Genomic DNA, 57540 nt, shown 5'->3' with positions numbered 1-57540 from the left:
GGGCTCCCTCCACGGTATGAACGCTTGACCGTAGCACCGGAGAGGGTCAGCCCCCGTTGGGACCGCACGACCACGTTTGCGTACGTTGGCGACCGGTCCACACCGGCGTCGTGACCCCCGCGGGTGGCAGGATCGTCGGTTGTGAGTGCTCCCGCCGTGTCGCCCGTCCGGGCACTCGTGCCCGCGCACCTGTCGGTCGCCCAGCGCGTACGCCTGGCCGCGGGCGTGATGATCGCTGCGAGCCTCGCACTCAAGGCCTGGGTCGTGCTGCCGGCGTGGTTCTACAGCGACGACTTCCGGTTCATCGAGGACGCCCGTACGCGAGGCATGTCGGTCGACTTCTTGTTCACGCCGCACGACAGCCAGCTCATGCCGGTCGGCGTGGCCATCTCGTGGCTCGTCGCACAGGCGGACGGCTACTCGTGGCTGCCTGCGGCCGCCATCACCCTGACGCTGCAGCTCGCGGCGGCGTGCGCATGCTTCGCGATGCTGCGGACCCTGTTCGGCGACCGTTGGGGCATCCTGGTCCCCCTCGCCCTGTTCGTCGGGTCGCCCATGGGCCTCGAGGCCGGCATCTGGTGGTCGGCTTCCCTCAACGCGCTGCCGATGCAGACAGCGTTCTTCCTGCTCGTGACCTGCGTCGTGCTCTGGGCCCGCGACCGCCGCCTCCGCTGGGTGGTCGGTGCGGCCGGAGCGATCGCGCTGGCGGCTCTCAGCGGGCCTCGCGGACTCGCCATGGCCGTCCCGGTGACGCTGCTGATCGCCCTGTTCCTGACCCACGGACCGTGGTGGCGGCGGCCGTACGACCTCGTGCGACAGCACCTGCCGCTCGCCCTGCCGCCGCTACTGATCGGCGTCGGGTACGTCGTCCTGTACGCGCGCACGACCCCGGCTCCCGTCGAGTCCAGCGGCGAGGCACCGGCGCTGGCACTGCTGCACAACCTCCTGATGGGGTCGTGGGCGCCGGCGCTGCTCGGGGGCCCGTGGCGGTGGAGCGTCGTCGCCGATCCGGTGGCGATTGCCGCGACACCCGCTGCGCTCGAGGTCATGGCCACGGTCCTGGTCGTGGCGGCCGCCGCCTGGCTCGTGCGGCGCAACCCGGGTCCGGCCGGCGCCGCCCTCGCGATCCTCCTGGCGCAGCTCACGGTGACCTACCTCGCGCTCGTGTTCGGCCGCGGCCTCCAGGTCGGTGCCTACGCAGGCTTGGTCTCGCGCTACCTCGCGGACACCCTTCCCGTCACCGTGCTGGTGATCGCACTCGCCACGATGCCGCTGCTGGTCGACCGCGCGCCGGCCTTCCGGCGCCCGCTGCCGCACCCGACCGAGCTGGGCACCTGGACCGCGCGCGGCCTGGTCACCGCCGGCGCGATCGTCCTCGTCGGCGGCGTCGTCAGCACGGTCCGCTACGCCGCGCCGTGGCACGCCGACTTCGTGGCTCGCGCATACATCCACAACGCCGTCGCGACGGTGCGCGACGACCCGACCCCGATCGCCGATGTCGAGGTCCCCGACCTCGTGCAGCTGTCGCTCCACTACCCCAGCAACCTGCCGTCCCACCTGCTCGCGCCGTACGGTGACCTCGTGCAGACGACCCGGCGTGGCAACGACCTGCGCATCCTCGACGGCTTCGGGCGCAGCCGGCAGGCGATCGTCAGCGGCGGCGCGGAGACCGTGCTCGACGCGATCCCCGGTTGCGGGGTGCGGGTCGGTCCCACTGACGCGGTCTTCTCGCTCGAACGAGAGGACATGGACGCGTTCCCGTGGACCAGCGTCAACTACGTCGCCTCGGCCGACGGGCTGTTCGAGGTGACTGCTGACGGCCGCCCGCTGCCGGACCTGGAGGTCGCAGCCGGCCCGCACACCTACTTCTTCCTGACCGATGGCGCCTACAGCACGTTGACCCTGCGCTCGAAGACTCCTGGCGCGGAGCTCTGCGTCGACGTCGTGCGCGCCGGCCCGATCAAGGCCTTCGGATGACCGCCGGAACACCGCCGACCGCACCCACCAAGGCGCCGTCGTTCCCCGGGCTCGACACGATCCGCGCGGTGGCGGCGATCTGGGTCGTCGTCACGCACGTCGCCTTCTGGACCGGGTCCTACGGCAGCGGGCTGCTCGGAGCGCTCGCCCAGCGGCTCGAGGCCGGTGTGGCGGTCTTCTTCGTGCTGTCCGGGTTCCTGCTGTCGTACCCGTGGCTGCGTCAGCTGCGCATCGGCTCGACACGCGACTCCGTCGGCCGGTACGCCCTCAAGCGGGTCCTTCGCATCCTCCCGGTCTACTGGGTCGCCGTCGTTGCCGCCTTGGTGCTGGTGCCGCAGAACGACGACACCTCGCTGCCCCGTGCGGTCGATGCCTTCCTTATGATCGACATGTACCGCGACGGCTTGCTGCTGGAGGGGCTGACCCAGATGTGGAGCCTCGCCACCGAGGTCGCGTTCTACGTCTCGCTGCCCGTCCTGATGGCACTGCTGGTGGGTGCCGTCGCGCGAGGCCGATGGCGGCCGGTGCGCATGCTGGCGGCACTCGCCGGCGTGGCGGTCGGGTCGCTGGTCTGGGTCGCTGTGGCAGCCGACTTCCTCACGTCATGGGGCGGGTGGGTCAACCAGGCGCTCCCGGGCTACCTCGGCTGGTTCGCGATCGGTATCGGCTTTGCCGTCCTCGACGTCGATCGGCGCAACGCCGCGCCGGGCCACGAGCTCGCCCTGACCCGCTGGTGCCGGACGGCTGCGTCAGCGCCGTGGACCTGCTGGATCGTCGCCGGCGCCCTCCTGTTCGTCGCCAGCACCCCGCTGCTGGGTCCCGTGCTGCTCGTCGAGCGCACCCCCACCCAGCTGGTGTGCCGCGCGATCCTCTTCGGGCTCGTGGCGGCCATCGTGGTCCTGCCCAGCATCTTCGGCAGGCCCTCGACGACGTACGCACGTGTCCTCGCGAACCCGTTCCTGCGGCACCTGGGCCACATCTCGTACAGCCTCTTCTGCTGCCACGTCATCGTCATCGCGGTCCTGTTCGACCGCCTCGACCTGACGCAGTTCGCCGAGAACATGTGGTTCGTCCTCGGCCTCGTGCTCGTCGTCAGCCTCGTCGTCTCGGAGCTGCTCTACCGAGTGGTCGAGCTGCCCTGCATGCGCCTGAAGGACCTGGGCCGGCGCAGGCCCACGGCGGCGACCGCCGAGACGCCGGCCAGCGCGAGGAGCTGAGGCAGGGCGCGCGAGCCGCTCCAGCTGTCCAGCCCGGCCCATGGCTCGGCCACCGCGAAGACCACGGCCGCTGCGACCGCTGCGGCGGCAAGACCTGCCGCCACCCCTCGGTGACGTCGGAGCAGCGTCACGGCGGCCACCGCCGAGATCGACGCGAGCAGCCCGGGCCAGCCGGCCACGAGCACTGCCACGGCAACCGCTGCGCCGGTCGACCACCCGGCTCGACCGGCACGCGGCATGCCCACGGCGGGCCACCCCCTCGCCTCGCGGCCCGGTCGCAGGCAGAACGCCATCAGGGCCACCAGCAGCAGCCCGCCGACGCCCAGCAGCACGCGATAGAGCGTGCCCGGGCCGTACGCCTCGATGAGCTCGTCCGCGTCGGCCGTCGTGGTGTGCCACCCCTGCTGCCATCCGTCGAGGACCACGGGCCGGGCGTCGCCGGACGGCGTGGTCGCGGTCCACCCGGAGTTGGCGTTGTGTCCCGTCGACACCACCACGTCGTCCCCAATGAGCGGCCGGTCCTCCGGGACGCTCAGCAGGACGTCGACCGGGCGGACCAGCTCGGTGCCGCGCGTCGTGACGCGGTGCGTGCCGGCCGTGAGTGCCACGGTGTCGGAGTCGCACGCCGTCACCTCGGAGACCTCTCCCCGCTGCAGGGCCGCAGGCGACGTCACCAGTCGCGTCGTGACCTCCGTCCCGTCCACGTCGACGGACGGTCCGGTGCCGCACGGGAAGGTGCGCACCCGCTCCGACGGCCTGAAGGGCAGCCCGCCGACCTTGCCGACCCGTACCTCGCTGACGCCGACCGGCAGGGGCGTGATGCCGCCGTCGAAGCCCAGCGAGGCGCGTCGCACGTCCGGCACGAGGTGCACCTCGACCGAGGTCGCCCTCACCGGACGGAACAGCGCGATCCCGTCCTGGTTGACCGGCACGCGTTGCTGCGACCCGTCCGAGAAGACGAGGACGGCCGCCGAGGCAGGTGAGGCCGCCAAGGACGGAGCCGACTCGAGCCTGAGCGTGTCGACGGTTCTCGGAGCGACCCACCGCACCGTGACGGTGGGGTCGCCGTCGTCGGCGGCGGCCACCCATCCAGTCTGCAGGTCACCGTCGACGGCGGCCAGCGCACCCGCGGCCGGCGAGTCGGTCTGCTGCGAGCTCGTCGCGACGGTCGTCAGCCGGCCGCGCTGGAGGGCGGCGTCGATCGCGGCACCGCCTCGCGGCGCGACCCGCATCTGCAGGGCGTACGTCTCGGCGGCCGGCAACGTCAGCTCGCGATCGAGGTCGCGGTCGTCCTCGACCCGTTCCGCGTGCGTGTCGGAGCAGCGCGGTGCTCCACCGACGTCCAGGCAGCCGGACACCCGACCCTGCGCCCCCTGCATGAGGATGGCGCGCGGCGGGGCCCAGCCGCGCGGCACTCCGGGCATCACGAGCGGCCGGGACAGGGCGACCCCGGGGAGCTCGACCTCGCTGATCGCCACCGGGCGCAGCAGCGTCGATCGGGCCGAGATCTCGAGCCGGTCGACGCGGCCGACTGCGATCGACACCGGCGAACGACCGCGGACCGTCACGGCCCGGCCGCCGGTCTCGGTCGACACGATCAGCTGTCGTGTCTCGTCGTCGGCGAGGTCCAGGGTGATCCTCGCCGTGCCCACGGTCGTCGCTTCGTCCAGCTCCAGACGGAGCCACGACCGGTCACCCGACCGAGCGCCGTCTGGTCGCCACGCGGTCTCGGGGTCGCCGTCGAAGGCCGCCCACGGCTGCGCGGACGGGTCCGTGCGCGGCGCAGCACCGATGTCGGACAGTGACGACGACGCGGTCAGCGAACGGGCACCGCGCAGGTCCGGGGTGGTGGTCCACCCTCTCAGCGCCTCTTGGTCGTACCGGTGTACGCGCCGGTCCGCGCGGTAGGGCTCCTGCGGCGTCAGCGAGGCCGAGCGGTTGCGCTGGACGGCACCGAAGGCTGCCTCCTGCCGGCGGTTGCCGTCGGTCAGGATCGTGCCGCTGGGCGCCTCGCCCTCGACGTCCTTGGCCATCACGGTGGAGGCGTTCGTCGTGACGCCGAGCTCGTCGAGCGTCAGCAGCGACCCCGGTCCACCGATGAGGGCGTCGAGCCGGCTGTACCTGGTGGCCCGGCGATCCGACCAGTCGTCGCCGAACGAGAACACCTCGATCGCCGGCCGGTCGGCACGCCAGCCCTCGTCGACGAAGACGCGACCGCCCTCAGGGTTGAGGACGATCGGTCCACCGCCGATCGTCGGCCCGAACGTCGCGACGCGGCGCATGCCCGGTGTCGACGACAGCGTCGCCCGGACCTGTTCGGGCGCGACGACGCCGACGCCCCGGTCGATGTCGTTGCGGACCACGACGGTGCCGATCCCGGCACGACGCAGGAACTCGGCCAGGCCGGGAGTCCCCTGACCGGTCGCCATCGCCTGCGACACGGTGTCGAGCATCTCGATGTTGCCGCCGGGGGCCAGCGGGATGACGTTGCGGACGGCCCACGGGCCGGTCGCGTAGGCCTGCAACGGCTCCTCCCCGGTGCGGCCCCACGCGTACGTCCCGAACGAGGTCGCCGGCGCGACCAAGGTCGTGCCCTTGGCACTCCTGCCGATCCACTCGCCGGTCTGCTCCCAGTACTCGGGGACGGACTGATAGCTGCCTCGAGGTGCGACGTGCCCGGTCCAGGCCGGGACCGTGGCCCCGAGGACGGCGGCGCAGGCGAGCACGCCGACGCCGATGGCCAAGGTGTCGGGCCGTCGCCGGCCCTCAGGGTCGACGACCCTCCCCTCGGTCAGCCTCGTCACGGCGTGACACAGCCCGATGACCAGTGGCAGGCGCAGCAGCACGTCGAACTTGTGCGTGTTGCGCAGCGGCGCGAGCGGTCCGTCCAGGAGATCTCGCACCGTCCCCGAGCCCAGCCCCGACGTCGAGCCGACGTGGCCCAGCGTCACCAGGACCAGTCCGGTCAGCAGGCCCGCCACGAGGAAGCCACGAGCCGGCAGGTCACGCCGTGACAGCCCGATGATGCCCAGCACCAGCACGAGCCCGCCGTTGAGGATCAGCAGCGGCTCGGTGATGAGGAGCTGACCCGCGTCCGCGTTGGGGTCGACGTACGCGACCCAGTTCGTCGTGCCGCGGAGCGCATCGAGGACCGTCGCGGCCACGGTCGTGTTGGAGGCCGCCTCGATGTAGTCGAGGAACGGTGGGCTGTAGCGCCCGAGCAGCAGCAGCGGCATCAGCCACCACAGCGTGCCGACCATCACCAACGGCGGCCACCACGTCATCATCGTCCGCCGGCGGGCACCGCGGGGTGCGCACCAGATCCACCACGCCGCGAGCGGCACGACCGCGAACGTCGCCGCGGCGTTGACCCCACCCACGAGGGCGACGGCCAACGCGCTCAGGGCCGCCTGGCGCCGCGGGTCGCCGCGTACCAGGCCGATCACCAGCGGCACCAGGACCCAGGGCGCGATGGCCGACGGCCACATCTCGACGGAGGAGGCACCCAGGACCGTGAGCATCCGCGGCGACAGCGCGAAGGCGAAGCCCGCCAGGATGCGCGTCCACCGGTTGCCGATCCGCATCGCGTCCAGCAGCACGACGGTCCCCAGGAACGCGAGCACCAGCAGGAGCGACCACCACAACCGCTGCGTGACCCACGGCGACACGTTGACGAGGTCGCCGAGCGCGAAGAAGGGCCCCATGGGGAACAGGTAGCCGTACGCCTGGTTCTGGACCTGCCCGAAGGCCCCCTCGGGATCCCACAGCGACAGCGAGCGCCCGAGGAACCCGAACGGGTCCGCCGTGAGGTCGAGCTTGGTGTCGGTGACGACGGTGCCGGGGGCCTGCGCGAACGCGATGGCGACCAGAGCCGAGCAGCAGGCGATGAGCCGGAACCGCCAGACAGCGGTCAGCGTCGGCGCAGCCGGCTCGTACGCCACACGCTCGACGCTCACCGCTTCCTCAGCACGATGGCGAGGTTCCACGTCACCAGCTCGCGCAGGACGGGGACCCGCAGGACCCACCAGGACCAGCGCGGGAGGTAGCGCGGGATCACGGCGACGACGTCCGCCCCGGTCTGCTCACGGGCCCAGCGCAGCCCCGCAGCCGCAGTGACCGCGAACAGCGAGGTGCCGAACACGTTCTTGGGCGGGTGCCCGTGCTTCCTCTCGTAGCGCCGCGCAGCCCGGTTCCCGCCGAGGAAGTGCCACGGCGCGGTCTCGTGGCCGCCCCACGGGCCGTACCAGAGCGTGTAGGACAAGAACACCAGGCCGCCGGGGCGCGTGACGCGGACCATCTCGTCCGCCATCGCCCACGGCTCGCTGACGTGCTCGAGCACGTTCGACGAGTAGGTGACGCCGAAGCTCCCGTCGGCGAACGGCAGCTGCATGCCACTGCCGAGGACCGTCCCGGCCTCGGGATCGCCCAACCCGGACAGCTCGCCGAGGTCGGCGTCGAGCGGCGTGTAAGTCGCCCCCGCGCCGCGGAACGCGTCCGCGAAGTAGCCCGGGCCTCCGCCCACGTCGAGCACCCAACGGCCGTCGAGATCGGCGTACGTGCGGATCTGCTCGACGGAGTCCCGCGCCAGCGTCCCGTAGAAGTGTGCGGGGTCGCTCTGCTCGACCCGAAAGGCTTGGAACAACCGCCACGATCGGCCCAGATCAGGGCGGAAGGGCAGGTCAGGCACGCCGAAAGGATACGGGAGGTGTGGTCCACCCCGATGTTACGATGGGGGCGTCATGTTGAGGGACATGACCTTGCGCGTTGAGGGACGTCGTGAGGGAGCAGCCGGCATCGCCGGCACCACGAGGAGGGGCCGGCACCCGCCGGCCGGACATGCACATCCTTTTCTGCAACTGGCGCGACACCAAGAACCCCGAGGGCGGCGGTTCGGAGCGCTACGTCGAGAACATGGCCCGGGGGCTGGTCGAGCGCGGCCACCGCGTGACGATCGCGTGCGCCGCTCACGACGGCGCTCCTCGCGAGGAGACGATCGACGGCATCCGATTCGTCCGGCGCGGCACCAAGCTCGACATCTACGTCCGGACGTTCCTCGCTCTCCTGCTCGGCCGCTTCGGCCGGGTGGATGCCGTCGTCGACGTGCAGAACGGGCTGCCGTTCTTCACGCGACTGGCGACGCGCAAGCCCGTCGTCGTCCTGGTGCACCACGTCCACCGTGAGCAGTGGCCGGTCGTCTACCCCGGCCTCGTCGGACGCGTCGGCTGGTGGATCGAGAGCCGACTGGCGCCCCGGCTCTATCGCCGCAGCCGCTACGTCGCGGTGTCGCAGGCGACACGGCTCGAGCTGATCGAGCTGGGCGTCGACCGCGACCGCATCACGGTGGTCCACAACGGCAACGATCCTGCGCCGACGGTGACCAGCGGCCGGTCCGCCACCCCACGGATCAGCGTCGTGGGCCGACTCGTCCCGCACAAGCAGGTCGAGCACGCCATCGACGCGATCGCCGCGATGAGCAGCGATCACCCCGACGTCGTCCTCGACGTCGTGGGGTCCGGCTGGTGGGACGCCGAGCTGCACGCGTACGCCGAGCGCAGCGGCGTGAGCGACCGCGTCGTGTTCCACGGATACGTCGACGACCAGACGAAGCACGAGCTGCTGGCCCAGTCCTGGATCATGGCGCTGCCTTCGCTCAAGGAGGGCTGGGGCCTCGTGATCGGCGAGGCCGGGGCGCACGAGACGCCGGCCGTCGCCTACAGCACGGCAGGTGGCACGACCGAGTCGATCGACCACAAGGACTCCGGCGTCCTCGTCGACACGCCGGACGAGTTCGTCGCGACCCTGCGGACCTTGATCGAGGACGACGAATGGCGAGAGTTCCTGGGTGGTGGCGCCCTCGAGAAGTCCCGCACCTTCAGCTGGGCGAGCTCCCAGCAGGACTTCGCCGCGATCCTCCAGACGTCCGGGCGGTAGGAGCAGGTCCGGACGCACGAAGGGCGGGCTCCTCGGAGCCCGCCCTTTGTCGCGTCCGTGACGCGCGTGCTTCAGTCGTTCGAGCCGTAGCTCACGTTCGTCGAAGAGATCGGCTTCTCACCGGCACTCTGTTGCGTCTGGACGACGCCCACGACAGTGGCTCCGGCCAGGCCGAGTCCAGCGATGAAGGCGATGATGCCGCCAGTCAGTGTTCCCACGTTGATGTCCTCCCTCGAGACCACACCAGATTACCAGCCCGTAGGGTCACGGCCGAGTCCGTGAGCCGCTGGGCACCGGCTTGCGGCGTCGCCGCTCGACGGCACCGCGGATCGCCCCGTTGGTCGCGAAGGCGAGCGTCAGCGCCGTCACGATCCACGTCGCGATCATGATCTGCCGATCACCGTCGTCGATCGGTCTCGGGCGAGCGCCCGGCAGCGCGAAGAGCCGGAGCCCGTCGCCTTGGACGTCCAGCTCCCGTGCACCCCTGATGCTGCGCAGCGCGTCGGTCGCGCCCGGCGCCTCGGTGTCCACCACGACGATGCCGATCCCCTGCCGGGCCAGGTTCCGCCGCACGGCGCGGCCCTCCAGGACGGCCTGGACCCGCTCGGCACGGGGATCCTCCCCGTCGATCGTCCGGCCGGAGACGACGAGGTCGTCGTTCGTGACGGTCGTGCGGTCGAAGAACCGACCGGCCGGGTCCAGCACCGAGGTGTCGTGGTTCCACGACGGCTTGCGGTACGCGCTGAACGGCAGCACGAGCACGTCACCTCGTACCGAGCTCTTCTCGACAACGCGTCGCGCGTCGGCCCACGCCGCCGGGTAGGTCGCCGGCTCCAGCCGGCCGCCCACGCCCCACGCCAGGTCCGGCAGAGCCGCGAGCGGCAGCGCGAGGGCCAGCACGACGACCGGCACCTCCCAGGCGGTGAACTCCGCGCGGTAGAGGATCGTGTGGACGCCGGCACCGAACGCGACCGCCTCGAGGGGCACGAGCAGGGCCAGCCAACGGGTGCCGTCGCGGACGAGTCCGCCACCGGGCACGTCCCTGACGACCCGCGCGACCAGGTCGGGGTCGAGCCAGCCGAGCAGGGCGACGGCCAGTCCGACGCCGCCGGCCACGGCCAGCACCGCCAGCAGCCGGCCGTCGTCGCGCCACATCGTCACCACACCGACGGCGATGACCGCACCGATGGCGACCGCGATGACGACCGTCAGCACCAAGGTCCGGGAGGTCGGGACCACCTCGGTGTTCCAGATGCCACCGAGGGTCAGCGCCGAGCCGAGCCGGCCGAAGTGCCCCTCCGGCTGCAGCTCGAACAGGCGGACGGCGGCCGGGTCGCTGCGGGAGATCGAGGAGTGCAGCAGACCTGCGACAACCCATGGCGCGTTGACCAGCGCGGCGAGCACGACGACACCCACCACCCCTCGGCGCCAGGCCGCGACGAGCGCCAGGACCAGTCCCATGACTCCTGTCGCCGGGGTCAACGCTGTGGCCGCCAACGCCAAGGAGGCGACGGACCAGCGTGGGTCGTGCTTCCCGCCCAAGGCGTCGATGAGCCACGGAAAGGCCGCGCAGGCCAGCAGCAGCGGCCACTGCCCGAGCACCAGGCGCTCGGCGATGAACGGGTTCCACACGGCCAGCGTCGCTGCAGCCAGCTGGGCGACCAGCGGACGCTCACGCAGCAGACGCGCCGTGCCGACGGCGAGCAGGAAGAGACCGGCGAACAGCACGAGCCTCTGCACGACGGCCGCCGGCACCGCCGCTCCGAGCAACGCCACCACAGCGTCCGACGGCACGGCCCGAGGCAGGCCCGTCCCGAGACCCCAGATCTCGGGCCGGTCGAGGTCGAGGCGGGGCACCCACACCATGTCGTACGACAGCACGTAGCCGCGGCCCAGGAACGGCAGGCAGATCGCCGCCGCCAGGAGTGCCGACCACGCCGGCACGGCCGCCCGGTGGAGGTCGAGCTGTCGCCATCGCCTCATGCTCGCCCCTGCTCTCGTCCGACCCCGGCCACGGCTATTGTGCCGTGGTGAGGACCACGCGCGCGACGATGACGGGTGGCACCCTCGTGGCGGCCGGCATGATGACGATGAACATCGCCGTCTACGGGTTCAACGTGATCGCGGCCCGGGCCCTGCTGCCCAAGGAGTTCGGTGCCCTCACGGCGCTGTTCGGCATCCTCCTGGTCGGCACGGTGGCCTCTCTCGGCCTGCAGGCCGTCACGGCCCGGCGCCTCGCGATCGATCCGGACCACCACGACGCGATCATCGGAGCCACGGTGCGGGTCACCGTGATCGTCGCCTCGGCCGTGGGCCTGCTCGTCGCCGCGTCCACGGTCGTCCTCACACCGGTGCTCAAGCTCGACAGCCACTGGGCCGTCATCCTCTGCGGCGCGACGCTCGTGCCCCTGACCGTGATGGGCGCCGAGTCAGGCATCGCGCAGGGCACCGCCCGCTGGGGCGCGCTCACCGCGATCTACGTCGGCAACGGCGTCGGTCGTCTGCTCGGCGGCGCGATCGCCCTCGTGATCGACCCGAGCGTGAACTCCGCCATGATCGGCATCGCGATCGGGTCCTGGCTCCCGGCGCTCGCGGGAGCGCGACTCATGCTGGGCCACGGCCGCGGCGCGCTGATCAGCCGGCGCCCGCTGCTCAAGGAGGCGCTGTTCTCCACCCACGCCCTGCTGGCGTACTTCGTGCTGAGCAACCTGGACTCGCTGATCGCCCGCAACCGGTTCGACGAGCACGAGAGCGGCCTGTACGCGTCCGGCCTGATCCTCGCCAAGGCGGCCCTGTTCTTCCCGCAGTTCGTCAGCGTCGTGCTGTTCCCCGACCTGGCCCGCGCCACCACGCATCACGCCAGGCTGCGCGCGGTCTCGCTGGTCGCCGGCTTCGGGGCCCTCGCGGTGCTGGCCACGGCGCTGCTCCCCCGCGTGGCCCTGATCCTCGTGGGCGGCCACCAGTACGACGAGATCACCGGGCGCCTGTGGCTGTTCGCCGTCGCCGGCTCGTGCCTCGCGGTCGTGCACCTCCTGGTGTTCGACGCGCTGGCCCGGCACGCCCACGGCATCGTCTTCATGATCTGGGGCGCCGTCCTCGCGGTCGTCGCCGCGGCGTACGGACTCGGCGTCGGGATCACCGGCCTCGCCCTGACTGTGGCGCTGGTCGCCGCGTCCCTCGCCGCCGTGGTGTTCGTCTTCGCCCCGAGCCACTCTCGGGTCCCGGCGGACTCCGACGCGTAGCGCCGGTCGCCTCAGCGGCGGTGGATCGGCGACCTTTCGGCTTCCGTCCTGGGTCGCAAGGTCACCGACCGGGCTAGTGGCCGGCTTCGTGCCAGGTGCGGCCCACGCCGACCGAGACGTCGAGCGGGACCGAGAGGTCGGCTGCCGAGGCCATCTGGTCGCGGACGAGCTGCTCGACCTGCTCGCGCTCACCGGCTGCCACCTCGAGCACGAGCTCGTCGTGGACCTGCAGGAGCATCCGCGAGGTCAGGCCGGCGGCGTCGAGCGCGCGCTCGACGCCGAGCATCGCGACCTTGATGATGTCTGCGGCCGAGCCCTGGATCGGCGCGTTGAGCGCCATGCGCTCGGCCATCTCGCGCCGCTGCCGGTTGTCGCTCTGCAGGTCAGGCAGGTAGCGGCGCCGCCCCATGATGGTCTCGGTGAAGCCGGTCTGTCGTGCCTCGGCGACGAGGCCCTGGAGGTAGTCGCGCACGCCGCCGAACCGCTGGAAGTAGTCGTCCATCAGCGCCTGCGCCTCGCTCGTGGTGATGCTGAGCTGCTGGCTGAGGCCGTAGGACGACAGGCCGTAGGCCAGGCCGTAGTTCATGGCCTTGATGCGCGCCCGCAGGCCGCCGTCGATGTCGCTCGGGTCCTTCGAGAAGACCTTGGCCGCCATGACGGTGTGGAAGTCCTCGCCGGAGTTGAACGCCGCGATCAGGTCGGCGTCCTCCGACAGGTGCGCCATGATGCGCATCTCGATCTGGCTGTAGTCGGCCGTGACGAGCGTCTCGAACCCCTCGCCGACGCAGAACGCCTCGCGGATGCGTCGCCCCGACGCCGTGCGGATCGGGATGTTCTGCAGGTTGGGGTCGTTGGAGCTCAGCCGGCCGGTCGCTGCGATGGTCTGGGCGTACGTCGTGTGGATCCGGCCGTCGTCCGAGATCGACTTGCGGAGGCCCTCGACGGTCTGGCGCAGGCGGGTGACGTCGCGGTGGTCGAGCAGGTGCTGCAGGAACGGGTGCTGGGTCTTGTCGAACAGCTGCTGCAAGGCCTCGGCGTCGGTCGTGTAGCCGGTCTTGGTCTTCTTGGTCTTGGGCATCCCGAGCTCGTCGAACAGCACGACCTGCAGCTGCTTGGGCGAACCGAGGTTGATCTCCTTGCCACCGATCGCGGCAAACGCCTCCGAGGCGGCGTTCTGCGCCCGCGCGGCGAACTCCGACTCGAGCTCGATCAGGTGGTCGTCGTCGATCGCGATGCCGGTGCGCTCCATGCGAGCCAGCGTCGCCACGAGCGGCAGCTCGACGTCGTGGATCAGCGCCGTCCCGCTCGCCTGCTCCACCTCCTGGTCGAGCACCGCGGCCAGGTCGAGCGTCGCGCGGGCCCGCAGCATGCCGGACTCGGCGCCGACGTTGTCGGTGTCGAGGGTCAGCTGGCCGGAGTTGTCGGACTCGTCGCGCAGCTCGCGCTTGAGGTAGCGCAGCGACAGGTCGCCGAGGTCGTACGAGCGTTGGTCGGGACGGACGACGTAGGCCGACAGCGCGGTGTCGGCCACGACGCCGTGGATCGGCCAACCCTTGGCCTCCAGCGCCAGCGACGGTCCTTTGGCGTCGTGCAGGACCTTGGGTCGCTCGGGATCAGCGAGCCATGCCGCGATCGCCGCATCGTCGTCAGGGGTGATGTCGTCGGTGCCGATCCAGGCGGCGGACTCCTCGGAGGCCACGGCCAGCCCGACGACGTCACCGGTGCCGCGACCCCACGAGCCCTGCACGTGCAGACCGAGCCGAGAGCCGCCGGCGGAGTGGGTCTCGAGCCACGCCGGGACCTCCCCGGGCGCGAGGGCGGCGCCGTCGAGGTCGAATCCCTCCTCGGCCTGCGGCTCGACCTCGCCGAACGCCTCGAACAGTCTCGTCCTCAAGGCGTTGAACTCAAGCGCGTCGAACACGGTGTGGATCGCCTCGCGGTCCCACACCGTGTCGAACGTCAGGTCCGCCGGGCCGGCAGGCAGGTCGAGGTCGAGGATCAGCGCGTTGATGCTGCGGTTGCGCAGGACGCTGTCGAGGTGCTCGCGCAGCGCCTCGCCCGCCTTGCCCGGGACGTTCTCGACGTCGTTGACGAGGGCCTCGAGGGTGCCGTACTGGTTGATCCACTTGGCCGCGGTCTTGGGTCCGACGCCCGGAACGCCCGGGAGGTTGTCACTCGTCTCGCCCACGAGCGCGGCGATGTCGGGATAGTGGTCGGGCGTGACGGCGTACTTCTCCTCGACCGCGGCGGGCGTCATGCGAGCCAGGTCGGAGACGCCCTTGCGCGGATAGAGCACCGTGGTCTTGTCGCTGACGAGCTGGAGGGCGTCGCGGTCGCCCGTGCAGATCAGCACCTCCATGCCTGCTGACTCGGCCCGTGTCGTGAGGGTGCCGATGATGTCGTCGGCCTCGAACCCGTCCTTCTCGAACGTCGTGATGTGCAGCGCGTCGAGGATCTCCTTGATCAAGGGGATCTGACCCGTGAACTCCGGCGGCGACTTGGAGCGGTTGCCCTTGTACTCGGCGTACTGCTCGAGCCGGAACGTCTTGCGGGAGACGTCGAACGCGACAGCGACGTGCGTCGGCCGCTCGTCGCGCAGCACGTTGATCAGCATCGACGTGAACCCGAACACCGCGTTGGTGCTCTGGCCCGTCGTGGTCGAGAAGTTCTCGACGGGGAGGGCGAAGAAAGCACGGTAGGCGACGGAATGGCCGTCGATCAGCAGGAGGCGGTCCACCCGGTCGACTGTAGTCGTCGGGTCTGACGATCTGCGAGCGGTCAGGTGCGCGAGTGCCCGCGCGCGTCGGTGCGGCGGCGGAGGGTCCGGCGCACCGCGATCAGCTTGCCGGTGTCGCGCGAGTTGGTGGCCTTCATCGTGAGCCGTGACCGCAGCTTGCTGGCCTGGATCGCGCGGACCACGGCGATCTGGTTGAACCCGATCTTGGTGAGGTAGCGGTGCGGCTCACGCGACTGAACGGGGATCGCGGCGACCACGATCTCGCAGTTGTGCTCCTCGCCGTACGACGCGGCGGCCGAGAGCAACGTGGAGGCGACCGACTTGCGGCGATAGCGCGGCGACACCTGGATCTCGGTGACGATGAGGACGCGGGTCAGGTTGATGGGCGTCAGGGTGCCCACGGTGCACACCGTCGCGCCGACCATCTCGCCGTCGATCAGGGCCACGATGATCCGCTTGTCGCGCTGACTCAGGTTGAACTCGAGGGCCGCTGCGGCCTCGGCGACCCCGGGCTCGCGCCACAGGGACTGCTGCGTGAACGCCTCGGATCCCTCGTCGGACCCTCCCGCGCACTCGGCCCACAGGGAGATCAGGGCAGGGGCATCCTCGCGATCTGCGTCCCGGAGAACGATGTGCGGCCGGACCGACATGCTCTCCCCTGTCTCGAGTCGGGCTTGCCCGCACAGGTCGCGCGGGCGTTGAACTGACACACTACGCGCGAGGTCTGGGGACCGTACCCGGTTGAACCCTCAATCGTCGAAGGAGACCTTACATGTTCGTCGGAGTGGGGACCGTCACCAATGTGGCCACCGTGGTCGCCGGCTCGGGCCTGGGTCTCCTGATCGGGCATCGCCTCAGCCTGCGCGTACGTTCGACCGTCACCTCGGCCCTCGGTCTCGTCACCCTGCTGATCGCCGCGCAGGCGGCCATGGCCGTCGGCGATCGCCAGCTCAGCGACGCCGTCGGGAACAGTGCTCCGATGCTGATCGTCCTGGGCTCGTTGGTGATCGGCGGCGCCATCGGTTCGTGGCTGCGGCTCGAGGACCGGCTCGAGGACTTCGGCGGCTGGCTGCAGGGCCGGCTCGCCCGCGGCGACGCCCACGAGGGCCGGCAGCGCTTCATCGAGGGCTTCGTCATCAGCTCGCTGGTGTTCTGCATCGGCCCCCTGACGATTCTCGGCTCGATCAACGAGGGACTCGGCAACGGCGCCGACCAGCTGCTGCTGAAGGCGACGCTCGACGGGTTCGCCGCACTCGCGTTCGCCGCTTCGTTCGGGATCGGCGTCATGGCCTCGGCGGTCTCCGTCGCGGTGATCCAAGGATCTTTGACGGTCCTCGGCGCCCTCCTCGGCTCGTTCCTCCCTGATGCGCACCTCGCTGCGCTCACGGCGACGGGCGGACTGATCCTCGTCGGTGTCGCGTTCCGGCTCCTCGACCTCAAGTCGATCCACGTCGCGGACCTGCTCCCGGCCCTCGTCATCGCCCCGCTGCTGTGTCAGATCGCCGTGCTGGCGAGCTGACACCGCGTCTCGAAACTCAACTGTCACCTGAGATTGACTCCAGAGCGCGCGCGTGACTCCCGCAAGTCGCTATAGTCCGAGGACCACCCGGCAAGCCGAACAGGAGTACATGCGTGCGATTGCGAATCGCGGCCCTTCTCGCAGCTCTGGCGGGGGTGTTCTTGCTGATGGCTCCCGGGTCGGCAGTGGCGACGCCCACGCCGACGCCCACCCCGACGACGGGGGCTCCCACCGCCAACGAGCGGCCCACCGAAGGCTCCTACATCGGCGTGACGCTGATCGACAGCTCCAAGTCCACCAAGGACAGTGACGGCGATCCCGTCCCGGGCGTGGCTCTCTCGGTCCTCGACTCCTCGGACACCGAGATCGGCACGCAGACCACCGACGAGGCCGGTCAGGTGTTCATCCCGATCGAGGGCCGCGGCGAGTTCACCGTCAAGCTCGACAAGGGCACGCTGCCCGAGGGCGTCGAGCTCAGCGGCAGCGCCTCGACGTCGAAGACCGTCACGGTCCGGCTCGACGGCGGCACGTTCGTCCAGTTCCAGATCGGCGTCGAGGAGACCGTGTCGGTCCCCTTCATCGACAAGTTCTCGCAGGCAGCCGTCACCGGCTTCCGCAACGGCTTGATCATCGCCGTCGCAGCGCTCGGTCTCTCGATGATCTTCGGCACGACCGGCCTGACCAACTTCTCGCACGGCGAGATCATGACCTTCGGCGCCTTCACGACGTACGTCGTCAACGTCACGATCGGCATGCCGGTCATCGTGGCGGTCATCGTCGCCGTCTTCATCGGCGGGCTCTACGGGTGGCTCAACGAGCGCATCCTCTGGCGACCTCTACGCCACAAGGGCGTCGGGTTGATCGCCATGATGATCGTCTCGATCGGCCTCTCGCTCCTCCTGCGCAGCGTCTTCCAGTTCTTTTTCGGCTCGACCTACCGGTCGTACGACGAGTTCCGGCAGCAGCGCCAGACCGACTACGGACCGTTCTCGCTGGCCCCCAAGGACCTGTGGGTCATGGGCATCTGCGTCGCGGTCCTCGCGATCGTCATCACCTTGCTGATGACGACGCGCATGGGCAAGGCGACCCGCGCCGTGTCGGACAACCAGGCGCTCGCCGCCTCGTCGGGCCTGCGGGTCGACGGGGTCATCTCGGTGGTCTGGATCGTCGGCGCCGCCATCACGGCCCTGGCCGGCGCGTTGCAGGGCCTGCTCTACCAGGTCAACTTCACGCTGGGCTTCAACCTGCTGCTGCTCCTGTTCGCCGCGGTCACCCTCGGCGGCCTGGGCACGATCTGGGGGTCGCTGCTCGGCTCCCTCATCATCGGCGTCCTCGTCAACGTCGGCCCGGTGTTCGGCGTGCCGGAGTCGATCAAGAACGCCGGCGCCCTCGCGGTGCTGATCCTCGTGCTGCTGATCAGACCTCAGGGCATCCTCGGTCGCAAAGAGCGGATTGGGTGACACGACATGGACATCGGCAACATCATCAATGACTCCTTCTCCGCGGCTCTCGGGCCCACGGCGATCGTCTACGCGCTCGCCGCGATCGGGCTCAACATCCAGTTCGGCTACACGGGCCTGCTCAACTTCGGTCAGGCCGGCTTCATGGCCATCGGCGCCTTCGGCCTGGCGGTCAGCGTCGCGACCTACGACATCCCGTTCTGGATCGCAATGGTCATCGCCTTGGTCCTGCCGCTCGTGCTGGCGGTCATCCTCGGCGTACCGACGCTACGACTCAGAGCCGACTACCTGGCGATCGCGACGATCGCGGCATCCGAGATCATCCGTCTGGTGATCTCCTCGGTCGAGATGGCCGACGTCACCGGCGGCACCAAGGGCCTGACCGGGTATGCCGGCACGTTCTACGACCTCAGCCCGTTCGACTCCGGTCTGGACATCGGCATCGCCAGCTTCTCCGCGGGCAAGCTCTGGGCGATGACGGTGGGCTGGACCCTCGTGGCCCTGGCCTGCGTGCTCGTCTGGCTGCTCATGCGCAGCCCTTGGGGACGCGTGCTGCGCTCGATCCGCGAGGACGAGGACGCCGTGCGCTCGCTCGGCAAGAACGTCTACGCCTACAAGATGCAGGCGCTGATGCTCGGTGGCTTCTTCGGCGGCCTGGCCGGCATCTTCTTCGCCCTCCAGCAGTCATCGGCCCTGCCGGGCAACTACGGCACCAACATCACGTTCTTCGCCTACACGGCGTTGCTTCTCGGCGGCGCGGCCCGCGTGCTCGGTCCGGTCATCGGAGCCATGATCTTCTGGTTCATCCTCAACGGTGTCGGCACGATCATGAGCCAGCTCACCGAGGGCGAGAACCCGATCCTCTCCCCCGACATCATCGACAGCAACCAGGGCTCGCTCGTGCGCTTCATCCTGGTCGGCCTGGGCCTCATGCTGCTGATGATCTTCCGACCACAAGGCATCTTCGGCGATCGAAAGGAGCTGGCGATCGATGGCCGCTGAACTCAGTGATGCCCGGGCATCCCTGGCAGGCGTCTCGAACGAACCAGGCGCTGCCAAGCCGGACGCGATCGTCTCGGGCAGCAACATCACCCGGACGTTCGGCGGACTCAAGGCCGTCGACGTCGACCACATCGAAATCCCCCGTGGCGTCATCACGGCCCTCATCGGCCCCAACGGCGCCGGCAAGACCACGCTGTTCAACCTGCTCACCGGGTTCGACGAGCCCGACGAGGGCGAGTGGACGTTCAACGGCACGCCCCTGGCGAAGGTGCCGGCCTACAAGGTCGCGCGTCTCGGCATGGTGCGCACGTTCCAGCTGACCAAGGTGCTCTCCAAGCTGACGGTCATCGAGAACATGCGCCTCGGCGCGACGGGCCAGCGCGGCGAGAAGTTCTTCTCCGCGGCCTTCCGCTCCCTGTGGAAGTCGCAGGAGGACGCCAACACGGTCCGCGCGGACGAGCTGCTGCAGCGCTTCAAGCTCGACGCCAAGCGCGAGGACTTCGCCGGCTCGTTGTCCGGCGGCCAGCGCAAGCTGCTGGAGATGGCCCGCGCGCTCATGGTCGATCCCGAGCTGATCATGCTCGACGAGCCCATGGCCGGCGTCAACCCGGCGCTCAAGCAGTCGCTGCTCGGCCACGTGAAGTCGCTGCGCGACGAGGGCCGTACGGTCCTGTTCGTCGAGCACGACATGGACATGGTCCGCGACATCTCCGACTGGGTCATCGTCATGGCCCAGGGCAAGATCGTGGCCGAGGGCGATCCGCACTCGGTCATGGCCGACCCGCGCGTCATCGACGCCTATCTCGGCGCCCACCACGACGCCGACCTCACCGAGGCGGAGGCACTCATCGAGCAGGAAGCTCTCGCCGAGCTGGCCAAGGAGGCCGAGGATGACTGAGACCGCACCTCCCAGCACCGAGCGCGACCAGCACCTGGCGAACGCCGACGGCGCCGTCCTGCGGGCCGACAACCTGATTGCCGGCTACCTTCCGGGGGTCAACATCCTCAACGGGACCGACCTGTACTGCCAGCCGGGCGAGCTCGTCGGCATCATCGGGCCCAACGGCGCCGGCAAGTCGACACTGCTGAAGGCCCTGTTCGGCCTCGTGAAGATCAGCGAGGGCTCGGTGCAGCTCAAGGGTGACGACATCACCAACAAGCGCGCCGACGTGCTGGTCACCCGTGGCATCGGGTTCGTGCCGCAGACCAACAACGTCTTCCCGAGCCTGACGATCGAGGAGAACCTCGAGATGGGCTGCTACCAGGCGCCCAAGAAGTTCCAGGAGCGCTTCGGCTTCGTGACCGACCTCTTCCCAACGCTGGGCACCCGCCGCAAGCAGCGGGCCGGGCAGCTCTCGGGCGGCGAGCGGCAGATGGTCGCGATGGGTCGGGCGCTCATGATGGATCCGTCCGTGCTGCTGCTCGACGAGCCGTCCGCCGGCCTCTCCCCCGTCCTCCAGGACGAGGTCTTCGTCCAGACCCGCAACATCAACAAGGCGGGTGTCTCGGTCATCATGGTCGAGCAGAACGCCCGTCGGTGCCTGCAGATCTGTGACCGCGGCTACGTGCTCGACCACGGTCGCAACGCCTACAGCGGCACTGGCCGGTCGCTCATCAACGACCCCCGGGTCATCGAGCTCTACCTCGGCACGCTGGGCCAGACCGAGGGCTGATCCCCGCACCACTCGTCGACGAAGGGCCCGAGCACGCGCTCGGGGGCCCTTCGTCGTATGCGGCTCACGCGTCGTGCGGTCGTACGGCAGGGGACGTCGCACCCCTGCCCGACGCAGATGCCCCCGCCCCCTCAGACGAGGGGACGGGGGCATCGATGATGCGGCTGGATCAGCCTTCCGACGGATCCGGGACCTCACCGGCGATGTAGTCCACCGGCTTGTAGGTGTTGTCCTTGCCGTACTCGTAGATGCCGATCGACGCAGCAGTCGGGCTGCCGGTCGAACCGAGCTCGATCGGGCCGGAGACACCGTCGTAGTCGATGTCCTTGCCGTCCTTGACCAGCGCGATGCACGCCTCGAACGAGTCGCACTTCTCGCCACCCTTGGTGACGTCCGGGAGCTCCTTGGCGATCGACTCACCCGAGTCGTCCTTGGCAGCCTCGGCAGCAAGCGCCGACGTGACGACCGCGTCGTAGGACTCAGCGGAGTACGAGTAGTCCTTGAGCTTCGGGTCGACCTCGAGCAGACGCTTCTGGAACGCCTCCGGAGCCTTGGCGCCGGGGACGGTGCCCTTGGTGCCGGTCAGCGTGCCTTCGGGCAGCGGGTTGTCCGTGTCCTTGGCGTAGCTGGCGGTGTTGCCGTCGACGAAGTACGTCGGGACGTCCTGCGGGCCCGCACCGACCGACTCGAGAGCCGGGACGATCTTGGCGGTCTCGGCGAACGCGATGACGACGACGGCGTCCGGCTTGGAGTCGGCCACGCCCTGCGCCTGCGTGTCGAACTCCGAGGCAGTCGCGCCGTAGAGCTGCTTGGTGGCGATCTTGCCACCGGCGGCCTCGACGTTCTTGGAGATCTCGTCGGTCAGGGTCGTTCCGTAGGGGTCCTGCGTCGACAGGATCGCGACGTTCTTGCGACCGTCCTGCGTCAGCAGGTTCGCGACGACAGCACCCTGGAGGATGTCCGAGGGAGCGGTGCGGAAGTAGAGGTCGGGCTTGTTGAACGGCGCGACCAGGTCGAAGTCGGTCGACGTGTTGGCCGGCGAGTAGACGAGCGCGCCTTCCTTCATCGCGTCCTCGACGAACGTCTTGGTGACACCGGACGAGGCGGCACCGACGATGACGTCGGCTCCGGCCTTGATCAGCTTGGCGGACTCCTCCGGAGCGATCTCCGGGTCACCCTCGCCGTTGCCGCCGGAGTCGCCCTTGACGTAGGCGACGTCCTTGCCGAGCACGCCACCTGCGGCGTTGATGTCCTTGATCGCCAGCTCGACGCCTGCGAACTCCGGGGGGCCGAGGAACGAGAGGTTGCCGGTCGCCGGCAGCAGCGAACCGACGGTCAGCGTGCCGTCACCCTTGGCTGCGGGTGCATCGCTCTTCTTGTCATCCTTGCCTTCGCTGTCGCCGCCACATGCAGCGAGAACAAGCGCGCTCGCGGCCACGACGGCCGCGAGGCGGATCGTCTGGGTACTGCGTTTCATCAATCCTCCGGATGTGTAGAAAGCCCATGGCCCGTGCCAGGGAGCGTGTACGTATGCATGAACTTAGTCTTTCCAGGGGTCAATTGGGTCAACGAGCCAATTCCGGCAGGCAACGTAGCCAATTTGTAACCAGACGGATCAGGGCTGCTGATCGACCGGGGATCCGAGGCCGGGTCCGTGGTCGATGACCCCCTGCGCGACCTGCTGCATCGTGAGCCGAAGGTCCATGGCGGTGCGCTGGATCCACCGGAAGGCGTCGGGCTCGCTGATGCCGAGGGCCTCCTGCAGGAGCCCCTTGGCGCGCTCGATGGTCTTGCGGGTGGCGAGCTGACCGGTGAGATCGCCGACCTCGCTCTCGAGCGCCCTGATCTCGGCGAACCGGCTCATCGCCATCTCGATGGCGGGCACGAGGTCGGACTTGGTGAACGGCTTGACGAGGTAGGCCATCGCGCCGGAGTCGCGCGCTCGTTCCACGAGCTCGCGCTGACTGAACGCCGTCAGCATCACGACCGGCGCGATGCGTGCCTGGGCGATCTGGGACGCGGCAGCGATGCCGTCGAGTCGAGGCATCTTGACGTCCATCACGACGAGGTCGGGGCGGTGCTCCATCGCGAGCTCGATCGCCTCCTCGCCGTCACCGGCCTGGCCGACGACGACGTAGCCCTCCTCGGCCAGCATCTCCGCGAGGTCGAGCCGGATCAGTGCCTCGTCCTCGGCGATGACGACACGCGGGGCGGGCCGTCCCGATTCCGGCGCTCGATCAGTCACATGAGAAGGTTAACCGGCACGGATCCGCTCGGTCGCCCGACTGGTCTCGTGCGCAGCCGGGTTGGCGGAATGGTAGACGCGACGGTCTCAAAAACCGTTGTCCGCAAGGGCGTGCGGGTTCGAGTCCCGCACCCGGCACCGGGACGTGAGCCCTCGCTGGCGCTCGGTCTCAGTCCCAGCGTCGGAAGCAACGGCCGGAGGCCGCGGTGCCGGCTTGCCGGCACCATGGCTCAGCCACTCGCTGCGCTCGTGCTTCGCACCCGGGCCGGGAAGCAACGGCCGAAGGCCGCCGTGCCGGCTTGCCGGCACGGCGAGATCAGCACCCAGCGCACGGAGGAGCAAGCGTCCTCTCGACAGCCTCGAGCACCGGATGCACACGCCCCATGCAGAAACAAACCCTGAGAATGCCGAGAAAAACCTTGATATTCCAAGCAGCGGCGGCAAGTATGAAGAAGGCGGAGCAGGGCACCGCAACACCGGGAACTCCCTCCCAGCTGTCACTGGTCGGCACTCCCAGCTGACCCGCAGCACGTTGCACCGCGGTCTTCCGTGGGCCCGCTCCGCCCCCGCCGAAAGCGGCCGCCCGAGGACCTACTCGGCGGTGTCCTGGTACGCCGGCACGACGCCGTTGATCGCATCGCCCATGTTGTGGACGCGCAGCGCGTTGGTCGAGCCGGCGATGCCCGGAGGGCTCCCGGCGACGATGACGACCTGCTGGCCGTCGGCGCAGCGGCCGATCTCGAGCAGGGCCTTGTCGACCTGCAGCACCATCTCGTCGGTGTGGGTGACCTCGGGGACGAGGAACGTCTCGATGCCCCAGCTGAGGGCGAGCTGCGAGCGTACGAGCGGGTCGGGCGTGAACGCGATGACCGGGACCTTGGAGCGGTAGCGCGTCATGCGGCGCGCCGAGTCACCGCTGGTGGTGAAGGCGACGACGTAGCGGGCGTTGACCGACTCGGCGACATCGGCGGCGGCGCGACAGATGATGCCGCTCTTGGTCTTGGCCGTCCACGTGAACGCCGCCATGCGGGGCAGGCCGTGCTCCTCGGTGGACTCGATGATGCGCGCCATCGTGGTGACGGTGTGGATGGGGTACTCCCCCACGCTCGTCTCTCCCGAGAGCATGACCGCGTCGGCGCCGTCGAGGACCGCGTTGGCGACGTCGGACGCCTCGGCGCGAGTCGGTCGCGGTGCCGAGATCATCGACTCGAGCATCTGGGTCGCGACGATGACCGGCTTGGCGTTGCGGCGGGCCTTCTCGACGATGAGCTTCTGCACGATCGGGACGTCCTCGAGCGGGAGCTCGACGCCGAGGTCGCCGCGCGCCACCATGACGCCGTCGAAGGCATCCATGATGCCGTCGAGGTTGTCGACGGCCTGGGGCTTCTCGATCTTGGCGATGACCGGGCGCATGATGCCCTCCTCGACCATGATCTTCTTGACGTCGTAGTAGTCGTCGGCCGATCGCACGAACGACAGCGCGATGAAGTCGACGCCGAGGCGCAGGGCGAACCTGAGGTCGTCGACGTCCTTCTCGCTCATCGCGGGGACACTGACCATCACGCCGGGCAGGTTGATGCCCTTGTTGTTGCTGACCGGGCCGCTCGTCTCGACCTCGCAGGTCACGTCGGTGTCGGTGACGGCGGTCGCGCGCAGGCGCATGCGGCCGTCGTCGATCAGGATCTCGTCACCGACGGACACGTCGCCCGGCAGGCCCTTGTAGGTCGTGGAGCAGCGGTTGACGTCGCCGAGGATGTCGTCGGTCGTGATCGTGAACGTCGAGCCGACCTCGAGCTGGACGGGACCGTCGGCGAACCGGCCGAGCCGGATCTTGGGACCCTGCAGGTCGGCGAGCACGGCGATGGCCTTGCCGACCTTGTCACCGGCCTCACGGACCCAGGCGTAGTTCTGCTCGTGGTCGGACTGGTCACCGTGACTCATGTTGAGTCGCGCGACGTCCATCCCGGCCTCGGTCAGCTGCAGGATCTTGTGGGCATTGCCGACGGCGGGGCCGAGGGTGCAGACGATCTTCGCTCTTCTCACCTGATCGAGCCTATCCAGTGCTTCACCTACCGGCGAGTCACTTAAGTGGTTTGGCGCAACAAATTAGGTGAGACATTCCGTCACACCGTCAAAGGCCGCGCATTCGGCGGAATCGGAGCCGGCAGGTTGGTCGATCCGGACAGATAGGCGTCCACGCCGGCAGCCGCGGAACGGCCCTCGGCGATGGCCCAGACGATGAGCGACTGGCCGCGCCCCGCGTCACCGGCGACGAACACGCCGTCGACACTCGACATGTAGCGCCGGTCGCGCTTGACGTTGCCGCGCTCGTCCAGCTCGACGCCGAGCTGGTCGACCAGGCCTTCCTGCTCCGGACCCGTGAAGCCCATCGCGAACAGCACCAGCTGAGCCGGCACGACCCGCTCGGACCCCTCGACCTCCTCGAACGTCCCGTCGACCATCTCGACCTCGACGAGTCGCAGCCCGCTGACGTGGCCGTCCTCGCCGAGGAACTCCTTGGTGGAGATCGAGTAGACGCGGTCCCCCGCCTCCTCGTGTGCCGACGAGACGCGGTAGATCATCGGGTACGTCGGCCACGGCTGGGTCTCGGGACGATCCGTGCCCGGGTTGGGCATGATCTCCAGCTGGGTGATCGACCTGGCGCCCTGGCGCACCGAGGTGCCGAGGCAGTCGGCACCGGTGTCGCCACCGCCGATGATGATGACGTCCTTGTCGGTCGCGACGATCTGGTCCTCGACCTCCTCGCCGAGCGCGACGCGGTTGGCCTGCGGGAGGAACTCCATCGCCTGGTGGATCCCGGCGAGCTCACGCCCCGGCACCGGCAGGTCGCGCCGCACGGTGGCGCCGATCGCGAGCACGACCGCGTCGTAGCGGTCCCGCAGCTGGTGCCCGGTCAGCGTGTCGCCGACCTGCACGCCCGTACGGAAGACGGTGCCCTCGCGCTGCATCTGGTCGATGCGGCGGTCGACCTGGAGCTTTTCCATCTTGAACTCGGGGATGCCGTAGCGAAGCAGACCGCCGGGCTTGTCGTCGCGCTCGTACACGGCGACGGTGTGGCCCGCACGCGTCAGCTGCTGGGCGGCGGCGAGCCCGGCCGGACCCGAGCCGACGACGGCGACGGTCTTGCCGGTCAGCCACTCCGGCGGCTCCGGGCGGACCTGACGGTCGTCCCAGGCCTTGTCGATGATCGAGACCTCGACGTTCTTGATCGTCACGGCGTCGCGGTTGATCCCGACGACGCACGCCGTCTCGCACGGCGCGGGGCACAGCCGGCCGGTGAACTCGGGGAAGTTGTTGGTCGCGTGGAGCCGGTCGAGGGCCTCGTCCCAGTCCTCGCGCCACACGAGGTCGTTCCACTCGGGGATCAGGTTGCCCAGCGGGCAGCCCGAATGGCAGAACGGGATGCCGCAGTCCATGCAGCGGCCGGCCTGCTCGGTGATGATCGGCAGCAGCGCGCGGCCGGGTCCACCGGGGTAGACCTCTTTCCAGTCGTTGACCCGCTCCTCGACCGGGCGCCGTTCGGCAACCTTGCGGGGCGTGGTGATGAAACCTCTGGGATCAGCCACGTGCGGCCACCTCCATCATGCGTGCGGTCGTGTCTTCCTCGGACAGTCCTTCGGACTCGGCGGCGTCGCGCGCCTCGAGCACCAGCCGGTAGTTGACCGGCATGATCTCGGTGAAGCGGGCGAGCGACTGCTCCCAGCTGCCAAGCAGCTGCTCGGCGACCACCGAGCCGGTCTCCTCCATGTGCTTCTGGACGAGCGTTCTCAGCTCTTCGGCGGCGGTGCCCTCGACGGGCCTCAGCTCGACCATGTCGAGGTTGACCCTCGACGCGTCGAGGTCCAAGACGTACGCCGAACCGCCACTCATGCCGGCGGCCACGTTGCGCCCGGTGGGACCGAGGATCACCACGCGGCCACCCGTCATGTACTCGCACGCGTGGTCGCCCACGCCCTCGACGACGGCGCTCACGCCGGAGTTGCGGACGCAGAAGCGCTCGCCGACCTTGCCGCGCAGGAAGATCTCCCCGCTGGTGGCTCCGAAGCCGATCACGTTGCCGGCGACGATCTGCGCCTCGGCGGTGAACTGCACCTCCCGCGGGGGGCGCACGACGATGCGGCCGCCGGACAGGCCCTTGCCGACGTAGTCGTTGCCGTCACCCTCCAGCCGCAACGTGACGCCCTTGGGCACGAACGCCCCGAACGACTGGCCGGCCGAGCCGAGGAACGTGATGTCGATCGTGTTCTCCGGCAGGCCCTCGCCGCGGTAGCGCTTGGTGACCTCGTGGCCCAACATCGTGCCGACCGTACGGTTGACGTTGCGGATGTCGACCTGGGCGCGCACGGGCTCCCCGCTCTCGAGCGCGTCAGCGCTGAGGGCGATGAGCTCGTTGTCGAGCGCCCTGTCGAGGCTGTGGTCCTGCCCCGTCGTGTTGCGCAGCGCTGCACCTTCGGGGAGCTCCGGGACGTGCAGGATCGGCGACAGGTCGAGCCCGTCAGCCTTCCAGTGGTCGACCGCCTTGCGGACGTCGAGCATCTCGGCGTGACCGACGGCCTCGTCGATCGAGCGGTAGCCGAGCTGTGCCAGGATCTCGCGGACCTCCTCGGCGATGAACTCGAAGAAGTTGACGACGTACTCGGCCTTGCCGGCGTACTTGTCGCGCAGCGCCTTGTTTTGCGTCGCGACGCCGACCGGGCACGTGTCGAGGTGGCAGACCCGCATCATGATGCAGCCGCTGACGACCAGCGGCGCCGTGGCGAAGCCGAACTCCTCGGCACCGAGCAGCGCGGCGATCACGACGTCGCGACCGGTCTTGAGCTGCCCGTCGGCCTGCACGACGATGCGGTCCCGCAGCCCGTTGAGCAGCAGCGTCTGCTGGGTCTCGGCCAGGCCGAGCTCCCACGGACCGCCTGCGTGCTTGAGCGACGTCAGCGGGGACGCGCCGGTGCCACCGTCGTGCCCGGAGATCAGGACGACGTCGGCCTTGGCCTTCGAGACGCCGGCAGCGACCGTGCCCACCCCGATCTCGGACACGAGCTTGACGTGCACGCGTGCCGACGGGTTGGCGTTCTTGAGGTCGTGGATCAGCTGCTTGAGGTCCTCGATCGAGTAGATGTCGTGGTGGGGCGGCGGCGAGATGAGCCCGACGCCGGGCGTGGAGTGCCGCGTCCTCGCGACCCAGGGATAGACCTTGGGGCCGGGCAGCTGACCGCCCTCACCGGGCTTGGCACCCTGCGCCATCTTGATCTGGATGTCGTCGGAGTTGGTGAGGTACTCCGACGTGACACCGAAGCGCCCGGAGGCGACCTGCTTGATCGCCGAGCGGCGCTCGGGGTCGTACAGGCGCTCGGGGTCCTCGCCACCCTCGCCGGTGTTGGACTTGCCGCCGAGACGGTTCATCGCGATCGCGAGGGTCTCGTGCGCCTCCTGGCTGATCGAGCCGTACGACATGGCGCCGGTCGAGAACCGCTTGACGATCTCGGAGACCGGCTCGACCTCGTCGATCGGGACGGGCGGACGCTCCCCCTCGCGGAAGCTGAACAGCCCGCGCAGCGTCATGAGGCGTTCGGACTGGTCGTCGACGCGCGAGGTGTACTGCTTGAAGATCTCGTAGCTGCCGGTGCGCGTGGAGTGCTGCAGGCGGAAGACCGTCTCGGGGTCGAAGAGGTGCTCCGATCCCCCGCGACGCCACTGGTACTCGCCGCCGACCTCGAGGTGCCGGCGTGAGGCGGCGATGCCGCTCGTCGGGTACGCCTTGAGGTGTCGTGAGCGGACCTCCGCGGCGAGCACGTCGAGGCCGACGCCGCCCAGCTTGGAGGACGTGCCGGTGAAGTAGGCGTCGACGAGGTCATGGGACAGCCCGACGGCCTCGAAGATCTGCGCGCCGGTGTAGGACGCCACAGTCGAGACGCCCATCTTGCTCATGACCTTGAGCACGCCCTTGCCCAGGCCGTACGCGACGTTGCGCAGGGCCTTGCCGGGCTCGACGTCCTCGACGAAGACCTTCTCGCGCGCCAGGTCCTCGGCCGACTCGAGCACGAGGTAGGGGTTGACGGCGGTGGCGCCGTAGCCGATCAGCAGCGCGACGTGGTGCACCTCGCGGACGTCGCCGGCCTCGATGATGAGCCCGGCCTGCGTCCGGAGCTTCTCGCGCACCATGTGGTGGTGGACCGCGCCGGTCAGCAGCAGCGACGGGATCGGGGCCAGGTCGGCGTTGGAGTGCCGGTCCGACAAGACGATGATGCGAGCCCCCCGCGAGATCGCGGCCGAGACCTCGGCGCAGATCTCCTCCAGCTTCTGCTTGAGCGCTCCTCCTCCGCCATGGACGTCGTAGAGGCCGCGGACGACGTGCACCGAGAAGCCCGGCATGTCGCCGTCCTTGTTCATGTGCCGAATCTTGGCGAGCTCGTCGTTGTCGAGCACCGGGAACGGCAGCTGCAGCATGCGGCACGACGCGGGACTGGGCGCGAGCAGGTTGCGCTCGGGCCCGATCGTGCCGGCCAGCGACGTGACGACCTCTTCGCGGATCGCGTCCAGCGGCGGGTTGGTGACCTGCGCGAACAGCTGCGAGAAGTAGTCGAACAGCTGGCGCGGCCGGTTCGACAGCGCCGCGATGGGCGTGTCGGTGCCCATCGAGCCGATGGCCTCCGCGCCGGTGCGCGCGATGGGCGCGATGAGCAGGCGCAGCTCCTCCTCGGTGTAGCCGAACACCTGCTGGCGCCGGGTCACCGAGGCGTGGGTGTGCACGATGTGCTCGAGGTCGGGCAGGTCCTCGAACCGCACGAGTCCCGAGTAGAGCCACTCGTCGTACGGGTGCTCCGAGGCGAGGGTGTTCTTGATCTCGTGGTCCTCGATGATGCGGTGCTCGTCGAGGTCGAGCAGGAACATCTTGCCGGGCTCGAGACGACCCTTGCGGGTGATCTTCTTCTGGTCGAGGTCGAGCACGCCGGCCTCGGAGGCGAGCACGACGAGGCCGTCCTCGGTCACCCAGTAGCGACCGGGGCGCAGGCCGTTGCGGTCGAGCACCGCACCGATCTGGTTGCCGTCGGTGAAGGCGATGGCGGCGGGACCGTCCCACGGCTCCATGACGGAGGAGTGGAACTCGTAGAACGCCCGGCGGGCGGGGTCCATGTCCTCGTCGTTCTCCCAGGCCTCGGGAATCATCATCATGACGGCGTGCGGCAGGCTGCGGCCGCCGAGGTGCAGCAGCTCCAGCACCTCGTCGAACGATGCGGTGTCGCTGCCGAGCGGGTCGCAGACGGGGAACAGCCGGCTGAGGTCGCCGGGGATCAGGTCGCTCTCGAGCAGCGCCTCGCGCGCGCGCATCCAGTTGCGGTTGCCCCGCGCGGTGTTGATCTCGCCGTTGTGGGCGATGAAGCGGAACGGGTGCGCCAACGGCCAGCTGGGGAACGTGTTGGTCGAGAACCGGCTGTGCACGATCGCCATCGCCGACTCCATGCGCGGGTCGGCCAGGTCGGGGAAGAACCCCTCGAGCTGCTCCGGCGTCAGCATGCCCTTGTAGACCAGCGTGCGACTGGACAGCGAGGGGAAGTAGACCTCGAGCTCGTGCTCGGCACGCTTGCGCAGGCAGTACGCCGTGCGGTCGAGCTCGATGCCGCTCTGCGCCTCGCCCGTCGCCGTCACGAAGACCTGCACGAAGGCCGGCATCGCGGCGCGCGACATGCCGTGGCCCAGCACCTCGGGCTCGATCGGCACCTCGCGCCAGCCCAGGACCGTGAGGCCCTCCTCGGTCGCGATCTCCTCGACCCGCGCCTTGGCCTCGGCGGCCGCGGACTCGTCGGTCGGCAGGAACGCCAGGCCCGCTGCGTAGGTGCCGGCCTCGGGCAGCTCGACCCCGCTGACTCCTCGGAGGAACGCGTCAGGGACCTGGATCATGATGCCCGCGCCGTCACCGGTGTCCGGGTCGCCGCCGACGGCTCCTCGGTGGTCCAGGTTGCGCAACGCCGTCAGCCCCTGCAGGACGATCTCGTGGCTCGGCACGCCGGTCAGGGTCGCGACGAACGCGACACCACAGGCGTCGTGCTCGTTCTGCGGGTCGTACAGACCTTGGGCAGGAGGCTGGGCCGAATAGAGGGGGGCGCGCATCATGGGCCTCACTTCACGTCATCAGGGTCACGAACAATCTCGTACCGGGGACGACGTTGGCCTCGGACAGCAGATCAAGGCTACACGGCCGACTGCTGGGATGTCGCATCACCCGATCGCGCTGCCGACCGCGTCGCCGACGAGGTACGTCAACCCGGCCGCCGCGCCGCCCAGCACCAGCTGACGGATGCCGCCGAACCACCAGGAGCGAGCCGTGATCCGCGTCACGATCGCTCCGCAGGCGAACAGTGCGACGAGCGACAGGCCGATCGCGGTCCAGGGCGACTCGATGCCGACCAGGTAGGGAAAGACCGGGATGAGCGCGCCGATCGCGAACGAGAAGAACGACGAGATCGCCGCGAGCATCGGGGACGCCAGGTCGTCGACGTCGACGCCGAGCTCCTCACGGGCGTGCACCCTGACCGCGTTCTCGGGGTTGCGGTGGATCTGCTCGGCCATCTCGCGGGCGACGTCCTCGTCGACACCCTTCTCGATGAACATCGCTGCGAGCTCGGCCTCCTCGGCCGGCTCGTTCCTCAGGATCTCGTCGCGCTCGATGTCGACCTGCGCCATGGCGAACTCGCTCTGGCTCGCGACGGAGGTGTACTCCCCTGCGGCCATCGAGAACGAGCCGGCGGCGAGTCCGGCCAGGCCGGCGAGGACGACCGGCTTCGTGTCGTTGGCGCTGCTGCCACCGACGACGCCCATGATCAGCGCGAAGTTCGAGACCAGTCCGTCCATGGCGCCGAACACGGCCGGCCGGAGCCAGCCGCCGGTGACGTCCGGGTGCTCGTGCTCGATCTCGTCCGGATCGGGCAGCGGTGCGGTGCTCTCGGGTGCGTTGGTCATGGTGAGAAACGTACGTCCGCCGGTGTGCGCCCGTCATCGAAGGTCAGGCTGTCCTGAGGCACCGTGGACGCTCCGCGTCGTGTGAACCTGCAGGCGTCTGGTGGGCTGCGAAGCGCCTACAACCTCACACGTCGCGGGCACCCGGCCAGTAGCCTGTTGCTCCTACCAGGAGGTCGCCATGCAGTGGACGCTCGAGGTCGTGCAGGTCCCGGTTGCCGACGTGGACCGGGCGCGTGACTTCTACCGCGACCGGCTGGGGTTCAACGTCGACATCGACCAGACCGCCGGTCAGGGCCGACGCTTCGTCCAGCTCACCCCGCCGGGCTCCGGCTGCTCGATCCAGCTGTCGTCCGGTTATCACGACGACCTGGTGCCCGGATCGCTGCGCGGGCTCGTGCTGGTGGTGCCCGACATCCGGGCCGCGCACACCGAGCTGGTCGAGCGGGGCGTCGCGAACGACGGCGTGGTGGTGTCCTACGACGGCCTCGACTACCGGCCGGCGACCGAGGACGAGCCGCTCGACAACGTCGGGTTCGTGCGATTCACCGATCCGGACGGCAACCAGTGGGCGGTGCAGCAGATCAGCAGCCGCGCCGATGCCCAGGGCTAGGCCGAGGTCTCGTCGCTGCTCGCCTCGACCGGTTCGGCCTCGCGCGACCGCCTGCGGGTCGCCACGAAGTAGGTCGCAGCCAACGCGAACACGATGATCGACGTCCAGACATTGAGCCGGAACGGACCGAGGTGGTTGACGGTGTCGATGCGCAGGGCCTCGATCCAGACGCGTCCCGAGGTGTAGAGCATCGCGTAGAGCGCGAACGCCCGGCCACCGGTGAGCTTGACCCTCCGGTCGATCGCGATGATCAGCGCCGCGGCGGCCAGGTTCCACAGCAGCTCGTAGAGGAACGTGGGATGGAAGGTCGCGAACTCGGCGTAGCCGTCCGGGCGGTGCTCGGCGTCGATCTCGAGGCCCCACGGCTGGGTGGTCGGTTTGCCGAACAGCTCCTGGTTGAAGTAGTTGCCGATGCGGCCGATCGCCTGGGCGACCAGCAGGCCGGGCGCCAGGGCGTCCGCGACCGACGAGAACGACACGCCGTAGCGCCGGCAGGCGAGGTAGGCGCCGAGGGCGCCACCGGCGATGGCTCCCCAGATGCCGAGCCCGCCCTCCCAGATCTTCAGCGCGTCGATCGGCTGCTTGCCGCCGCCGAAGTAGAGCTCGGGGTCGGTGGCCACGTGATAGATCCGCGCGCCGACGATGCCGAACGGGATCGCCCAGATCGCGACGTCTCCGATCAGCCCCTCGCGACCGCCCCGCGCCTGGAATCGGCGCTCCCCGATCCAGATCGCGACCAGCGCGCCGATGATGATCCCCAGCGCGTACGCCCTGACGGGGAACGGGCCGATGTCCCAGACACCGTTCGACGGGCTGGGGATGTATGACGCGACGTTCACGTGGCTAGTTCCTCTCGACGCCGGCGCGCAGGTCCTGGGCCAGCCGGCGGATGGCCTCGAGCCCGGCGGACTCGTCCTGGGCATCCAGCAGACAGCGTACGAGGGCCGACCCGACGATGACCGCGTCGGCGAACGCGGCGACGTCACGGGCCTGGTCGCCGTTGCTCACGCCGAGGCCGACGCCGACCGGCTTGTCGGTCACCTTGCGCAGCCTGGCGACCAGCTCGGGACCGAGAGCGCTGGTCTGCTCCCGCGCGCCGGTCACCCCCATGACCGCCGTGGCGTAGATGAACCCGCTCGCTGCCTCAGCAGTCATGGCGAGGCGTTCGTCGGTCGACGACGGCGCGACCAGGAACACCCGGTCGAGACCGAACTGCTCCGACGCGGCGACCCACTCGGCGGCCTCGTCGGGGATCAGGTCCGGCGTGATGAGCCCGGCACCTCCCGCCCCGGCGAGTGCCTCGGCGAACCGATTGACGCCGAACCGCTCGACGGGGTTCCAGTAGGTCATGACGACGGTCGGCGCACCGGTCGCGGCGCTGGCACACACGACGTCGAAGACGTCGGCCGTCCGCGACCCGGCGCGCAGAGCCTGCTCCGCCGCAGCCTGGATCGTCGGTCCGTCCATGACCGGGTCGCTGTAGGGCAGTCCGACCTCGACGAGGTCGACACCGCCCTCGACCATCGCCTCGATCGCCTTGATGGACAGCTCCTTGGACGGGAAGCCCGACGGCAGGTAGCCGACGAGCGCCGCCCGGTTCTCGCTCCGAGTACGCGCGAAGAGCTCCTCGATCCGGGTCATTCCTCCACCCCCGGCTCGAGCACGACCGGCTCCTCGATCAGCCCGAAGTACTCGGCGGCGGTGTGCACGTCCTTGTCGCCACGGCCCGAGAGGTTGACGAGGATCGTCGAGTCGGGGCCCAGCTCCTTGGCCAGCCCGAGCGCGCCGGCGAGGGCGTGAGCCGACTCGATGGCCGGGATGATCCCCTCGGTCTTGCACAGCAGGTCGAACGCCGCCATCGCCTCGGCATCGGTCGCCGGCACGTACGCCGCTCGGCCGGTGTCGGCCAGGAACGAGTGCTCGGGCCCCACACCGGGATAGTCGAGACCGGCCGAGATCGAGTGCGACTCGATGGTCTGGCCGTCCTCGTCCTGGAGCAGGAAGGATCGTGCCCCGTGGAGGACACCGACGTCGCCGCCGGTGATCGTCGCCGCATGGCGTCCGGTCTCGACGCCGTCACCGCCCGCCTCGATGCCCACGAGCCTGACGTCGGCGTCGTCGATGAAGGCCGTGAACAGCCCGATCGCGTTGGAGCCGCCCCCCACGCACGCGACGGCAGCGTCCGGCAGGGAGCCGGTCAGCTCCAGGACCTGCGCCCGCGCCTCGTCGCCGATGCCGCGGGTCAGGTCCCGCACCATGCTCGGGAACGGATGCGGTCCGGCCGCCGTGCCGAAGAGGTAGGACGTCGTGTCGACGCTGGCGACCCAGTCGCGCAGCGCCTCGTTGATGGCGTCCTTCAACGTACGGCTGCCGGTCGTGACGGGCACGACCTCGGCGCCCAGCATCTTCATGCGCGCGACGTTGAGCGCCTGCCGCTCCGTGTCGAGCTCGCCCATGTAGACGACGCACTCGAGGTCGAGGTAGGCGCACGCGGTCGCGGAGGCGACCCCGTGCTGGCCGGCGCCGGTCTCGGCGATGGCCCGCGGCTTGCCGATGCGCTTGGCGAGCAGCGCCTGCCCGATGACGTTGCGGATCTTGTGCGCTCCGGTGTGGTTGAGGTCCTCCCGCTTGAGCAGGATACGGGCGCCGGCGACCTCCGAGAACCGGTGCGCCTCGTAGAGCGGGCTGGGGATGTTGGCGTACTCGCGCAGCATGCGGTCGAGCTCGGCGGCGAACTCGGGGTCGGCCTTGGCCTCGGTCCAGGCCCGGTCGAGCTCGTCGAGCGGTGCGATGAGCGCCTCGGGCATGAAGCGTCCACCGAAGCGGCCGAAGTGCCCCGTGGTGTCAGGTTGTGCGTACATTCAAGAGTCCTCAGAGGTCGAAGCGGCAGGGCGAAGGCGCGTCATCGTCGGGACGATGACGCCTTCACCAGCGGTGCTGCAGGGCGGGGTGCGCTCCCGCGGCGACGAGGTCCGCGACGCTCGCGCGGGGGTCGTCACCGCGGACCAGCGTCTCGCCGACCAGGACCACGTGGGCGCCGGACTTGGCGTACTCGATCACGTCGTGCGGTCCGCGTACGCCCGACTCGGCGACCTTGACGATCCCGTCGGGGATGCGGGGCGACAGCCGCTCGAACGTGCCACGGTCGATCTCGAGGGTCTTGAGGTTGCGGGCGTTGACGCCGATCAGGTCAGCGCCGGCCTCGACCGCACGATCGACCTCGTCCTCGTCGTGCACCTCGACGAGCGGCGTGAGGCCGATCGACCTGGCCCGCTCGATGAGGCTCTCCAGGGCCAGCTGCTCGAGGGCAGCGACGATCAACAGGGCCATGTCGGCACCGGCGGCCCGGGCCTCCCACAGCTGATAGGAGGTCGTGATGAAGTCCTTGCGGAGCACCGGGACGTCGACGTTGGCCCGGACGGCCCGCAGGTCGTCGAGCGTGCCGCCGAACCGGCGCTGCTCGGTGAGCACGCTGATGGCGGTCGCACCACCGGCGGCGTAGTCGGCTGCCAACGCGGCCGGATCCTTGATCGCGGCGAGCTCACCCTTGCTGGGACTGGCGCGCTTGACCTCGGCGATCACCGACACGCCATCGCCCCGGAAGGCCGGCATCGGGTCGAGCGCCTCGTCCTGTCGCGCGGCCTGGGCCTTGAGCTCGTCGAGTGGCGTCTTGTCCATGCGGTCGCGGAGATCCTCGGCAGCGCCGGCCAGGATCTCGTCGAGCACGGACATGGGACCCGCCTCCTCACTCACGGTGGACTGGTTCAAGAGTATCCCCGGAGTGAGTCAGGTCTCGCGCGGGTTCCCCGGAGCCACCTGGTCACTATGCTCACGACATGACGACGAACGAGCCGCCGCCCGCCCACGGCGAGCCCGACCCGTCGTCGGGATTGCCCGGAGACGGCGCGGGCCTGCCCACCAACCGCAAGGCGATCTACAGCGTGCTCTACGGTGCCGCCGCGTTTCCCTGCGCCTTCCTCGTGCCGTTCCTCGCCGCCGTGCTCTCGGTCCCGGCGATCACGTGCGGGGTGCATGCCAGGCGCGAGATCAAGGAGTCGAAGGGCCAGGAGGACGGGGATCTCGTCGCGGTCATCGGGCTCACGATCGGGGCGACGACCCTCGCGCTGGTTGTTCTCGCGACCGTTGCCTCACCTCTTCTCCCGTGAGCCCCGGCCAGATGTTGCCATGGGGACGACCACCTCTAGGCTCGCTGCATGACGAATCAGCCACCGCCGTACCCGGGTGACAGCCCCGAACCGTCCACCAGCGGCCTGCCGAGCTATGGCTCGACACCGCCTCCGTCCGAAGGGTCCTATCCGCCTCCGCCGGGCGGCTACCCCTCGGCGCCGGGCGGCTACGGCACTCCCCCGAAGCAGAACCAGCTCGCGCTGTGGTCGATGATCACCGGCATCGTCGCGATCGTCCTCGGGCTCATCGGCGCCTGCGGTGTGATCTTCGGTCCGGTTGCCATCGGGCTCGGCATTCCGGGTCGCCGCCAGGTCGCAGCGTCTCAGGGAACGCAGAAGGGCGGCGGCATGGCGACCGCCGGCCTGGTGCTCGGCATCATCGCCACGGTCCTGTCGGTCATCTGGATCATCCTGTTCGCCACCGGCGTGCTGGAGCTGCCCGGGACCTGAGACCGCCCACCTCCTGGCTCGCGCCTCAGGGTGCGAGCCAGGATCCCCACGGGGTGACCCGCAAGATCCCGAAGATCGCGATCACGCCGATCACGACCAGGCCGGTCCGCAGGCTCATCGACAGCATGCCGTCAGGCCTGCCCCGCAGGCGGCGTCCGACCCACAGCACCCACGCCACCGCGAGGACGGCGACCAGGGCGACCGCCAGCAGGTTGCTGCCGGCGGCCCCGACCACGTCTCCGCGGGTCAGGTCGTTGACGGCACGGAGCCCGCCGCATCCCGGACAGGGCTTGCCCGTCAGCTGCAGGAACGGGCAGTAGCCGTAGGAGCCGGACTGGTGCGGGTCGTGGAGGTGCAGCAGCACGGCGGCACCGAGGCCGGCCGCGCCGACCAGCGCCGGAGCACGCAGACCGGCCGCCGACACGCGGCGCTCGGTCTCGAGGCTCGGCATCGGCGTCACCAGCCGGCAGCCACCGAGACGGCGAGCAGCACGTCGATCGCCAGCCAGACGACGGTCCCGATGATGCCTGTGACGATGCCGGCCGTCGCCATTCCGTCACCCGTCTGGGTGCCGTTGCTCTGCTTGATGTCCTTCTTGCCGAGGACACCGAAGACGATCGCGCCGGGGCCGATCAGCACCCCGAGGTAGCAGAGCACGATCGACACGATCCCGAGGACCAGGGCGGCGATGGCCTTGCCATTCGTATGCGGCGGCGCCTGATACGGATAGCCCGGCTGGTAGGCCGGCTGGCCGTACGCAGGCTGCCCGTATGCCGGCTGACCATACGCCGGCTGCCCGTACGTCGGCGGGCCCTGCGGTGCCTGGCCGTAGCCGGGCGGCGTGGGCTGCTGCGGCTGCTCCTGGCCGCCGGGCTCGTCCGAGCCGGGATAGCTCGGGTACTGCGGCGAGTCGCTCACCTCAGTGCTCGGAGTGCTCGGCGCGGTCGACGCCGAAACCGGCGGCGGCCATGCCGAGGCCGACCAGGCCCGACAGGAGCGTCACGACGCAGCCCACCGTGAACCAGACCCAGTGCGGATCCGGGATCAGAGCGACGCCGCCGATCGTGATGCCGGCGAGGCACAGCAGGACGGCGGTCCAGGCGGCGGGCGAAGATCCGTGCATGGGTGAATTCTCCTCGTGGTGGTGATCTGGGCTCAGACTACTGGGTGGGATCGCGGCCCTCGTCCAACGCCTTCCACATGTCCGCGTCGGACTGCGGGGTCGTGACCGTGGGGCGCGAGGCCGGGGCGTCGTAACGGCTGCTCATGGTGGGCCACGCCGCACCGAACCGGGCGGTGACCCCGCCGAGGAACCCTGCGAGCACGAAGGCCGCGGCCGTGACGTACGTCCATGCCGACGCCGTGAAGTCGGGGCTGCCGGTGCCGGTCCAGGCCGGGGACGCCTCGACGGCCTGGTCGACGGCACCCTCGAGGGACGAGCCGCCGAGCAGCACGACGGCGGCCCCGCCGAGCGCCACCAGGACCGTGAAGGCGCCGACCACCCGGCGGACGCGTGGCGAGGACGCCAGCACGGCCAGTGCGGCCGTGACGACGACCAGTGCCAGCGCCGGGACCAGCGGCTGGGCGTCGGAGCCGGAGACGTCGATCGAGTCCGACGGCAGTCCGTCGGTCGCGACGCGGACGTGGGCCCAGGTCCGTGAGGCGGCGAAGAACGCGAGTCCGCCGGCGGCGAGGGTGCCGAGCACCACCGGTGCATAGAGGCGGCGGACTCTCACAACAGCCGATCCGCGTCGAAGCACGTGCGAGCCCCGGTGTGGCACGCCGGGCCGGTCTGGTCGACGAGCACGAGCAGGGTGTCGCCGTCGCAGTCGAGCCGGACCTCGCGCACGGCCTGGGTGTTGCCGGAGGTCTCCCCCTTGACCCAGTACTCCTGACGGCTCCGGCTCCAGTAGGTGCCCCGGCCCGTGGTCAGGGTGCGGTGCAACGCCTCGTCGTCCATCCAGCCGACCATGAGCACGTCACGGCTCTCGGCATCCTGGATCACGGCGGTCACGAGGCCATGCGCATCACGCTTGAGGCGCGCCGCGATGGCGGGGTCGAGGGAGCTCACGCCCACCATTGTCTCAGGCGCGTCCGAGGGTCAGGGCGTCACCGGGTCGGCGACAGGATGATGGCTCGACAGCGACGCCTGGGCGACCCAGCTGGCGTGCAGGCGCGCGTAGACACCCCCGAGCCGGACGAGCTCGGCGTGGGTACCGTCCTCGACCAGACGTCCGGCATCGAACACCAGGACGCGGTCGGCGTTCTCGGCGGTCGACAGCCGGTGGGCGATCGTCACGCTCGAGCGCCCCTCGAGCAGACGGTCCAGGGCGCGTGTCGCCCGCAGCTCGGTCTGCGGATCGACCGCGCTGGTCGCCTCGTCGAGGACGATGAACTCCGGGTCGGCGAGCGCCGAGCGTACGAGCGCGACGAGCTGCCGCTCCCCCGCCGAGAGCGACTCGCCACGCTGGCCGACCTGGGAGTCGAGCCCGCGGGGCAGGGCGGCGTACCAGTCGGTGAGTCCCAGGCGGTCGAAGACGTCGAGCAGCTCGGCCTCGTTGGCGTCCTTCTTGCCGTAGAGCAGGTTGTCGCGCAGGGTCGCATCGAACAGGAAGCCCTCCTGCGGGACCATCAGGATGTGGGCGCGGAGGTCGGCGAACGAGACCTGGCTGACGTCCTGCCAGGACCCTGGGGTGCCGAGGCGCACGACGCCGGCCGTCGGATCCATGAGCCGGGTCAGCAGCTTGGCGAACGTGGTCTTGCCCGACCCCGTCTCGCCCACCACCGCGACGCGCTGACGCGGCGCGATCTCGACGTCGACGTCCTTGAGGACGTCCGGGCCGTCGGGATAGGCGAACGTCACGCCCTCGAACCGGGCCCCGAGCGTGCCCTCGGGCAGGGTCGTGCCCGACGTGCCGGGGTCGACGACGTCAGCCGGGGTGTCGAGCAGGTCGATGACCCGCCGCCAGGAGGCGATCGCGTTCTGGGCGTCGGTGAGGACCTGGGTCGCCATCTGCACGGGTCCGACGAACAGTCCGACGAGAAACGCGAAGGCGATGACGGTGCCCATCGACAGCTGCCCGGACAGGCCGATCGCGACGCCGAAGGCGATGACCGCCGCGTTGGCGAGGCCGCCGGCGAGCCCGGCCGAGGCGAACGTGACGGCGACCAGCTTCTGGGCCTTGACGTTGGCGTCGAGGTTGCGCCGGATGCCGTCGTCGACCCGCTGCTGGGTGCGCCGCTCGATCGCGTAGGCACGGACGACGGAGGCGCCGACGACGGGCTCGGCGATGACCGCCAACATCTCGCCGACGGTGCGCCGCACGATGTCGTACGCCCTGCTGAGCCGCTCGGCGAAGTACTTGAGGCTGATGCCCAGCGGCAGGAAGCACACCCACACCACGATCGTGAGCTGCCACGAGAAGTAGGCCATGATGCCGGTCGCCATGATGATCTGGCCGATGCTGACGACCATCATGATCCCGGTGAACTGCAGGAACTGGGAGACCTGGTCGATGTCAGAGGTGACCCTCGAGACCAGCACGCCGCGGCGCTCGGAGTTCTGGGTCAGCATCGACAGGTCGTGCACGTGCCGGAACGCATCGACGCGCAGCTGAGCCAGCCCGCGCTCGCTCGCCACGAACAGGCGTACGCGCATCCAGTAGGCCAGCAGCCCTGACGCGAGGATGATGCCCAGGGCGGCGAGGAGGTAGGGCGCGACGTCGCTCAGCTCGGTGCCGTTGCCCTCGCCGAGACCGGAGTCGACCGTCTCCTTGATGACGATCGGCACGACCGAGCCGCCGATGGTGCTGAGGATGGCCAGCAGGAGGGTCAGGCCGAGGCCGTCCTTGATCGCCGGCGAGAGGGACAGCCCACGTCGGATGATCGCGAGGCCGGTCAGCCGATCGGTGTCCGTCTGGACCTCGGTCATGACTCCACCTCCCGGGCCTGGTCGTAGGCATTGACGAGGTCGCGGTAGTCGGCGGATCGCTCGACCAGCTCGTCGTGGCTGCCACGGTCGGCGATGACGCCCTCGTCGAGGAACACCACCTCGTCGGCCAGGGCGATCGTCGCCTTGCGATAGGCGACGACCAGCACGGTCGGGCCGTCGTCGTCGGACGTGTGAGCGGCGAGTGCCTTGAGGATGCGCTGCTCGACCTCAGGGTCGACGGCGCTGGTCGCGTCGTCCATGACCAGCAGGCGGGGCCGGCGGACCAGCGCCCGCGCCAACGACAACCGCTGGCGCTGCCCGCCCGACAACGTCGTGCCACGCTCACCCAGCTCGGCGTCGAGACCGGCGGCGAGGTTGGCGACGAACCCGTCGGCCTGGACCGTACGCAGGGCGGCCCACACCTCCTCGTCGCTGAAGTCGCCGCCGAGAGTGACGTTCTCGCGGACGCTGTCGTCGAACAGGAACGTGGCCTGCGGCACGACCGCGATGGCCTGGGCGAGCTCGGCATGGCTCAGCTCGCGGATGTCGTGGCCGTCGACGCGGATCGCGCCGTGCTGGGGGTCCACGAGCCGGGTGAGCAACGACGTCAACGTGCTCTTGCCGCTGCCGGTGGCGCCGACCACCGCGATGACCTTGCCCGGATCGACCTCGAAGTCGATGCCACGCAGCACGTCTCGCTCGCCGTCAGGGAAGCCGAACGTCAGGCCGTCCACGTCGAGCGCGACCGGGCCGGTGCCGGGCAGGGTGCGCTGCCCGTACGCCATCGAGCCTTCGGCATCGAGCACCGAGGAGACCCGCTCCCAGCCGACGACGCTGCGGGGCAGCTCGCCGAGCACCCAGCCGATCGCCCGCACGGGGAAGGCCACGACCGTGAACAGGTAGGCGACCTGGACGACGTCGCCCGGATCGGCCGCCCCGTTGGCCACCCGGCCGACGCCGAGCACGATGACCAGGAGGATCCCGAAGTTGGGCAGCGCCTCGAGCAACGGGTCGAAGATGCTGCGGATGCGCCCGACAGCGATGTTGGCGTCGCGCAGGTCGTGCGTGACGCGGGTGAAGCGCTCGGTCTCGTCGGCCTCGCGGCCGAGCGACTTGACGACGAGTGCACCGTCGAACGACTCGTGGGCCACCGAGCTCACGTCGCCCCGCAGCGACTGGGCGTACGAGACCTTGGGCGAGAGCCAGCGCTGGTAGAACACGTTGATCGCGAACAAGGCCGGGAACACCACAAGACCGACGATCGTCAGCACGACATCGGCTGCCAGCATCGCGATGATCGCCGCGACGAGCATCGCGATCACGCCGACCGCCATCGGCAGGGGCATGAACACGGACCAGGTCGCCTCGACGTCGGCGTTGGCGTTGGACAGCAGCTGCCCGGTGGGATGGCGGTGGTGCCAGGCCATCGGCAGGGAGATGTACTTGCGGGTGACCCGGCGGCGGTAGTCGGCGATGAGGCGGTAGAACACGATGCCGCCGATGAGCCGGCGGCCGATGATGCCCAAGGCCCGGAGCATCGCGACGGCGAGGAACAGCGCGATCGCCGTCGCGAGGGCCCCCTTGGCAACCTCACCCCGCTCGAAGGACGGCCGGATCACGTGATCGGTCGCCCAGCCGAGCACCCACGCGTCGGCCACGGTCATGGCGCCGTAGGAGATGCTGCCGATCACCGACAGCGAGAACAGGAGACGCTGCTCGCGGATGCCACGTCCGAGCAGGGCGAAGCCCCGGCCGGTCACATGGGTGTGATCGGCCGATCCGAGGTCGCGGTCGTCCGGGCCCGGCTCGGCCGCCTCGACGGGTGGAGCCGTGGTGCTATCGGACACGGTGGCCTGCTGCTCGCAACGTCTCTTTCACCTGTCCGATCGTCATGTCGCCGAAGTGGAACACACTCGCGGCGAGCACTGCGTCGGCGCCGGCATCGATGGCCGCAGGGAAGTGCTCGAGCCGGCCGGCGCCGCCACTGGCGATCAGTGGCACTTGTGTAACGCCACGGACCGCCCGAATCATTTCCAGGTCGAAGCCGTCTCTGGTCCCGTCGGCGTCCATGGAGTTGAGCAGGATCTCCCCGACCCCGAGCTCGGCGGCGGTGCGCGCCCACTCGACGGCGTCGAGACCGGCGGACGTACGGCCTCCATGGGTCGTGACCTCGAAGCCGCTCGGCTGCTCGCTGCTGCGGCGCGCGTCCACGCTCAGGACGAGGACCTGGTTGCCGAACCGGTGGGCGATCTCGGCGATGACCTGCGGGCGGCCGATGGCGGCGGTGTTGATGCCGACCTTGTCCGCGCCGGCGCGCAGCAGGCGGTCGACGTCCTCGGGCGTACGGACACCGCCGCCGACCGTGAGCGGGATGAAGACCTGGTCGGCGGTGCGACCGACCACGTCGAACGTGGTGTCCCGGCTGTCGGAGGACGCCGTGATGTCGAGGAACGTCAGCTCGTCGGCGCCCTCGGCGTCGTAGACCTTGGCCATCTCCACGGGATCGCCCGCGTCGCGCAGGTTGACGAAGTTGACGCCCTTGACGACCCGGCCGTTGTCGACGTCGAGACATGGGATGACGCGGACGGCAAGGCTCACCGGACGAGCCTATCTGTCGGCACCGACCCTCCTTGCGCGGGGAAGTCCCGCCGTTGGCAGCCTGCAGCCACTACGGTCGACTCACACGTCCCTGGCCAGAGGAACTCATGAAGCGACTGCTCAGCACCCTCGCGGTGCTCACCGTGTTGATCTCGACCGCCACCGCCTGTGGCGACGCTCCGTCGGACGGCGAGACCGACTTCACCGCCGAGCAGACGTCGGCCACGCCGTCCGCCGGCGCGGAGACGTCGGCACCGGCCGGCCCCGCCGAGCTCGTCGTCGCGCCGGGCGCCATCGGGCCCGTCCGCGCCGGCATCAGCAAGGCCGATGCCCTGGCGACCGGGCTGTTCGACGCCGACGTCGAGGGTGTCGAGGGATGCACGTTCGAGCTGAGGTGGAAGCAGCAGTTCGAGGGCGTCGACGTGCTGACCCTCGAGGACGGCACCATCTCCTCGCTGGGGGTCACGACCGGCGGACCGGTCACCGCAGAGGGCGTCGGCGTCGGCAGCACCTTGGCCGAGGTCAAGGCCGCCTATCCCGACCTGTCGGCCGTCAAGAAGGCGGGCTTCGACCAGGCCGGTGCCTTCCACACGATCGGGCAGGACCACATCGGGTTCCTGTTCGGCGATGCCACGCCGAAGACCATCAGCGATGCCGCCAAGGTCTCGTTCATGGAGGTCACCACCGGCGACGAGCCGGAGCTCCTGCGCAGCGGCTGCTGACCCTCTGCGACCGGGTCCGATCCGGTCAGTCCTCGAGGTCGCGCCGCCGCTGGCGGCGGACGCGTCGGGTCTCGGCGATCTTCTCCTCGTGCTTCTCGATGCGTGCCTCGGCCGAGAACCGCATCGAGACGTAGCCGAGGCCGACGCCGAGGCTCGGGTAGATCGGCCAGAAGTGGAGCAGCTCGCCGGAGAGCAGGCAGGTCACGGTCCAGATCGACAGCGTCACGACGGAGACGAAGACCCACCCGTTGCGCGCGTCGGCCAGGTCACGGCGATAGCGCTGCACCGCCTTGTCCCGCAGGTCCGCCGTCGTGGACACCACCGGGGAGGCGGTCGATCGGACGAGGTCGACCAGGAGCGGGCTGAACGCACCGATGGTCCGGGCAGCGAGCACCGCGGCCGAGCGCTCGTCGTACTCGGCTCGCGTCAGACGACCGTCCGCGTACGCCTCGCGCAGCACCTCGCCGGCGAGGTCGCGATCGGCGTCGCTGGCCTTGAGGTCCGCGGCTCCGGGGTCGCGGGGGTCGGCCGAGAAGGCCGTCCACATCGCCCTCCCGGAGGTCACGGTCAGCCCTCGGCGACCGCGGCGAGCGCTTCAGGCAGCGTGAACGCGCCGGCGTAGAGGGCCTTGCCGACGATGGCGCCCTCGACGCCGACGACGGTCAACGAGGCGATCGCCCGGAGGTCGTCGAGGCTCGAGACGCCGCCCGAGGCCACGACTGGCTTGTCGGTGATCTCGCAGACCTGCCGCAACAGGTCAAGGTTGGGCCCGGTCAGCGTGCCGTCCTTGGTCACGTCGGTCAACACGTACCGCGCGCAGCCATCCCGCTCGAGCCGCTCGAGCACCTCGAACAGGTCGCCGCCTTCCTGTGTCCAGCCCCGCGCCGCCAGCGTCGTGCCGCGGACGTCGAGGCCCACCGCGATCTGGTCACCGTGCTCGCTGACGACCTTGCGGCACCACTCCGGGTTCTCGAGAGCCGCGGTGCCGAGGTTGACCCGCGTGCAGCCCGTGGCCAGTGCCGCCGCCAGGGAGGCGTCGTCGCGGATGCCGCCCGACAGCTCGACCTTGACGTCGAGTCGCTCGACGACGTCGGCGAGCAGCTCGCGGTTGCTGCCCTTGCCGAACGCTGCATCGAGGTCGACGAGATGGATCCACTCCGCACCGTCGGTCTGCCACTGCAGGGCGGCGTCGAGCGGGGAGCCGTAGGTGGTCTCGCTGCCGAGCTCACCCTGGACGAGGCGCACGGCCTGTCCATCGGCGACGTCGACGGCGGGGAGGAGTTCGAGGGTCACGCAGGTGATCGTATCTGTCCGCTCGCGGCCCTAGGTTGGTCGGTATGAAGCTCATCCTCGTACCCGGATTCTGGCTCGACGGCTCCTCGTGGGACGGCGTCACGCCCGCGCTCGAGGCGGCCGGCCACGACGTCACCGCCCTCACGCTTCCCGGCCTGGAGTCGGTCGACGCCGACCGCTCCGGCATCGGGTTGTCGGATCACGTCGACGCCATCGTGGCCGCGATCGACGAGTCCGACGAGCCGGTGGTGCTCGTCGGCCACAGCGGTGGCGGCGCTGCCGTCCACGGCGCTGTGGACCGGCGGCCCGACCGGGTCGCCCGGGCCGTCTACGTCGACAGCGGGCCGCTCCCCGACGGCGCCTCGATCAACGCCGCGCTGCCCGACGAGGGCGGTGAGATCCCGCTCCCGCCGTGGGACGTGTTCCGCAGCGACGGTTCCCGCGACCTCGACGACTTCACCGAGGCGCAGCTCGAGGACTTCCGCGCCCGGGCGATCCCGATCCCGATCGGCGTGGCGCGCGACCCCCAGGTGCTGCGGGACGAGGCCCGGTTCGACGTGCCGATCACGCTCATCAGCACGACGTTCACCCGGCAGGAGATCGACGACTACGTCGCTGCGGGCGAGGACTACTTCTCCGAGCTGCCCAAGATCAAGGACGTCACGATCATCGAGCTGCCGACGAGCCACTGGCCCCAGTTCACCCGGACCGAGCAGCTGGCCGAGGTCCTCCGCGACACGGTGTGACCCACGTCAGAGCGTGGCGAGCCAGTTGCCCAGCAGCTGGGACCCGGCGTCGCCGGACTTCTCGGGGTGGAACTGCGTCGCCCACAGCGGCCCGTGCTCCACGGCCGACACGAAACGCTCGCCCTCGTACTCGGTCCAGGTCACGGCCGGCTTCGGCATGGCCGGCGGCTGGCTGAGCACCCAGTCGCGGACGCCGTAGGAGTGCACGAAGTAGAACCGCTCGTCCTCGATCCCGGCGAACATCCGCGAGCCCTGGCCTGGCGCGACCGTGTTCCAGCCCATGTGCGGCACGATCGGTGCCTGGAGTCGCTCGACGACACCGGGCAGCTCGCCGCAGCCCTCGGTGCGTACGCCGTGCTCGATGCCCTCGCCGAACAGGATCTGCATACCGACGCAGATGCCCAGCACCGGCCGGTTGGCGATCAGGCGACGCTCCACGATGCGGACCCCGTCGACGCCCACGAGGCCTCGCATGCAGGCCTCGAACGCCCCGACGCCGGGCACCAGCAGGCCGTCGGCCTCCTGCGCCACCTTCGCGTCGGTGGTGAGCTCGACCTCGCCCCCGGCCCGTTCGACCGCGCGCACGGCAGAACGAAGGTTGCCCGAGCCGTAGTCCAGCACCGCGACGCGGGGCCTTCCAGCGGTCACAGAGCACCCTTCGTGCTGGGGATCCCCGATTCGCGGGGGTCGATCGCGACGGCGTCGCGGAGGGCACGAGCCACGGCCTTGAACTGGGCCTCCGCGATATGGTGCGGGTCGCGCCCGTCCAGCAGGCGTACGTGCATCGTGATCCCGGCGTGGTGCGCGATGGACTCGAGCACGTGGGCGGTCAGGGCGCCGGTGTACTGGCCGCCGATGATGGCGGTGATCTGTCGATCGGGCTCGCCCGAGTGCACGAAGTAGGGCCGGCCGGACACGTCGACGACCGCCTGGGCGATCGACTCGTCGAGCGGGACGAGGGCGTCGCCGTAGCGGCGGATCCCGACCTTGTCGCCGAGCGCCTCGCGGATCGCATCACCGAGGCAGATCGCGGTGTCCTCGACCGTGTGGTGCGCGTCGATGTGCAGGTCGCCCTCGGCCTTGACCGTCAGGTCGATCAGCGAGTGGCGCGAGAACGCCGTGAGCATGTGGTCGTAGAAGCCGACACCCGTCGAGATGTCGTTGATGCCGGACCCGTCGAGGTCGATCTCGACGACGACGTGGGACTCCGAGGTCTTTCGCTCGATGCGCGCGGTGCGGGTCATCGGGTCACCTCCAGGAGTGCGTGTCGGAACGAGGCCATGTCGTCCGGCGTGCCGATCGACACGCGGAGCCATTCTAGGGGGCCGACCTCGCGGATCAGGACGCCATGGTCGAGCAGGCCCTGCCAGACCGCGTGCCGGTCGTCGAACCGGCCGAACAGGATGAAGTTGGCGTCGGACGCCGCGACCTCGAATCCCTGCTCCTGCAGCCAGGTCGCGGTCTCGTCGCGGGTGGTCCGCAGCGCATCCACCTGGGCCAGCAGCTCGTCCTCGTGGCGCAGCGCGGCCGTCGCCGCAGCCTGGCTGACAGCCGAGAGGTGGTAGGGCAGCCGCACGATGCGCAAGGCGTCGATGATGGCGGCATCCGCTGCGACGTAGCCGAGCCGGCCACCCGCGAGCGCGAACGCCTTGCTCATCGTGCGGGTCACCAGCAGGCGGGGGAAGTCGTCGAGCAGCTCGAGAGCACTCGGCGTCCCCTCCCGCCGGAACTCGGCGTAGGCCTCGTCCACCACGACGATGCCGCTGGCAGCCTCCACGATGGCGCGGGTGTGGGCCGGGTCGAGCGCGGTGCCGGTCGGATTGTTCGGCGAGGTCAGGATCACGACGTCCGGACGCTCGGCGGCGATGAGCTCGAGGGCGGCATCGAGGTCGAGGCCGAAGTCGTCGCGTCGCCGGCCGGCCACCCAACGCGTGTGGGTGTTGCGGGCATACTCCGGGTACATCGAGTACGTCGGTGCGAACGACACCGCTGTCCGCCCCGGGCCACCGAAAGCCTGCAGGACCTGCTGCATGATCTCGTTCGAGCCGTTCGCCGCCCAGACCCGATCCGCGGTCAAGCCGTGACCGAGGTAGCTCGCGAGCGACGTACGGAGCTCGGTGGCCTCACGGTCCGGATAGCGGTTGAGCGACAGGGCGGCCGCGCGCACGGAGTCGCCGATGTCGCGGGCCACGGCCTCGCTCGGTCCGTACGGATTCTCGTTGGTGTTGAGCTGCACCGGGACGTCGAGCTGCGGCGCGCCGTAGGGCTCCTCGTCCCGGAGCTCGTCCCGGATCGGCACCCATGAGGGCAGCGGCATCAGCGGGACAGCCGGATCGAGACGGCGGCACCGTGGGACGGCAGGTTCTCCGCCTCGGCAAGCGTGACCACGTGATCCCCGACCTCGCGGAGCGCGGCCTCGTCGTAGGTCACGACGTGCATGTTCTTGCAGAACGCCCGGACGGACAGGCCGGACGAGTGGCAGGCACAACCCGCGGTCGGCAGGACGTGGTTGGACCCGGCGGCGTAGTCGCCGAGCGAGACCGGCGTCTGGGGCCCCACGAACACCGCACCGGCGTTGACGATCCGCGCCGCGACCGCGGCGGACTCGGCCGTCTGGATCTCCAGGTGCTCGGCGGCGTAGCCGTTCGCGACCTGCACCGCCTGGTCGACGTCGCGGACCAGCACGGTGGCCGACTGCTGTCCTTCCAGCGCGGTACGGATGCGGTCGGCGTGCTTGGCCGACCCGATCTGGTCGTCCAAGGCCGCATCGACCGCATCGGCGAGCTGCTCGCTGTCGGTGATCAGCACGCTGGCGGCCAGAGGGTCGTGCTCGGCCTGGCTGATCAAGTCGGCCGCGACGAATGCGGCATCGGCACCGGCATCGGCGATGATCGCGATCTCGGTCGGGCCCGCCTCGGCGTCGATGCTGACGGTGCCCTGCAGGTGACGCTTGGCCGCCGCCACGTAGATGTTGCCCGGCCCGGTGATGAGGTTGACGGGGCGGCACTCCCCCGCCCCGTAGGCGAACATCGCCAGGGCCTGGGCACCCCCGGCTGCATAGACCTCCTCGATCCCGAGCAGCCCGCAGGCTGCGAGGATCGAGGGGTGCGGCAATCCGCCGAACTCGGCGTGCGGAGGACTCGCGAGGGCGATGCCCGGCACGCCCGCCACCTGCGCCGGGACGGCGTTCATGATGACGGTGCTGACGAGCGGGGCGAGGCCTCCGGGGACGTACAGCCCCACGCGTTGCATCGGGACGATCCGGCGCTCGACCGTCGCGCCCGGCGCGACATCGGTGACCAGGCTGTGCTCGAGCTCGGCCTCGGACGTCTGTCGCAGTCGCCGGATCGACTCCTCGAGGCCGGCCCGGATGTCGGGGGCGAGAGCATCGAGCGCATCGGCGATCGCGGCAGCGGGCACGCGCAGCTGCGCGGGGCGTACACCGTCGAACCGCTCCCCCGCGTCGAGCACGGCGTCGGCGCCTCGCGAGCGGACGTCCTCGCAGATTCTACGGACCGCGGCCAGCGCGTGCTCGACGTCGACCTCGGCGCGCGGAACGGCAGCGCTGTAGACCCACTGCCACTCGTCGGCGGCCGGGTCGAGATTTCTGAGGTCGAGGCGTCGCATCACGACGGCAAGTCTACGGACGGGCTACCGTGGGCTGGTGGCCGCCAACAAGAAGCCCACCGAAGCGACACCGGCGTTCGTCGCGCTGCATCGTGCCCACATCCCCTTCACCCCCCACTCCTACGTACACGACCCACGCGCCGACTCGTTCGGCATGGAGGCCGCCGAGGCCCTCGGGGTCGAGCCGGGCCGGGTGTTCAAGACGTTGATGGCCGAGGTCGACGGCGAGCTGTGCGTCGGCGTGGTGCCGGTCATGGGCTCGCTCGACCTCAAGGCTCTGGCCGATGCGCTGGGCGGCAAGCGCGCGCAGATGGCCGATGCCGCGCAGGCGCAGCGGGCGACGGGGTACGTCATCGGCGGCATCTCCCCACTCGGCCAGAAGCGCAAGCACCGGACGGTCGTCGACAAGACGTCGGCGCAGTGGCCCACGGTCTTCGTCTCGGGCGGCCGACGGGGCCTCGAGGCCGAGCTGCAGCCGAGCGACCTGATCCTGCTCACCGACGCCGTCGTGGCCCGCATCGCCCGCTGACCGCCCGGCGCGCGGGGACCTCAGTACGTCTGGCGCAGCTCGTCGCGCGTGGTCACCAGCAGCATCGTGCCGATGAAGCCGACCAGGCCGAGGATCGGCCAGAGCAGGAACGGCGCGAGGCCGTCGACCGCCAGCTCGGCCGGGACGCGATCGCCGATCGCCACGTCCTTGACCGAGGCCGGGTCGGGCGGTCCGAGGTGCACGCCGACCCGCCAGGCGATCACCGCTGCGGCGACCGTCAACAGAATCACGACCGGCGTGACGATCCAGCCGAGGTCACGCAGCGTCCAGGCGCTGAAGGCTCCGAGCAGCAGGGAGGTCACGACGCCGACGATGACGAACACGACGATGACGCCGAACCGGCCCTGGGAGGCCGCCTCGTCCATCACGAGGCCGGTCTCGCGGGCCTCCCACTCGGCGGGACTGGCCAGCCGCTCCCACACGAAGCCGGCCGCGACCCCCAGCAGGAGCGTCGCGGCAACGGACAGCAGGAGTCGTCTCAGGAGAGGCAATGGGGGCCCAACAGCTCTTTCAGGTCGGCGATCAGTGAGGACGACTGTGCCACACGGAGGCTGTCGTCGAGTCGCATGACCTTGGTCGAGCCGTTGCCGATCAGGCGCAGGTGCACCTCGGAGACGCCCGGATGGGCAGCCAGCACCTGCTTGAAGGTGCCGATCGTGTCGGTCGTGCAGCGGGCCACCGGGAGGCTCACGACGAGAGGCCGCTCGGGACCACCGGTGTTCATCGCCGGCAGCGTGACCTCGAGCGCGTTGAGCTCGACTCCGTCGTCCTTGCGACGGACGCGACCCTTGACCACGACGATCGTGTCGGGGATCAGGACCGGCATCGCGAGCTGGTAGGCACCGGGGAACACCATGACCTCGATGCCACCCTCGAGGTCCTCGATCGTGACCGAGGCCCACGAGTCGCCCTTCTTGCTCATCCGCCGCTGCACCCCGGTGATGAGGCCGCAGATGCGTACGGTGCTGCCGTCGGGCAGCTCGGCGTTGGTCAGGAGCTCGCCGACGGTGCAGTCGCTGCTGGCCCGCAGGACGTGCTCGAGACCCTGCAGCGGGTGGTCGGAGACGTAGAGGCCGAGCATGTCGCGCTCGAACGCGAGCAGCTGCGTCTTCTCCCACTCCGGCATCGTGTCGGGCACGTCGATCGTGCCGCCGGTGAACGCGTCGTCGACCCCGCCGAAGAGCGAGTCCTGACCGATCGCCGCCTGCCGCTTGAGGTCGATGTAGAGGTCGACGCCCTCCTCGGCGACCGTCGTCAACGCGCGGCGGCGGTGACCGAGGGAGTCGAACGCGCCGGCCTTGATCAGCGAGTCGAGGACGCGCTTGTTGCACACCAGGGTGGGGACCTTGCCGAGGAAGTCGTTGAAGTCGGTGTAGGCGCCGTCAGCGCGACCCTCGACGATGCCGGCGACGACGTTCTCGCCGATGTTGCGGATCGCTCCGAGGCCGAACCGGATGTCGGCACCGACCGAGGCGAAGTTGGAGACCGACTCGTTGACGTCCGGCGGCAGCACCTTGATGCCCATCCGCCGGCACTCGTTGAGGTAGATCGCCGACTTGTCCTTGTCGCCGCGGGTGCTGGTCAGCAGGGCAGCCATGTACTCGGCCGGGTAGTTGGCCTTGAGGTAGGCCGTCCAGTAGGAGATGACGCCGTACGCCGCGGAGTGCGCCTTGTTGAACGCGTAGTCCGAGAACGGCAGCAGGATGTCCCACAGCGTCGTGATCGCCTTTTGGGAGTAGCCGCGCTCGAGCATCCCGGCCTGGAACCCGGCGTACTGCTTGTCGAGCTCGGACTTCTTCTTCTTGCCCATCGCGCGCCGCAGGTTGTCGGCCTGTCCGAGCGAGAAGCCGGCGAGGACCTGTGCGATCTCCATGACCTGCTCTTGGTAGACGATCAGGCCGTACGTCTCCCCCAGCACCTTGGCGAGTGGTTCCTCGAGCTCGGGATGGATCGGGTCGATCGGCTCCCGGCCGTTCTTGCGGCGGGCGTACTTGTTGTGGGAGTCCGCGCCCATCGGGCCGGGGCGGTAGAGCGCACCCACGGCCGAGATGTCCTCGAACTTGTCGGGCTTCATGCTGCGCAGCAGCGCACGCATCGGGCCGCCGTCGAGCTGGAACACGCCCAGGGTGTCTCCGCGGGCCAGGAGGTCGTACGTCGCGGGGTCGTCGAACGTGAGGTCCTCGAGCACCAGGTCGACGTCGCGGTTGCGCTTGATGTTCTCGAGCGCGTCGTCGAGCACCGTGAGGTTGCGCAGGCCCAGGAAGTCCATCTTGACCAGTCCGAGTGCCTCGCACATCGGGTAGTCGAACTGGGTGATGATCGCGCCGTCCTGCTCGCGCTTCATGATCGGCACGATGTCGATCAGTGGGTCGCTCGACATGATCACGCCGGCTGCGTGGACACCCCACTGGCGCACCTGGCCCTCGAGGCCGAGCGCGGTCTGGTAGATCTTGCGGACGTCGGCGTCCTCGTCGTGCAGCCTGCGGAAGTCGGCGCCGTCGCCGTAGCGCTTGTCGTTCTTGTCGAACAGGCCACGCAGCGTCACGCCCTTGCCCATGACGTCAGCCGGGAGCGCCTTGGTGATGCGCTCGCCGTGCGTGAACGGGTAGTCCATGACGCGCGCGGCGTCCTTGATCGCGGCCTTGGACTTGAGCCGGCCGAACGTCGCGATCATCGCGACGCGCTCCTCGCCGTACTTGTTGCTGACGTAGCGGATGACCTCGCCGCGGCGACGCTCGTCGAAGTCGATGTCGAAGTCGGGCATCGACGGGCGCTCAGGGTTGAGGAAGCGCTCGAAGATCAGGCCGTGCGTCAACGGGCAGAGGTCGGTGATGCGCAGGGCGTAGGCCGCGATCGAGCCGGCGCCGGAGCCACGGCCCGGGCCGACGCGGATGCCGTTGTCCTTGGCCCAGTTGATGAAGTCGGCGACCACGAGGTAGTAGCCGCAGTAGCCCTTGGAGCGGACGACGTCGAGCTCCATCTCGGTGCGCGCCCGCACCTCGGGGGTGAGCTTGTCGCCCGGGTAGCGCGACTCGATGCCCCGCCAGACCTCCTTGACGAACCAGGACTCCTCGGTCTCGCCCTCGGGGATGTCGGCCCGGGCCATGTAGCCGCCGTTGGACTCGGTGAACTCGACGTTGCACCGCTCGGCGATCAGCAGGGTGTTGTCGCACGCCTCCTTGAGGTCGAAGCGGTCCTCCCAGAGGTCGCGCATCTCCTTGGCCGACTTGATGTAGTAGCCGCCGCCGTCGAGCCTGAACCGCTTGGGATCGCCGAGCGTCGTGCCGGTGCCGATGCACAGCAGCGCGTCGTGGGCCTCGGCGTCCTCGGGGGCGACGTAGTGCGAGTCGTTGGTCGCGATGACCGGCAGGTTGAGGTCGGCCTTGAGGCGCAGCAGTCCTTCACGGACGCGCGCCTCGATCTCGAGGCCGTGCTCCATGAGCTCGAGGAAGAAGTTCTCCTTGCCGAAGATGTCCTGGAACTCCGCGGCCGAGGCCCGCGCCTTGGCGTAGTTGCCGATGCGCAGCCAGGTCTGGATCTCGCCGGACGGGCAGCCGGTCGTCGCGATGAGGCCCTTGCCGTAGCGCTGCAGCAGGTCACGGTCGGCGCGGGGCTTGCGGTACTGGCCCTCGAGGCTCGCGTAGGAGCCGATCCGGAACAGGTTGTGCATGCCCTCGGTCGTCTCCGAGAGCAGCGTCATGTGCGTGTAGGCGCCGCGGCCGGAGACGTCGTCGTCGCCGCCCTTGTTCCACTGGACGGCCTTCTTCTCCGTGCGCGGGATGTCGGGCGTGAGGTAGGCCTCCATGCCGATGATCGGCTTGACCCCGTGCGCCTTGCCCTTGGCCCAGAAGTCGTAGGCGCCGTGCAGGTTGCCGTGGTCGGTCATCGCGATGGCGGGCATCTGCAGCTCCGCGGTGCGCTCGAACAGCGGGTCGAGCAGGGCGTGGCCGTCGAGCATCGAGTACTCCGTGTGCACGTGCAGGTGCACGAATGGCGAGTCGCTCGACATCGAAAAATGGCCTCCTCGGCGCGATCGTGGGGGAAGGATCTCAGCCTAGTCGAGGGCCCCGACGGTCTGGACCAGCGATGGCCGTGTCGGCTCGAGCCCGCCGCGAAAATTGTGCTTCTCGTGCAATGTCGACTAGACCTGAGTGGTGACTGACGACAAGCAGAGGTTCACGACCGTCGACGAGTACGTCGAGGCGGCGACGTACGACGTGGAGCCCCGGCTCGCCGAGACCCGTGACGTCATCCGGGCAGCGCTGCCGGACGCCGAGGAGGTCATCAGCCACAACATCCCGGCCTACCGGCAGGACGGCGTCGTCGTGATCCAGTTCTCCGGCCACACCGAGCACACGTCCTTGAACTTCTTCCCGACCGCGGGCGCGTTCGCCCGGTTCGCCGACGAGCTGGCCCCCTACAGGACCAGCAAGTCCGCGATCCGGTTCCCCCTCTCGGAGCCCCTGCCGACCGACCTCATCGACGCCGTCACCCGCTTCCGCGCAGCGGAGGCCGCCGAGTACGCCGCACGCCGGAGCGCGGGCCGGTAGCCGCCGATCACTTCGGCTTGGTCAGCCGGAACAACCCGACGTCGTACCGCTGCTCGGGCGGCACCTTCCGGTCGGACTGCCTGAAGTCGTAGTCCCACGCGTAGTCGTTGTGCACGAGGGCGACACCTCCGGCGAACGGCACGACGTCGGGTGAGGACTGCAGACCGTTGCGCGACCCCACCGGCACGTTCCACCGGCCGGTGATCTTGCCGCTCGAGGCCTTCAGCGTCATCAGCTCGGCGGAGATGCCGTTGCTCATCGTGACCAGGACCGTCTTGCCACCGTCGATCAGCTTGAAGTGCTGCTCGACCGACGAGGCACCGCGATCGCGCTCCATCGAGTCCATGATCGACTTCGTGTCGACGGTCCACTCGGGCTTCTTGTCGGCGATGGACATCCGCATCACGCCGGACTCCTGGGGCACCACGACGTCGCCGTCCTCGAAGCCGACCGTCACGTAGGCGCTGGCGATGCTGCTGGTGAGGGAGAACGTCTCCAGGTCGTTGGCACGGAAGTCCTGCTTGACCGTCCCGGTCTTCGCCGCGACCTGGCCGGTCGAGGGATCGAGCTGCACGAGCGAGTGCCGAACCTCGGCCTCGTAGTTCGAGGTGTCACCGAACGTCGTCGACATCCACAGGCCGTTGCCGTGCCAGGAGTCGATCCAGTTGCGACGATCGATCTTGCCGAACACCTTCTTGCCGGTGGTCGACCAGACCGGCTCGAACGACGGCAGCTCGTAGGCGTCGATCGACCAGTCGCGGCCGCCCTTGAGGGACGAGGTGCTGACCAGGAGCGACGGATCCTCGGGCGTACGCTCCAGCGTCCAGACCGGGTGGCGGAGCTTCGCGTGGTCGACGAGGGCGCCGTCCTTGAAGTGGCTCACCCTGGCGTCGCCGGTGATGACGTAGACCGCGCCTTCGTGCACGACGATGCGGGCCACGGAGCGGGCCTTGGCCGGCACCTGCACCTCGCTCAAGACCTCGCCGTCGGACGCACGGACCCGCAGCAGGCTGTCGCACGTGGTGTCCTCGGCGCTGTCGCGGACCGCGACCGTGAAGGTCTTGACCTTGCGGTCCGGCTCGGACGCGACGCAGACGCGGGCGCCGGCGTCGTCGCCGACGTCCAGGGTCCACTTCTGGTCGCCGGACTTGGCGTCGAACCCGGTCAGGGTGTTGCCGCCGTACGCGACGAGGCGCGTCCCGGTGCTGAACGCCCCGGCCTTGCGATCGCCCTCGGCTGCCTTGGGCGTCTTGGCACCGCCGAGCGCCTTGGCGTCCACGTCCACGGGGCCGGCGGTCGGCACGGCGGCCGCCTTGGCTGCGGAGGTGTCGGGCTCGGGGAACGTGAAGACGCCGATGTCGAACCGGTCGCCCTTGGGCGGCTTGAGGTCCTTGTAGTCGGCGAAGGTGAAGTCCCACGCCTCGAAGTTGCGGGTCAGCACGAGGCCGCCGCCGAACAGCGTCATGCCCGGGTCGACCTGGAATCCGTTGCGGTACTCCTTGGGGACCGCCCACCGGGCCACGAGCTTGCCGGTCTTGACGTCGACCGCGACGATCTCGACCGATGTGTCGTTGCTGACCGAGGCGACCAAATAGCCATCGGCCGTGACGCCCTGCGGCAGGACGGTGGTGAGGGGGAACTCCTCGTCGGACTCGAGCTGCACCTGGTTGAGGTCGAGGTCCCAGAGGACCTTGCCGGTCTCGAGCGAGTAGCGCGTCAGGCCGTTGACCTGGGCGAAGATCGTCTCGCCACCGGGCATGCCGAGGGCGCGGTCGCTCTGGTTGGCCGCGCTGGCCAGGTCGAACTCTCCCTTGGCCGCCCCTCCGCCGGAGTTCTTGGGCGCCTCGGCACGGCCGAGCACCTTGCCGCTGTCGGGGTCGAGCTGCGCCATCCGGTACGACTCGGAGGTCTCCTGCCCGATCCAGGACGAGCTGCCCGGCGTCACCGAGACGCCACAGTCAGCTCCGGTTCCGGGGAACAGCGTCTCGGCGTCCTCGCTCCAGATCGGCTCGAAGGACGGCAGCTCGTAGCCGTCCACCGGGCAGCGGCTCCGGTCGTCGGCCCGCGAGCCGATGAGCACGTCGCCCTTGGGCGTCGGCGACAGGTCGTAGTAGGACTTGCCCTCCAGGCGGGACACCGGCTCCGGCTCGCCCTTGGCCATCTTCCAGACCACGCCGTGCATGTCGACGAGGTAGTCGCGCCCCGTGACCGTGAACAGGTGGTTGACGGTCCCGCCGGCACTGTCACCCTCGAACTCCGCGAGCTCGTTGAGCTTGTCGGACTTCTTCATGACCTTG

At 69.8% G+C, this 57540-nt stretch carries 49 protein-coding genes and 1 tRNA gene (1 of these 50 only partly in view); 17 read left to right on the top strand and 33 right to left on the bottom strand.

Features of this window, described 5'->3' with window-relative positions; genetic code table 11:
* Window positions 1-141 precede the first annotated feature (141 nt).
* Window positions 142-1977 (top strand): hypothetical protein, encoded by a 1836-nt coding sequence (locus AB0N22_RS03445; protein ID WP_364636134.1) that lies wholly within the window; start codon window positions 142-144, stop codon window positions 1975-1977.
* Window positions 1974-3194, top strand: coding sequence for an acyltransferase (locus tag AB0N22_RS03440; protein WP_364636132.1), 1221 nt, complete (start codon window positions 1974-1976; stop codon window positions 3192-3194). Before AB0N22_RS03445 ends, AB0N22_RS03440 begins: the two co-directional genes overlap by 4 nt.
* Here AB0N22_RS03440 and AB0N22_RS03435 read toward each other — a convergent pair.
* Both AB0N22_RS03435 and AB0N22_RS03430 read right to left on the bottom strand, forming a co-directional pair.
* Window positions 3095-7150 carry an alpha-(1->3)-arabinofuranosyltransferase family protein gene (locus AB0N22_RS03435; RefSeq protein ID WP_364636130.1) on the bottom strand — a complete coding sequence of 1352 codons (4056 nt, stop codon included), beginning with the start codon at window positions 7148-7150 and terminating at the stop codon, window positions 3095-3097. The genes AB0N22_RS03440 and AB0N22_RS03435 overlap by 100 nt on opposite strands.
* The gene (locus tag AB0N22_RS03430) at window positions 7147-7881 is read right to left on the bottom strand and encodes a class I SAM-dependent methyltransferase (RefSeq protein ID WP_364636127.1); all 735 of its coding nucleotides are present in this window, start codon (window positions 7879-7881) and stop codon (window positions 7147-7149) included. The genes AB0N22_RS03435 and AB0N22_RS03430 overlap by 4 nt, the downstream gene beginning before the upstream one ends.
* Window positions 7882-7970: 89 nt before the next feature.
* Here AB0N22_RS03430 and AB0N22_RS03425 point away from each other — a divergent pair, with 89 nt between their 5' ends.
* Window positions 7971-9125 carry a glycosyltransferase family 4 protein gene (locus AB0N22_RS03425; protein ID WP_364636124.1) on the top strand — a complete coding sequence of 385 codons (1155 nt, stop codon included), beginning with the start codon at window positions 7971-7973 and terminating at the stop codon, window positions 9123-9125.
* Between the two features lie 71 nt (window positions 9126-9196).
* Here the strand turns inward: AB0N22_RS03425 and AB0N22_RS03420 are convergent, their stop codons facing one another.
* A complete protein-coding gene (locus AB0N22_RS03420) occupies window positions 9197-9343 on the bottom strand; it encodes a DUF2613 domain-containing protein (RefSeq protein WP_364636121.1) in 147 nt (48 codons plus the stop codon).
* A 46-nt stretch (window positions 9344-9389) separates the two neighbouring features.
* A complete protein-coding gene (locus AB0N22_RS03415) occupies window positions 9390-11108 on the bottom strand; it encodes a hypothetical protein (protein ID WP_364636118.1) in 1719 nt (572 codons plus the stop codon).
* 47 nt (window positions 11109-11155) lie between these two features.
* Between AB0N22_RS03415 and AB0N22_RS03410 the strand changes: the two genes are divergently transcribed.
* Entirely contained in the window at window positions 11156-12367 is a 1212-nt protein-coding gene (locus tag AB0N22_RS03410; RefSeq protein WP_364636116.1) for a polysaccharide biosynthesis protein, read from the top strand.
* A gap of 73 nt (window positions 12368-12440) precedes the next feature.
* On the opposite strand, the gene polA is transcribed toward AB0N22_RS03410, so the two are convergent.
* Complete coding sequence (polA, locus tag AB0N22_RS03405) at window positions 12441-15104, bottom strand: DNA polymerase I (protein WP_364636113.1); 2664 nt, start codon at window positions 15102-15104, stop codon at window positions 12441-12443.
* A gap of 41 nt (window positions 15105-15145) precedes the next feature.
* On the bottom strand, window positions 15146-15754 hold the full coding sequence (locus tag AB0N22_RS03400) for a GNAT family N-acetyltransferase (RefSeq protein ID WP_364636110.1): 609 nt from the start codon (window positions 15752-15754) through the stop codon (window positions 15146-15148).
* 122 nt (window positions 15755-15876) lie between these two features.
* On the opposite strand from AB0N22_RS03400, the gene AB0N22_RS03395 reads away from it, so the two are divergent.
* From AB0N22_RS03395 to AB0N22_RS03375, 5 genes are all read left to right on the top strand, one after another.
* Window positions 15877-16623 carry a DUF554 domain-containing protein gene (locus tag AB0N22_RS03395; RefSeq protein ID WP_364636107.1) on the top strand — a complete coding sequence of 249 codons (747 nt, stop codon included), beginning with the start codon at window positions 15877-15879 and terminating at the stop codon, window positions 16621-16623.
* A gap of 113 nt (window positions 16624-16736) precedes the next feature.
* Window positions 16737-18083: a hypothetical protein gene (locus tag AB0N22_RS03390; protein ID WP_364636104.1), complete on the top strand. Its 1347-nt coding sequence runs from the start codon at window positions 16737-16739 to the stop codon at window positions 18081-18083.
* A 6-nt stretch (window positions 18084-18089) separates the two neighbouring features.
* Window positions 18090-19085, top strand: a complete 996-nt coding sequence (locus tag AB0N22_RS03385; RefSeq protein WP_364636101.1) for a branched-chain amino acid ABC transporter permease — start codon at window positions 18090-18092, stop codon at window positions 19083-19085.
* Entirely contained in the window at window positions 19075-19983 is a 909-nt protein-coding gene (locus tag AB0N22_RS03380; protein WP_364636098.1) for an ABC transporter ATP-binding protein, read from the top strand. The genes AB0N22_RS03385 and AB0N22_RS03380 overlap by 11 nt, the downstream gene beginning before the upstream one ends.
* Complete coding sequence (locus AB0N22_RS03375) at window positions 19976-20758, top strand: ABC transporter ATP-binding protein (protein ID WP_364636095.1); 783 nt, start codon at window positions 19976-19978, stop codon at window positions 20756-20758. The genes AB0N22_RS03380 and AB0N22_RS03375 overlap by 8 nt, the downstream gene beginning before the upstream one ends.
* Before the next feature lie 169 nt (window positions 20759-20927).
* On the opposite strand, the gene AB0N22_RS03370 is transcribed toward AB0N22_RS03375, so the two are convergent.
* Together AB0N22_RS03370 and AB0N22_RS03365 are read right to left on the bottom strand one after the other, a co-directional pair.
* The gene (locus AB0N22_RS03370) at window positions 20928-22235 is read right to left on the bottom strand and encodes an ABC transporter substrate-binding protein (protein ID WP_364636092.1); all 1308 of its coding nucleotides are present in this window, start codon (window positions 22233-22235) and stop codon (window positions 20928-20930) included.
* 138 nt (window positions 22236-22373) lie between these two features.
* Window positions 22374-23003 (bottom strand): response regulator, encoded by a 630-nt coding sequence (locus tag AB0N22_RS03365; protein ID WP_364636090.1) that lies wholly within the window; start codon window positions 23001-23003, stop codon window positions 22374-22376.
* A 55-nt stretch (window positions 23004-23058) separates the two neighbouring features.
* Here AB0N22_RS03365 and AB0N22_RS03360 point away from each other — a divergent pair.
* A tRNA-Leu gene (locus tag AB0N22_RS03360) sits at window positions 23059-23141 on the top strand.
* A 453-nt stretch (window positions 23142-23594) separates the two neighbouring features.
* On the opposite strand, the gene pyk is transcribed toward AB0N22_RS03360, so the two are convergent.
* From pyk to AB0N22_RS03340, 4 genes are all read right to left on the bottom strand, one after another.
* Window positions 23595-25046: a pyruvate kinase gene (gene pyk / locus AB0N22_RS03355; RefSeq protein ID WP_364636087.1), complete on the bottom strand. Its 1452-nt coding sequence runs from the start codon at window positions 25044-25046 to the stop codon at window positions 23595-23597.
* An 80-nt stretch (window positions 25047-25126) separates the two neighbouring features.
* On the bottom strand, window positions 25127-26590 hold the full coding sequence (locus AB0N22_RS03350) for a glutamate synthase subunit beta (protein WP_364636084.1): 1464 nt from the start codon (window positions 26588-26590) through the stop codon (window positions 25127-25129).
* Window positions 26583-31133 (bottom strand): glutamate synthase large subunit, encoded by a 4551-nt coding sequence (gene gltB / locus AB0N22_RS03345; protein ID WP_364636081.1) that lies wholly within the window; start codon window positions 31131-31133, stop codon window positions 26583-26585. Before gltB ends, AB0N22_RS03350 begins: the two co-directional genes overlap by 8 nt.
* Window positions 31134-31238: 105 nt before the next feature.
* Window positions 31239-31979 (bottom strand): VIT1/CCC1 transporter family protein, encoded by a 741-nt coding sequence (locus AB0N22_RS03340; protein WP_364636078.1) that lies wholly within the window; start codon window positions 31977-31979, stop codon window positions 31239-31241.
* 100 nt (window positions 31980-32079) lie between these two features.
* Here AB0N22_RS03340 and AB0N22_RS03335 point away from each other — a divergent pair, with 100 nt between their 5' ends.
* Entirely contained in the window at window positions 32080-32589 is a 510-nt protein-coding gene (locus AB0N22_RS03335) for a glyoxalase superfamily protein (protein ID WP_364636075.1), read from the top strand.
* Here the strand turns inward: AB0N22_RS03335 and lgt are convergent.
* The 4 genes from lgt to trpC form a co-directional block, all read right to left on the bottom strand.
* On the bottom strand, window positions 32586-33428 hold the full coding sequence (gene lgt, locus AB0N22_RS03330; protein ID WP_364636072.1) for a prolipoprotein diacylglyceryl transferase: 843 nt from the start codon (window positions 33426-33428) through the stop codon (window positions 32586-32588). The genes AB0N22_RS03335 and lgt overlap by 4 nt on opposite strands.
* A gap of 4 nt (window positions 33429-33432) precedes the next feature.
* Window positions 33433-34230 carry a tryptophan synthase subunit alpha gene (trpA, locus tag AB0N22_RS03325; RefSeq protein WP_364636069.1) on the bottom strand — a complete coding sequence of 266 codons (798 nt, stop codon included), beginning with the start codon at window positions 34228-34230 and terminating at the stop codon, window positions 33433-33435.
* Complete coding sequence (gene trpB / locus AB0N22_RS03320; RefSeq protein WP_364636066.1) at window positions 34227-35450, bottom strand: tryptophan synthase subunit beta; 1224 nt, start codon at window positions 35448-35450, stop codon at window positions 34227-34229. The genes trpA and trpB overlap by 4 nt, the downstream gene beginning before the upstream one ends.
* Before the next feature lie 64 nt (window positions 35451-35514).
* Window positions 35515-36321, bottom strand: coding sequence for an indole-3-glycerol phosphate synthase TrpC (gene trpC, locus AB0N22_RS03315; RefSeq protein WP_364636063.1), 807 nt, complete (start codon window positions 36319-36321; stop codon window positions 35515-35517).
* Window positions 36322-36425: 104 nt separating this feature from the next.
* Between trpC and AB0N22_RS03310 the strand changes: the two genes are divergently transcribed.
* Both AB0N22_RS03310 and AB0N22_RS03305 read left to right on the top strand, forming a co-directional pair.
* Complete coding sequence (locus AB0N22_RS03310; RefSeq protein WP_364636060.1) at window positions 36426-36755, top strand: DUF4190 domain-containing protein; 330 nt, start codon at window positions 36426-36428, stop codon at window positions 36753-36755.
* A 48-nt stretch (window positions 36756-36803) separates the two neighbouring features.
* Entirely contained in the window at window positions 36804-37226 is a 423-nt protein-coding gene (locus tag AB0N22_RS03305; protein ID WP_364636057.1) for a DUF4190 domain-containing protein, read from the top strand.
* Between the two features lie 25 nt (window positions 37227-37251).
* Here the strand turns inward: AB0N22_RS03305 and AB0N22_RS03300 are convergent, their stop codons facing one another.
* The 8 genes from AB0N22_RS03300 to hisF are packed head-to-tail and all read right to left on the bottom strand — an operon-like array spanning window position 37252 to window position 43755.
* Window positions 37252-37677, bottom strand: a complete 426-nt coding sequence (locus AB0N22_RS03300; RefSeq protein WP_364636054.1) for a DUF2752 domain-containing protein — start codon at window positions 37675-37677, stop codon at window positions 37252-37254.
* A 5-nt stretch (window positions 37678-37682) separates the two neighbouring features.
* Window positions 37683-38144 carry a DUF4190 domain-containing protein gene (locus AB0N22_RS03295; protein ID WP_364636051.1) on the bottom strand — a complete coding sequence of 154 codons (462 nt, stop codon included), beginning with the start codon at window positions 38142-38144 and terminating at the stop codon, window positions 37683-37685.
* A gap of 1 nt (window position 38145) precedes the next feature.
* Window positions 38146-38349 (bottom strand): HGxxPAAW family protein, encoded by a 204-nt coding sequence (locus AB0N22_RS03290; RefSeq protein WP_364636048.1) that lies wholly within the window; start codon window positions 38347-38349, stop codon window positions 38146-38148.
* 37 nt (window positions 38350-38386) lie between these two features.
* The gene (locus tag AB0N22_RS03285; RefSeq protein ID WP_364636045.1) at window positions 38387-38962 is read right to left on the bottom strand and encodes a Trp biosynthesis-associated membrane protein; all 576 of its coding nucleotides are present in this window, start codon (window positions 38960-38962) and stop codon (window positions 38387-38389) included.
* Window positions 38959-39306, bottom strand: coding sequence for a phosphoribosyl-AMP cyclohydrolase (gene hisI / locus AB0N22_RS03280; protein WP_364636042.1), 348 nt, complete (start codon window positions 39304-39306; stop codon window positions 38959-38961). The genes AB0N22_RS03285 and hisI overlap by 4 nt, the downstream gene beginning before the upstream one ends.
* 21 nt (window positions 39307-39327) lie before the next feature.
* Window positions 39328-41157, bottom strand: coding sequence for an ABC transporter ATP-binding protein (locus AB0N22_RS03275; protein ID WP_364636039.1), 1830 nt, complete (start codon window positions 41155-41157; stop codon window positions 39328-39330).
* The gene (locus AB0N22_RS03270) at window positions 41154-43004 is read right to left on the bottom strand and encodes an ABC transporter ATP-binding protein (RefSeq protein ID WP_364636036.1); all 1851 of its coding nucleotides are present in this window, start codon (window positions 43002-43004) and stop codon (window positions 41154-41156) included. The genes AB0N22_RS03275 and AB0N22_RS03270 overlap by 4 nt, the downstream gene beginning before the upstream one ends.
* On the bottom strand, window positions 42994-43755 hold the full coding sequence (gene hisF / locus AB0N22_RS03265) for an imidazole glycerol phosphate synthase subunit HisF (protein WP_364636033.1): 762 nt from the start codon (window positions 43753-43755) through the stop codon (window positions 42994-42996). Before hisF ends, AB0N22_RS03270 begins: the two co-directional genes overlap by 11 nt.
* A 107-nt stretch (window positions 43756-43862) precedes the next feature.
* Between hisF and AB0N22_RS03260 the strand changes: the two genes are divergently transcribed.
* On the top strand, window positions 43863-44477 hold the full coding sequence (locus tag AB0N22_RS03260; protein WP_364636030.1) for a hypothetical protein: 615 nt from the start codon (window positions 43863-43865) through the stop codon (window positions 44475-44477).
* A gap of 25 nt (window positions 44478-44502) precedes the next feature.
* Here the strand turns inward: AB0N22_RS03260 and AB0N22_RS03255 are convergent, their stop codons facing one another.
* Window positions 44503-45042 (bottom strand): DUF1707 domain-containing protein, encoded by a 540-nt coding sequence (locus AB0N22_RS03255; protein WP_364636027.1) that lies wholly within the window; start codon window positions 45040-45042, stop codon window positions 44503-44505.
* A gap of 2 nt (window positions 45043-45044) precedes the next feature.
* Window positions 45045-45770: a bifunctional 1-(5-phosphoribosyl)-5-((5-phosphoribosylamino)methylideneamino)imidazole-4-carboxamide isomerase/phosphoribosylanthranilate isomerase PriA gene (priA, locus tag AB0N22_RS03250; protein WP_364636025.1), complete on the bottom strand. Its 726-nt coding sequence runs from the start codon at window positions 45768-45770 to the stop codon at window positions 45045-45047.
* A gap of 44 nt (window positions 45771-45814) precedes the next feature.
* Between priA and AB0N22_RS03245 the strand changes: the two genes are divergently transcribed.
* Window positions 45815-46516: an alpha/beta hydrolase gene (locus AB0N22_RS03245; protein ID WP_364636022.1), complete on the top strand. Its 702-nt coding sequence runs from the start codon at window positions 45815-45817 to the stop codon at window positions 46514-46516.
* A 6-nt stretch (window positions 46517-46522) separates the two neighbouring features.
* Here the strand turns inward: AB0N22_RS03245 and hisH are convergent, their stop codons facing one another.
* From hisH to hisD, 4 genes are read right to left on the bottom strand one after another with little or no spacing between them, the layout of a single operon-like run.
* Window positions 46523-47164: an imidazole glycerol phosphate synthase subunit HisH gene (gene hisH / locus AB0N22_RS03240; RefSeq protein WP_364636019.1), complete on the bottom strand. Its 642-nt coding sequence runs from the start codon at window positions 47162-47164 to the stop codon at window positions 46523-46525.
* A complete protein-coding gene (gene hisB / locus AB0N22_RS03235) occupies window positions 47161-47760 on the bottom strand; it encodes an imidazoleglycerol-phosphate dehydratase HisB (RefSeq protein WP_364636016.1) in 600 nt (199 codons plus the stop codon). Before hisB ends, hisH begins: the two co-directional genes overlap by 4 nt.
* Window positions 47757-48833 carry a histidinol-phosphate transaminase gene (locus AB0N22_RS03230; RefSeq protein WP_364636013.1) on the bottom strand — a complete coding sequence of 359 codons (1077 nt, stop codon included), beginning with the start codon at window positions 48831-48833 and terminating at the stop codon, window positions 47757-47759. Before AB0N22_RS03230 ends, hisB begins: the two co-directional genes overlap by 4 nt.
* Window positions 48833-50146 (bottom strand): histidinol dehydrogenase, encoded by a 1314-nt coding sequence (hisD, locus tag AB0N22_RS03225; protein ID WP_364636010.1) that lies wholly within the window; start codon window positions 50144-50146, stop codon window positions 48833-48835. The genes AB0N22_RS03230 and hisD overlap by 1 nt, the downstream gene beginning before the upstream one ends.
* Window positions 50147-50180: 34 nt before the next feature.
* Here hisD and ybaK point away from each other — a divergent pair, with 34 nt between their 5' ends.
* Window positions 50181-50672 carry a Cys-tRNA(Pro) deacylase gene (ybaK, locus tag AB0N22_RS03220; RefSeq protein WP_364636007.1) on the top strand — a complete coding sequence of 164 codons (492 nt, stop codon included), beginning with the start codon at window positions 50181-50183 and terminating at the stop codon, window positions 50670-50672.
* Window positions 50673-50692: 20 nt separating this feature from the next.
* Here the strand turns inward: ybaK and AB0N22_RS03215 are convergent, their stop codons facing one another.
* The gene (locus AB0N22_RS03215; RefSeq protein WP_364636004.1) at window positions 50693-51184 is read right to left on the bottom strand and encodes a hypothetical protein; all 492 of its coding nucleotides are present in this window, start codon (window positions 51182-51184) and stop codon (window positions 50693-50695) included.
* Window positions 51172-54702 carry a DNA polymerase III subunit alpha gene (gene dnaE, locus AB0N22_RS03210; RefSeq protein ID WP_364636001.1) on the bottom strand — a complete coding sequence of 1177 codons (3531 nt, stop codon included), beginning with the start codon at window positions 54700-54702 and terminating at the stop codon, window positions 51172-51174. Before dnaE ends, AB0N22_RS03215 begins: the two co-directional genes overlap by 13 nt.
* Before the next feature lie 145 nt (window positions 54703-54847).
* Between dnaE and AB0N22_RS03205 the strand changes: the two genes are divergently transcribed.
* A complete protein-coding gene (locus AB0N22_RS03205) occupies window positions 54848-55243 on the top strand; it encodes a DUF1801 domain-containing protein (RefSeq protein ID WP_364635998.1) in 396 nt (131 codons plus the stop codon).
* A 7-nt stretch (window positions 55244-55250) separates the two neighbouring features.
* Here AB0N22_RS03205 and AB0N22_RS03200 read toward each other — a convergent pair whose 3' ends face one another.
* On the bottom strand, window positions 55251-57540 hold the 3' portion of the coding sequence (locus AB0N22_RS03200; protein ID WP_364635995.1) for a PQQ-binding-like beta-propeller repeat protein. It continues 458 nt past the right edge of the window; the window shows 2290 of its 2748 coding nt (coding positions 459-2748); its start codon lies off the right edge, out of view; it ends in the stop codon at window positions 55251-55253.

Source organism: Aeromicrobium sp. NPDC092404, from assembly GCF_040684095.1.
In the GTDB taxonomy this organism is placed as follows: domain Bacteria; phylum Actinomycetota; class Actinomycetes; order Propionibacteriales; family Nocardioidaceae; genus Aeromicrobium.
The sequence above is the reverse complement of the archived record's forward strand: the minus strand, read 5'-3'. Positions and strand labels throughout refer to the sequence as shown.

Excerpts from the sequence above, each read along its gene's own strand:
- AB0N22_RS03440 (WP_364636132.1), top strand. The coding sequence starts at position 1,974 with ATGACCGCCGGAACACCGCCGACCGCACCCACCAAGGCGCCGTCGTTC.
- AB0N22_RS03415 (WP_364636118.1), bottom strand. The coding sequence starts at position 11,108 with ATGAGGCGATGGCGACAGCTCGACCTCCACCGGGCGGCCGTGCCGGCG.
- AB0N22_RS03400 (WP_364636110.1), bottom strand. The coding sequence starts at position 15,754 with ATGTCGGTCCGGCCGCACATCGTTCTCCGGGACGCAGATCGCGAGGAT.
- AB0N22_RS03395 (WP_364636107.1), top strand. The coding sequence starts at position 15,877 with ATGTTCGTCGGAGTGGGGACCGTCACCAATGTGGCCACCGTGGTCGCC.
- AB0N22_RS03385 (WP_364636101.1), top strand. The coding sequence starts at position 18,090 with ATGGACATCGGCAACATCATCAATGACTCCTTCTCCGCGGCTCTCGGG.
- AB0N22_RS03380 (WP_364636098.1), top strand. The coding sequence starts at position 19,075 with ATGGCCGCTGAACTCAGTGATGCCCGGGCATCCCTGGCAGGCGTCTCG.
- AB0N22_RS03375 (WP_364636095.1), top strand. The coding sequence starts at position 19,976 with ATGACTGAGACCGCACCTCCCAGCACCGAGCGCGACCAGCACCTGGCG.
- AB0N22_RS03370 (WP_364636092.1), bottom strand. The coding sequence starts at position 22,235 with ATGAAACGCAGTACCCAGACGATCCGCCTCGCGGCCGTCGTGGCCGCG.
- gltB (WP_364636081.1), bottom strand. The coding sequence starts at position 31,133 with ATGATGCGCGCCCCCCTCTATTCGGCCCAGCCTCCTGCCCAAGGTCTG.
- AB0N22_RS03340 (WP_364636078.1), bottom strand. The coding sequence starts at position 31,979 with ATGACCAACGCACCCGAGAGCACCGCACCGCTGCCCGATCCGGACGAG.
- trpA (WP_364636069.1), bottom strand. The coding sequence starts at position 34,230 with ATGACCCGGATCGAGGAGCTCTTCGCGCGTACTCGGAGCGAGAACCGG.
- trpB (WP_364636066.1), bottom strand. The coding sequence starts at position 35,450 with ATGTACGCACAACCTGACACCACGGGGCACTTCGGCCGCTTCGGTGGA.
- trpC (WP_364636063.1), bottom strand. The coding sequence starts at position 36,321 with ATGTCCGTGCTCGACGAGATCCTGGCCGGCGCTGCCGAGGATCTCCGC.
- AB0N22_RS03310 (WP_364636060.1), top strand. The coding sequence starts at position 36,426 with ATGACGACGAACGAGCCGCCGCCCGCCCACGGCGAGCCCGACCCGTCG.
- AB0N22_RS03305 (WP_364636057.1), top strand. The coding sequence starts at position 36,804 with ATGACGAATCAGCCACCGCCGTACCCGGGTGACAGCCCCGAACCGTCC.
- AB0N22_RS03300 (WP_364636054.1), bottom strand. The coding sequence starts at position 37,677 with ATGCCGAGCCTCGAGACCGAGCGCCGCGTGTCGGCGGCCGGTCTGCGT.
- AB0N22_RS03290 (WP_364636048.1), bottom strand. The coding sequence starts at position 38,349 with ATGCACGGATCTTCGCCCGCCGCCTGGACCGCCGTCCTGCTGTGCCTC.
- hisI (WP_364636042.1), bottom strand. The coding sequence starts at position 39,306 with ATGGTGGGCGTGAGCTCCCTCGACCCCGCCATCGCGGCGCGCCTCAAG.
- AB0N22_RS03275 (WP_364636039.1), bottom strand. The coding sequence starts at position 41,157 with ATGACCGAGGTCCAGACGGACACCGATCGGCTGACCGGCCTCGCGATC.
- AB0N22_RS03260 (WP_364636030.1), top strand. The coding sequence starts at position 43,863 with ATGAAGCGACTGCTCAGCACCCTCGCGGTGCTCACCGTGTTGATCTCG.
- AB0N22_RS03245 (WP_364636022.1), top strand. The coding sequence starts at position 45,815 with ATGAAGCTCATCCTCGTACCCGGATTCTGGCTCGACGGCTCCTCGTGG.
- hisB (WP_364636016.1), bottom strand. The coding sequence starts at position 47,760 with ATGACCCGCACCGCGCGCATCGAGCGAAAGACCTCGGAGTCCCACGTC.
- AB0N22_RS03230 (WP_364636013.1), bottom strand. The coding sequence starts at position 48,833 with ATGCCGCTGCCCTCATGGGTGCCGATCCGGGACGAGCTCCGGGACGAG.
- dnaE (WP_364636001.1), bottom strand. The coding sequence starts at position 54,702 with ATGTCGAGCGACTCGCCATTCGTGCACCTGCACGTGCACACGGAGTAC.